We start from the raw sequence: 57,671 nt of genomic DNA on the forward strand, positions 1-57,671 counted from the left end.
CAACCATTTGACCAGCAGGAGTATTTTGTTCTTGATCTAAATAGTCAGCTACACCATCATTGTCAGTATCTAACATTTTGTTTTCGATAGCCATAAATCTTGCGTCAATTGCATCAAATTTACCTTCGTTATCGATAACCCAGTCAGCATGTTTTACATTTTCACCTAAGTAAACTGTAATACCTGCAGTACCGTTAAAAAGAACTCCAGACAAACCTCTTGGAGTAACTGAACTAGCACCGTCAAAAGCAAGATTCTGTCTACCGTGAATTAGAGTAGTGAAATCTCCTGTCAAGGCAATTCTGTCAGATAATTTGATTTGACCTGTTATACCAGCCATTAAGTTACCCATTCTGTCTTTTGAATAAGTAGGATTTTCTTTTTCCAAGAATGATAAACCTACACCAGCATGACCTAATAAACCAATTGTTTTAGTCCAAGTCTCAAAGCTCATAATTCTTCCTAAGTTAGCAACACCTTGTAAATCTACTCTGTAGTACTTTGTGTCGAAATTTTTAGAATTATCTCCTTCTGTAAAACTGTTGTAACCAAAATCAGCTTTCATACCGAATTTGTTGTTAAACATGTAACGAACTCCTAAATCAGCAACATAAGGACTAACTACAGCAGTTCTATAACCAGCTGTCATTGATCTTGTTGGTTTGTTAAAACCACCAGCTAATTCTACAGACCATCTGTTAAAAGGAGTTTCAACTGTAGTTTCTGTGCTTTTAACAGTTTCTGTTTGAGCACTCATCGTGGTCATAACAGAAGCAAATACTAACGTAAGTATGATTTTTTTCATTTTATTTCAAATTTAATTTAGCGCAAAAATACATCACAATATTTAATTAAAAAAAACAAACAGTTAATTATATAAGAATTAATATTTGTTTTGTGATGATAAAAAATAGATAATTTACCTAATACACTGAAAATCAATGTTTTAATAATAGTAATGCAAGAATATTTTTTTTTGTTAATATTATAAAAAACGGTTAAAAACAGATTTTATATTTCAGATGCCAATAATCAAATCAATTTATCCAAGTAATTTGGATTAAAACAGTCTTTTGTAAACTGTATAATCGTCTAATTTTAATGTTGTTTAACTACATATCAAAAGTATAGAGCTATTTCAGTCTTTTTAGAACATCAGTTATTTTTTCGAAAGCACTGAAGTTTACATGTTCCACTTTATGGTCGATTTTTTCGTGTGCCCAAGTTGTGTGAAACGGAATATGAACTGCGTGTCCGCCAATGGCTAGAACTGGTAAGACATCAGATTTTAAAGAGTTTCCAATCATGAAAAATTCTTCAGGTTGTATCTCCAGTCGTTTAATCAAATCAGAATAATCAATTTCCTGTTTGTCTGACATCACTTCAATATGATGAAAATAATGACCTAAGCCGGAATTATGTAATTTTCGGCGTTGATCTAATAAATCGCCTTTGGTGGCAACAACCAATTTGTATTTGCCGTGTAAAGTTTCCAACGTTTCTTCCACGCCATCCAATAAAACAATCGGTTTCTCGAGTAGTTCTTTTCCGTATTGAATGATTTTTTCAATTATTTCTATGGGAAGAGTATTATTCGAAATAGTCATTGCTGCTTCAATCATAGAAAGTATGTACCCCTTGATTCCGTATCCGTATAATTTTAAATTATCAATTTCTACTTTAAAAAGTTCTTTGGAAATTCCTTGATGCGATAAATAATCTTCCATTAAACCACAGAATTTTTTCTCGGTTTCATCAAAATACGTTTCGTTAATCCATAAGGTATCATCAGCGTCGAAAGCAATTACTTTTAGGTTCATATTTGATTGATTTTACCACAAATTCGCTGATTAATATAGTATAAAATACATATTAATTAGCGAATTAGAGGTTGGTTTTTCTTAATTTATAGTCTCTCCATTGGCAACTCCATCGGTATCCGGATTTACAAACACCAATTTTCCTTCGGCATTTGTGGTCATCAAAATCATTCCTTGACTTTCAACACCACGAAGGTTTCTTGGTGCCAAATTCACTAGAACAGTAACTCTCTTCCCGACAATGTCTTCCGGTTTAAAACTCTCGGCAATTCCTGAAACAATCGTGCGGATATCAATTCCGGTATCAATTTTCAAAATCAAAAGCTTGTTGGCTTTTGGCATTTTTTCGGCTTCCAAAATCGTTCCTGTACGAATATCCATTTTGGCAAAATCCTCAAATTGAATTTCTTCTTTCTGTGGTTCGGCTATTTTATTTTCGGCTTTGTTGGCTGTTTTTGTAGCTTCGAGTTTGTCTATTTGTTTTTGAATTTCCTCGTCTTCAATTTTTGCAAACAATAATTCCGCTTCTCCAATTTGGTGTCCCGCCAGAATTAAATCAGAAGTTTGAGCAATAGTATTCCAGTTCAATGGACTTTCTATTTTTAGAATTCTTAATAATTTTTTGGCTGTAAATGGCAAGAACGGTTCGCAAAGTGAACTCAACGCAGCTGCAATTTGCAATGCCACATACATTTGAGTTTGCACGCGTTCCGGATTGTCTTTGATGACTTTCCAAGGCTCTTCATCGGCCAAATATTTATTTCCTAAACGTGCCACATTCATTAATTCACTCAAGGCTTCGCGAAATCTGTAACGCTCTAAAGAACTTGAAATCACAGCCGGATATGCTTGCAATTCAGCCAGGGTTTGTTCATCAACTTCTGACAACACATTTGGTTGCGGAACAATTCCGGTGTAATATTTGTTGGTTAAAACCACCACGCGATTAATGAAATTCCCGTAAATCGCAACCAATTCATTATTATTTCTCGCCTGAAAGTCTTTCCAGGTAAAATCATTATCCTTTGTTTCTGGCGCATTCGATGTCAAAGCATAACGCAACACATCTTGCTGATTGGGGAATTCTTCCAAATATTCGTGAAGCCAAACCGCCCAGTTTTTAGAAGTCGATAATTTATTTCCTTCTAAATTCAAGAATTCGTTTGCAGGCACATTATCCGGCAAAATATAACTTCCTTCGGCTTTTAACATTGCAGGAAAAATGATGCAATGGAAAACAATATTGTCTTTCCCAATAAAGTGAACCAGCTTAGTATCCTGATCTTTCCAATACGGTTCCCAATCTTTTCCTTCGCGCAAAGCCCATTCTTTAGTAGAAGAAATATAGCCAATCGGCGCATCAAACCATACATATAATTTTTTTCCTTCGGCACCTTCAACAGGAACATCAATTCCCCAATCGAGGTCACGAGTTACTGCACGAGGCTCTAAACCGCCGTCAATCCATGATTTTACTTGTCCGTAAACATTGGGTTTCCAGTCGTTTTTATGTCCAACAAGGATCCATTCTTTCAAGAAATCTTCATAACGATCCAAAGGCAAAAACCAGTGTTTCGTTGATTTCAAAATTGGAGTTTCTCCCGTAATTGTCGATTTTGGATTAATCAAATCCGTAGCATTTAATGTAGAACCACATTTTTCGCATTGATCACCGTATGCTTCTTCGTTGCCGCATTTTGGGCAAGTTCCCACCACAAAACGGTCTGCCAAGAATTGGTCTGCTTTCGCATCATACAATTGCTCGGTTACTTCCTCAATAAAATCACCTTGTTCATACAATTTTCTAAAAAATTCCGAAGCTGTATCATGATGGATCTTAGCTGAAGTTCTGGAATAATTATCAAAAGAAATTCCAAAATCAGAGAACGATTTACGGATGATTCCATCGTATTTATCGATTACTTCCTGTGGCGTAATGCCTTCTTTTTTGGCTTTCATCGAAATCGCCACGCCGTGCTCGTCACTTCCGCAAACAAACAAAACGTCTCTTCCCTGCAATCTTAAATATCTGGAATATATGTCCGAAGGCACGTAAACACCCGCCAAATGGCCAATGTGAATCGGTCCGTTCGTATAAGGCAATGCAGCTGTAATCGTATATCTTTTTGGATTCTGTATCATGATTCTATTTTATTGAGTGCAAAAATAAGCAATAGAATTTTTATTTGAAGCTATTTCCCGCTATCCGTTGCAATCTTTCTATTTTCAAAGAAAAAATAGAAAGGATTTGCACTGTTATCGCGGCTAGGGAATCGGGTTTAATGTTTTCTGAAAGATTTGGAAAAACAATCATTGCGTAAGATATTTTTATACATTTAGAGAATAATCAAATTTGACATTTGTCATACTTGTCTACCTTAAATAGGGAGGCTTTGTGTGATTTCATAACGCATATAAAAAGTTATGAGCCATTTTGTGAAATCCATATAAAAGAAAATATGCTAATTCCAAGACAATATAAACCAAAATCGAACGAACTAATTTACCACTATTGTGATGCAAATACATTTCACGCAATTTGTACAAATAAAACTTTACGTTTTTGTGATGTTTTTTCTATGAACGATTTTATGGAAATGCATTGGGGATATTCAATATGGGAAAAATCAGCGTCAGAATTATTACCTGAATTAGGACAAGATTTCCTTGATGCAATTTTCCACATCTCTGGACTTAAAGCTTTAGCATTAGCATCTTGCTTTTCACAAGATGGAGATGTTTTAAGTCAATGGAGAGCATATTCAAATGATGGTAATGGGTATGTATTAGGTTTTAGAGCAAAAGACTTACTTAGGTTACCCATAAAAGGATTAAAAGTTGAATACAACGAAAAGAAACAAATCAAAGAAATTAAGGCAATGATAAAAGCTCTTCACGAAGTAGAAGAGTCTGAAGACGAAAAATTTGGTGAAGATTTCATAAATGCATGTATAGAGATTGCAAATGATTTAACTTCTTATAAAAACCCTGCATTTTCGGAGGAAAAAGAAGTAAGATTAGTGCATCTAGTTAATTTCATAAAAAGTAACAATTCGCTCAAAATTGTAGATCCAGGAGGAATAGCTTTCGGAAAAGATTTTGCTGCACAGGAAATCAAATTTTTAATGTCTCAGAATGCTCCAAAAACCTATTTAGATATTGATTTTTCAAATGGAGAGAAAAATTTCCCCATAAAGGAAGTGATAATAGGTCCCAAAAATACAGTCTTATCTTCTGCAATTTCTGTTTATTTAGAAACTTTGAATATAAAAAACGTTGAGATCAAAAGATCAAAAGCATCTTATCGATAATTTAATAAAATAGCCACGCTTTGCGAAGTATCCCGACTCGACACCTTTAATAAAAAAGAATTAAAGAATCTATTTTTTCACTAAACACATCCAGAAAGTGAAGTCGCTTTTATATTTTTGTTAACGTAATTAAAGAGAGAATAAATCATGCCCAAAGGACCCGAAAAAAACACCAAAAATAAGGCTTTACATTCCAAATTGCTCAATCGGAAAAAGACTAAATTTCAGGAGGAGAAAAAAGAAAAAGCATTACGTTTGAAAGCATTGGTTACAAAAATGAATCAGAAAAAGACTGGTGACGAATCGGATAGCATATAAATTATTATTGTATTTCTTTTCTGTAATAATTTACCCGAAATTTGCAGCAAATATTCAAACACAAAACCAATGGAATTCGGTAGAATAATTATTTCAGAAACAGCAATGAACAGTGAAAATTTCCAAGATGTGATTCACTCCAATATTTCGGTAATTAACTTAATGCGAGAGGAAGGGGTTAGCGATGATTTGATTCATGAAGATGCTTTGATGAGTTATTATTTAGATTATTATACGTCACAATATACAGAAGGGAATTTTGCTCAATTTGTATACAATTCGGGTTGGGACAAAGAACTAAACGAATTGATAGAAGAAGGTTTGGCACTTATTGGCGCCGAAAAACATTTGGAATTGTTCCAACAGCAATTCAAAAAAGTAAAATTAATGAGCAGTGTCAAACTCAATAAATTCCTGAAAGGGAAACTGGAAGGCGTAAATCCTATCCGAGATTTGCTCAATAACGACACTTTTTTCGAATTAGAAGAAAACCTAGTTACGCTGAATGCTACTTTCTTAAAAACCCACCCCGATTTCGAGGTCCTTTCTGTAGATGACATGTTTGCCGCCTTAGAAGAATTTGTGGGGCACGAGATTAAAAGAGAGTAATTTAAAGTCAAAAGGCGAAAGTCTTAAAGTCTCATTCTTATTGCGTTTAGTTGGTTGCCGACTTTATTCTATTGATGGCAAATAATCTACGATACTAATCAGGTACTAATCGGTGCATTTGACTTTAAGACATTAAGACTTGCGACTTTTGGACAAACTTTCACTCATTTCTATTAAACATTTCCTTAAATTTGCTTCCATTATTATAAAAGTTAGCGTTAAAAAAATCAAGCTATGTTACAAATCGCATTTATTAGAGAGAATCAAGAAAAAGTAATCACCGCTTTGGCAAAGAGAAACATCGATGCTACAAGTGTTGTTGAAGAAGTGGTACAACTAGATGAAAATCGTCGCGCTACGCAAGTGGAGCTAGACGGCATTTTATCCGAATCTAATAAATTATCCAAAGACATTGGCGAATTGATGAAAGCGGGAGAGAAATCGAAAGCCGCAATTTTAAAAGAAAAAACAGTTTTATTAAAAGAAAAAAGCAAGAAATTATCCGAAACTGCTGATGTTCTTGCTGCAGAACTTTTAGAGAAATTGTATACATTACCCAATCTTCCGGCAGATATCGTTCCAGTTGGAAAAACGCCAGAGGAAAACTTGAACGTTTTTGAAGAAGGTGAAATTCCAGTTTTGCACGAAGGCGCGCAACCTCATTGGGAATTGGTAAAAAAATACGACATCATTGATTTTGAACTTGGAGTAAAAATAACTGGAGCTGGATTCCCTGTTTATAAAGGAAAAGGAGCAAAATTACAACGCGCTTTAATCAATTATTTCTTGGATAAAAATACCGCTGCGGGGTATAACGAAGTTCAGGTTCCGCACATGGTAAATGAAGCATCGGCTTACGGAACGGGACAATTGCCGGACAAAGAGGGACAAATGTACCATGATAAAACCGATGATTTATACTTAATTCCAACAGCTGAAGTTCCAGTGACGAATTTGTTTCGTGATGTAATCCTTAACGAAAACGAATTGCCAGTTTTAACAACCGCTTACACGCCATGTTTCCGAAGAGAAGCAGGTTCTTATGGCGCGCATGTACGTGGATTGAACCGTTTGCATCAATTTGACAAGGTCGAAATCGTGCGTGTAGAACATCCAGAAAAATCATACGAAGCTTTGGACGGTATGGTCGAACACATTAAAAATATATTGCAAGAACTAAAATTACCCTATAGAATATTGCGTCTTTGTGGCGGTGATATGGGATTCACAGCTGCTTTAACATATGATTTCGAAGTGTTTTCTACGGCGCAAGATCGTTGGTTAGAAATTAGTTCGGTTTCTAACTTTGAGACTTTCCAATCTAATCGGTTGAAGTTGCGTTTTAAAGACAAAGACGGAAAAAACCAATTGGCACACACCTTAAACGGAAGTGCATTGGCTTTGCCAAGAGTTTTGGCCGGAATTTTAGAAAACTACCAAACTCCGGAAGGAATTGTAATTCCAGAAGTATTACGTCCATATTGCGGATTTGATATTATAAACTAAAAATTTTAACATACAGGTCATATAAGTTTTTGCAAAATTCTAAAATGAAGGTGATGCAAAATGTCGTGTATGACTTATATGTTTAAAAAAATTGATGTTTGATAAAACAAATTGTATTTAACAATGAAAAAACTCCTTCTAAATATTATCATGTTTTTTTCATTAGTCTGTTTTGCTCAAAACGAACAATTGGCGCAGTATTATTATGATAAAGGCGATTTTGAAAAAGCCAAAATCAGTTATGAGGAGTTATTAGAAAACGTACCCCAAAACACACAATATTTTTTAAGAACAATAGATTGTTACCAACAATTAAAGCAATTTGATGTTGCAGAAAAAACAATACAAGAGCGACTGGATAAATACAAACAAGGAAATCTTCTCGTTGAGTTAGGCTATAATTTTCAGTTGCAAAAAAACGATGTAGAAGCCAAAAATTTCTACGATCAGGCATTAGAGCGAATCAAGAAAAATCCAAATGAAGTTTATGGTATTTCTAATTCTTTTGAGAAAAAAGTATTGTTGGATTACGCTTTGAAATCCTACCAAAGCGCTACAGAACTAGATCCCAACTTTAATTTTAATTATCAAATAGCACTGCTTTATGGGCAATTGGGTAATGCCGAAATGATGATTTCGACCTTCCTGAATGAAGCTTACGCGAATCCTCAAAACTCGATAATGATTCAAAATCAATTGGCTCGTTTTATGGTTGATGAGGGAGATGCCAACTTTAATGAAACCTTGCGCAAGTCATTAATTATCAGGGCTCAAAAAAATCAAGATATTTTTTGGAATAGGTATTTGAGTTGGTATTATGTGCAGCAAAAAGAATTTGAAAAAGCATTTATCCAAGAAAAAGCGATTTATAAACGCGATCCGGAATCACTTTCTAATATTGTGAATTTGGGTCAGCTTGCCATTGAGGAAGACAATCAGGAAGCGGCTAAGGAAATTCTTGGTTTTGTTTTGGAAAACACCAAAGATTTAGAGCTGTTGATTCAAGCAAATTCCTATTTGATGAAAATGAAAATAGGGAAGGCAAAGGAAAAAGATTTTGCAGCCATCAACACAGAATTACAGGCTTTATTGAAACAATATGAAATAAGTCCTTTTACCTTATCTTTGCAGCTTATTCAAGCCCATTTCGTTGCTTTTAATTTAAAAAAACCAGAAGATGGGAAAGCAATAGTTAAAAAAGCATTGGAGTTGCAATTGGATGATTTTGACGTGGCTCAGGCCAAAATGGAATTAGCAGATATTTTGCTTTATGAAGAAAAATTCAATCAAGCGTTGATTTATTATTCCCAAATTGAATTGGATTTAAAAAATGATGTAATAGCGCATGAAGCCAGTTTGAAATCAGCAAAAACGAGTTATTTTAAAACTGATTTCGTCTGGGCATTGAAACAATTCAAGGAATTAAAATCGGCCAATACACAATTGATTGCAAATGATGCTTTGGAATATTTTCTTTTGATAAATGACAATACCGTTGCTGATTCGACACAAACAGCATTGAAACAATTTGCAAAAGGTGATTATCTTTTATATCAAAACAGGAATCAGGAAGCGGAAGCTCAATTTCAGATGATATTAAAAAATTATAAAGGTCAGGAAATAGAGGCCGTGACGTTATTGCGTTTAGGAAGAATTTACGAAAAACTGGGTGATTTTACTTTGGCTTTAAGCCAATACCAAAATATTACAGACCATCATAGTGACGGAATTTATGTAGATGAAGCTTTGTTTTTTTCGGCAGAAATTTATAATAAACAATTAAAGTTGCCCGAAAAGGCAAAACCCTTGTACGAGAAAATAATTTTCAATCATCAGGACAGTATTTATTTTGTTGATGCCAGAAAGACATTTAGGCAATTGCGAGGCGATACTAATTTATAAAAAAGTTTAATTGATTATTGTTTAATCGATTTAAAAAGTAAGAAATGATAATATACAACGTAACTACAAACATACATGAAAGCGTTCACGATCAATGGATGATTTGGATGCAACACAAACACATTCCTGAAATTTTGGCGACAGGGAAATTCTCAGCGGCAAGAATGGTTCGGGTTTTGATTGAAGAAGAAATGGGAGGAGTAACTTATTCGGTGCAATACACAACGGACAGCAGAGAAACTTTGGAGAAATATTATCTGGAGGACGCACCGGCTTTTCGTGAAGAAGGAGCGAAGTTATTTGGTGAGAAAATGCTTGCTTTTAGAACCGAATTAGAATTGATTGCGGATTATTAATAGGAATCTATTTTCGCGAGCCTCGAGAAGTAACACAAAACAAAATAATTGCTTTGCGCCTTTGCGTCTTTGCAAGAAAAAAACAAAATGGAAAAAGTAAAAGCCAAAAAACACCTCGGACAACATTTCTTGAAAGACGAAAGTATCGCAAAAGACATTGCCGATACCTTGAACTTAGAGGGATATGATGATATATTAGAAATAGGACCAGGAATGGGTGTTTTGACTAAATATTTATTGGACAAACCAATCAATACATACGTTATAGAAATCGATACAGAGTCAGTTACATATTTAGACGAAAATTACCCAAAATTAAAGGATAAAATCATTTCTAAGGATTTCCTGAAATACAATATCAACGAAATTTTCGAAGGAAAACAATTCGCTATCATTGGGAATTTTCCGTATAATATTTCGACACAAATTGTTTTTAGAACATTAGAATATCGCCACCAAATTCCAGAATTTGCAGGGATGTTTCAAAAAGAGGTGGCGCAACGCATTTGTGAAAAAAAGGGAACTAAAGCATATGGAATTCTGTCGGTTTTGGTACAGGCGTTTTATGATGCGGAATATTTATTTACCGTAGATGAAAATGTATTTATTCCGCCGCCAAAAGTTAAATCAGGGGTTTTACGTTTGCGCAGAAAAGAAGACTATAGTTTGCCTTGTGGTGAAAAATTATTTTTCACGGTGGTGAAAACGGCTTTTCAACAACGCAGAAAGACTTTGCGTAATAGTTTGAAAACCTTAAATTTGTCAGACAAACTGAGAGAAGACCCTATTTTTGACCTTCGACCAGAACAACTTAATGTAGAACAGTTCATAGAACTTACTCAAAAAATAGAAGCCGATGGAGTTTAAAATCAGCAAAGAGCTAATCAAACAAATAGCTCAGCTCATTCAAGCTAAGGACAACCAGCAGTTGGAAATTCTGTTAAATGATATGCACCATGCTGACTTTGCAGAAATTCTTGACGAAATTGATATAAATGAAGCGACCTATATTTTTAAAGTATTAGACAGTGAAAAAACCGCTGAAATTCTTCTGGAACTGGAAGATGATTTGCGGGAAAATATATTAAGCAGACTTTCACCAAAAGAAATTGCCGAAGAGCTTGACGAACTCGATAGTAATGATGCCGCTGATATTATTGGAGAGCTTTCCAAGGACAGAAAAGCAGAAGTAATATCTGAGCTTCAAGATGTAGAACATGCCAAAGGTATTGTTGATTTGCTGCGTTATGATGAGGACACGGCCGGGGGAATCATGCACAAAGAATTGGTGAAAGTTAACGAGAACTGGAATGTGCTAACATGCGTGAAGGAAATGCGAATTCAGGCAGAAAACATCTCCAAAGTGCATTCTATTTATGTGGTGGATGATGACAACAAACTTAAGGGTCGTTTGTCATTAAAGGATCTGCTGACCGCTCCCACGACTAAAACGCCGATTAGTGAATTTTACATCCGCAAACTAAATTATGTAGATGTCGAAACGGCAGATGTTGAGGTTGCTCGAATTATGGACAAGTACGACTTAGAGGCTATTCCGGTTGTGGATGAATTGGGTCGTTTGGTAGGTCGAATAACCATCGATGATATTATAGACGTCATAAAAGATGAGATCGAAAAAAGAGATACTGAAGACATTCAAAAATTTGGGGGTTTGGAAGCCCTTGAATTGCCTTATGTCCAAACAAGACTTTTCGAAATGGTCAAAAAACGCGCCACTTGGTTGGTTGTTTTATTTATAGGAGAAATGTTCACAGCTTCTGCAATGGGCTTTTTTGAAGGAGAAATAGAAAAAGCAGTGGTTTTGGCACTATTTGTTCCTCTAATCATTTCGAGTGGAGGAAATTCTGGTTCACAAGCCGCGACTTTAATTATTCGTGCAATGGCATTGAAAGAATTAGACTTAAAAGATTGGTGGTTTGTAATGAAAAAAGAAATCGCATCAGGATTTTTACTGGGTTCTATATTAGGGATCGTGGGCTTTATTAGAATTATGATTTGGCAACAAACTGGATTGTATCAATATGGAATTCATTGGTTTGCAATTGCAATGACGGTTTCACTTTCGCTAGTCTTTATCGTTTTATGGGGTACCCTTTCAGGCTCAATGATTCCATTTCTATTAAAAAAACTTAGACTAGATCCTGCCACATCATCAGCGCCATTTGTCGCTACTTTAGTTGATGTAACTGGTTTAGTTATCTATTTTTCAATTGCTTCTTTATTATTAAAAGGCAAATTGTTATAAAAAGGGTGTGAATCCATGAAGTATTAACTAACACAATAACCACAACAAGAATGAAAATTCACATAATTGGCGGAGGAAACTTAGGCGTTGCTATTGCAAAAGGATTGTCAAAATTTTCGCATGGAAATCAAATCACCATAACCCGAAGAAATACATCAAGCATTCTTTATCTTGAGCAACTAGGCGTAAACGTTTCTACAGATAATAAATATGAAATTCAAGACGCAGATATTATTATTCTGACGATAAAACCCTATCAGATTGATATTGTTTTGGCAGAAATTCTACCTGTAATTTCTAATAAAATAATCGCTTCGGCGGTGAGTGGATTGTCTATTGAAAATTTACAAAATAAGATAGGTGCTTCTAATAGCGCTATCCGAATTATGCCGAATATTGCATCACAATTTGGCGCTTCGGCTACTTGTATTGCATTTCATGAAAAGGACATAAAGAAGGCACAAAATGTGGTATCTCTTTTCCAGAATTTAGGAACAGCTCCAATAATTGACGAAAAATTAATGGATGCAGCAACGGTTCTTGCGGCCAGCGGAACAGCCTTTGCCTTGCGCTATATTCGTGCATCGATGCAAGCCGGAATCGAAATAGGATTTGACTGGCAAACGGCACTAGCTATTTCTGCACAAACCGTAAAAGGCGCTGCCGAAATGATTATGGAAGAACAAATACACCCAGAACAATTAATTGACCGTGTAACCACACCACAAGGTTGTACTATTGCAGGATTGAACGAAATGGAAATGCACGGATTCAGTTCGTCATTGATACGAGGAATCAAAACTTCTTTGAAACAAATCAAGGGATAAACGTCATTTGAGCGGTGCCCCCAATAAAAAAAGGGTCTTCTCAGCGTAACCGTTGAGAGACCTTTTTTTTATTGGCGTCATCCCGAACCGTCTGGACATTCGCGCTACAAGGTAGCTTGCTACTATAGCTCATGGAACTGCAATTGGTATCGTGTTCAGTTCTCTACATCTGCAAGGGAAACTATAAATTAGGGGTTTTCTTTTGATAGATTTGTTAGCGAGATTAGATTTATACAAGCAAATCATTAGTTTTGATAAAGAATGAATAAACTTTATTTATAGCGCAAAGCCAACCGAAGGGAAGAATATAAACTACTTTATAAAGTAAAGCCGCAAGTTATATTCCAGCTTGAGCAACTTTGTAACCAAAGCTTCCCTGCATATTCAAATATAGTAAGTCGAAAGTATAGGCTTGCCATCCTGTAGCAACTCCGTCAAACTGCCCTGCTTCGCAAATCCTTCATCTTTTATGCTGCGCAAACGCCTCTGATTTTACGCCCACAAAAATGGGCAAATAAAGCAGGTAATTATTTACTCCAATGTCAACCTCTCCTATAAATCGAACTCAAATAATTCGTATATTTCAAAAAAAAACCAATGAAAAAACTATTGCTAATAACCCTCATTTTACTTTCAACCTATAGCGTAAACGCTCAACAAGGCAAACAAAAACAAGTGCTTCGACACGTAGTGATGTTTGGATGGAAAGAAGGAACGGATGCCTTATATATCGCTAAAGTGGTAACAGCTTTGAATAATTTGAAGCATAAAATCCCAACCATTAAATCATTTGAATGGGGAACCAATAACAGCCCTGAAAACTTGAACAATGGTTTGACACATTGCTTTATACTGACATTCAGCAGCGAAAGTGATAGAGATGCGTATCTTATTCATCCAGATCACAAAGCTTTTGTAGCGCTGTTAAATCCTGCTCCTGATAAAGTCACGGTGTTTGATTATTGGGCCAATAAATAATAGGGCTGTCCGTGTCGAAATTGCAAAACTGCTAAATTTTATTTATTAGATGTAGCTTGGTAGGAGTAAAGGACGGTCATAATAAGTAAAGCTTATGTAGCTTATAAACAGCTCAATTACAATTACAAGTTTCAATAAAAAAGGGTGTTAAGCTTTATAGCTAAACATCCTTTTTTGTTGGATAAATTAATTAAACCATTAATTTAACCTTCATTTTTTTGATTGAGGTTTTCAAAGTATATTTCAACCAAAGAAATCCAGCTGTTCCGGCTGTAAAGGAAGCAATCAGAATAGCAATTTTAGAATAGGTAATTACTTCTTCACCTTCACTTTTAAATGCAAGCAATGTTATAAATATGGACATCGTAAAACCAATTCCGCCCAGCATTCCTGCGCCAATAATAGTTTTCCATTGTAAATCTTTGGGCAGAACACAAATTCCCAGACTTACGCCTAAAAAGGAGAAAAGCCAAATCCCAAGCGGTTTTCCAATAACAAGTCCTGCAATAATTCCTATTGTGTTAGGATGATTCAGTCCTTCATGCCAATTAGAATTTATCGCAATACACGTATTGGCTACAGCAAATAAAGGGAGAATAAGAAAGGCTACGGGTTTGTGTAAAAAATGCTGAATTTTATACGATGATGTTTTTTTGCCTCCATCTCCAAACGGAATCACAAAAGCCAATAAAACACCAGTTATAGTAGCATGCACTCCTGAATTAAGCATGAAATACCACATGGCAACACCACCAATTAAATACGGGAATAAGCTATGAACTTTCATTCGATTCATTATAAATAGGCCACCAAGTATACCTAAGGCTATGAATAAATTCACAAATGCAATTGTTGAGGTATAGAATAGGGCAATGACAATTATGGCACCCAAATCGTCAATTACCGCAAGTGCAGTTAGAAATACCTTAAGTGATGTAGGAACACGATTGCCTAGCAGTGATAAAATACCAATGGCAAAAGCGATGTCGGTTGCCATAGGGATTCCGGCTCCGTTTTGAGTTAAGGTTCCAAAATTTAGCGCTAAAAAAATCCCGGCAGGAACTAGCATTCCACCTAAAGCGCCAAAAATAGGCAACGCAGCATTCTTTATGCTGGACAATTCACCTTTGTAAATTTCGCGTTCTAGTTCTAAACCTATCAACAGGAAAAAGATGGTCATTAGTCCGTCATTAATCCAATGTGTGATAGAGTGGTGGCCCAATCGTATTTCCCAAAATGAAATATATTCCTTTTGAAATGGGGAGTTAGCGATACAAAGCGAGAGTATGGTTACAAAAAGCAACAATATCCCTCCGGCTTTTTCGCTTTCAAAAAAGGCCTTGAATGTTTTTGTTAATCTCATTTTTTGAATTTTAGTACTACTGAATTCGGGAGAAGTATCTCCAAAACAGAAAGAATGCTAATTTACACATTTGGGAGCTATTTTTTTGTTAATTTGGGCTATTAAAAGTTAGATATTTTTATTATGGACATCAAAATTCTTCATATCGATAGCAATCATTCTTTACTTTGGAATCAATTGCAAAATGCTGGTTTTACTAATCATAGCGATTTTACATCAACCAAAGAAGAAATCGAAGCCAAAATTCAAGATTACCAGGGAATTGTAATTCGTAGTCGATTCAAAATTGATAAAACATTCTTGGATAAAGCAACTAATTTGCAATTTATCGCGCGCGTAGGAGCAGGGTTAGAAAGTATTGATTGCGAATATGCTTTGTCAAAAAATATTACGCTTATCGCAGCACCGGAAGGAAACAGGAACGCTGTAGCGGAACATGCATTAGGAATGATTTTGTCTCTTTTTAATAAATTGAATCAAGCCGACAGCGAGATACGATCCGGACATTGGAACAGGGAAAGCAATCGTGGCTATGAACTCGATGGAAAAACCGTAGGAATTATTGGTTACGGGAATATGGGAAAATCATTTGCAAAAAAACTCCGCGGTTTTGATGCGGATGTTTTATGTTATGACATTAAGGAAAATGTAGGAGACAGTAATGCCAAGCAAGCTTCATTGGAAGAATTTCAGCAAAAAGTGGATGTTGTCAGTCTTCATATTCCATGGACGCCTGAAACTGATAAAATGGTGGATGCTGATTTTATAAATGGGTTTGCTAAATCCTTTTGGATTATAAATACCTCACGGGGTAAAAATATTGTTACCGCCGATTTAGTTTCGGCGATGGAATCCGGGAAAATACTTGGAGCCGGTTTAGATGTTTTGGAATATGAGAAATTGTCTTTCGAAACGCTGTTTCAAGATAAAAATACGCCAGAAGCTTTCCAGTATTTATTGCAAGCCAAGAATGTGATTCTGAGCCCACATATTGCCGGATGGACATTCGAAAGTCACGAGCGATTAGCACAAGTAATTGTAGATAAGATTAAAGCGAAATATTTTGGTTAAACCAAAGTTGCTGAGCGGGAGAAAAGAGTTACTGGAATTGGTGGTTTTTTCTTTAAATCAAAAAATCCAAAAGAACTGGTAGCATGGTACGAAAAACATTTGGGTTTAAAAACGGATGATTATAGCTGTACTTTTTGGTGGAAAGACAAAGGTGGGAATGATTGTTCCTCACAATGGTCCCCTTTTGCTGATGATACTACTTATTTTGCGCCAAGCGAAAAACAATTCATACAAAATTTCAGAGTAGATGATTTAGAAAAATTATTTAAAAAATTATCTGATGAAGGTGTAACAATTGTGGGTGATGTGAAGACTTATGGTTATGGAAAGTTTGGTTGGATTCTGGATAGCGAAAGAAATAAGATAGAACTACGGAAACCAATTAATAATGTATTTCAATAATTTTTTATATTTTTAAACGCTGAAAAACAACCTTATAACAATTAATTATGGAAAATTCGAAGAATGAAGAATGGAATAATCCACGGCCAGTTCAACAAGACAACAAAAAACTTGCAGCAGGACTTCTTGCTATTCTTATAGGAGGATTGGGTATTCATAAATTTATTTTAGGATATACTAAAGAAGGAATTATTCAATTTTTTCTTAGTTTTTTATGTGGTTTAGGAGCTTTGATCGGAATTGTTGAAGGGGTAATTTATTTGACAAAATCAGACGAAGAGTTTTACCAAACCTATCAGGCAGGTAAAAAAGGCTGGTTTTAAGACCTAAAAAATCCCGTTCAGAACGGGATTTTTATATAATCTATAATCAGATCAATCTTCTTTTTCGCTCAGTTTTCTTTCCAGTTCGGCCTGAAATTCTTCCATTACTGGTTTCATCGTACTTTCCGGAATATCTGCAATTCGGATGTACATCAATCCGTCAACGGCATTGTTAAACAGCGGATCTACATTAAAAGCAACCACTTTTGCATTCTGTTTGATGTATTTTTTAATCAAAACCGGCAAACGCAAACTTCCAGGTTCCAATTCATCGATAATTTTATCAAACTTATTCAAATCTGATTCGGCTTCGTCAAATATGAAATCCTTATCACCATCTTTTAGTTTGACCTTGTACGCTTTCTTCGGGTGAATGTATTGCGCAATATACGGATCGTAATAATTCGATTTCATGAATTCAATCATCAATGATTTTGAGAAATCAGAAAATTGATTGCTGATACTTACGCCTCCCAATAAAAATTTATGTTCCGGATAGCGTAAAGTGGTATGCATAATTCCTTTCCAAAGCAAGAAAAGCGGCATTGGTTTTTGCTGGTATTCTTTGATGATAAAGGCGCGCCCCATTTCTATGGATTTGTGCATCATGTCATGTAATTCGGGTTCGAATCGAAAAAGATCATTCAGATAAAAACCATTTATTCCGTATTTTGGATAAATTTCAGAACCCAATCCCATTCTATAAGCTCCCGCAATTTTATTGGCGTCACTATCCCATAAAAAAAGATGGCGGTAATATTGGTCGTGCTTATCTAAATCAATGGATTCGTTTGTTCCCTCGCCCACTTCTCTAAAGGTAATTTCTCGAAGACGTCCAATTTCGTGAAGAATATTGGGTATTTTTTTTGCTCCAGCAAGAAACACTTCGTAATTTTTGCTTTGTAAAAGGCGGCAATCTGTACTTCGCAATGCATCTACTTCCTTGATCATTTTGTCCTGACTAGCGGCAGTAACAATTTTCTTCGGACTTTTAGGAATTTTTAAAGTAGGTGTAGGTAAAAAAGGACTTTCTTTTTCAAAAGGATTAGCAAGCATGTAGGTTTTCTTCCTCAAAAATTCTGAATATTCCTCTAGTGTTGTGTGTTCATTTTGTTCACTTACAGAAATCGGTTTACCAACGCGCACTTTTATCACACGATGTTTTTGGCTAAACACTTCCGAAGGCAGTTTTGCCGTTCTAAAGGTGCTGCTTATTTTAGAAAGTAAATAAAATAAGCGACTATTTTTTGCATGAAAATAAATAGGTACAACTGGAACTTGCGCTTTTCTAATTACTTTGATAGCGCCTTCTTCCCAAGGCTTATCTACCATTAATTTACCATCTTTGTAAGTAGAAACTTCCCCGGCAGGAAACATTCCCAGCGGCTTTCCATCGCTTAAATGACGCAGTGTTTCTTTTATTCCCACCACGCTTGATTTAGCATCCTTATGATTTTCAAAAGGATTAACCGGCATGATATATTTCTTAAGTGGTTCAATTCGATGCAAAAGAAAATTGGCAATAATTTTGAAATTAGGTTCTCTTTCAAGCATTAATTTCAATAATAAAACACCGTCAATTCCTCCCAAAGGGTGATTGGAGATCGTGATATAAGCGCCTTCTTTTGGTAAACGTTTTAAATCCTCTTCCGGGATTTCAAATTTTATTTGTAGATCATCTAATATTCCATTCAGGAAATCAACATCAGTTAAATGTTTATTTCTGTCGTATACTTTGTTTAAGGTAGAAATTTTTAACACCTTCATAAGCATCCAGCCTGAAAAAGTACCTAAAACCCCGTACTTATCTGCATTTATCGCTTTTGCGACTTCTTTGGCAGTTACTAAACCCATGTATCTTTAATTTTTTTTGAGCAAGAAACAAAGATAGCAAAAAACTCCATTTTCTCTCTTTTTCTGAGTCAAACTTATCCTTTTTTGTTACATTTGAAACACTAAAAATAAATCAATGAGAATTATTTCATACAACGTCAACGGAATTAGAGCTGCCATTTCAAAAGGATTTATTGATTGGTTGCAACACGCAAATCCAGATATTATTTGTCTTCAGGAAATTAAAGCAACCGAAGAGCAAATTCCGGTCGATGCTATTACAAAAGCGGGTTATCCCTATCAATATTATTATTCAGCAACTAAAAAAGGGTATAGTGGCGTGGCCATTCTCTCAAAAATAAAGCCTAATAATGTAGTTCACGGAACCGGAATTCACCACATGGATTTTGAAGGAAGAAACCTTCGGGCTGATTTTGATGACTTTTCTGTGATGAGTTTATACTTGCCATCGGGGACAAATATTGATCGATTGGATCATAAATTCACGTTCATGGATGATTTTCAGAATTACATTGACGAACTCAAAAAAGAAACGCCAAATTTAATTATCTGCGGAGATTATAACATTTGTCACGAAGCAATCGACATCCATGATCCTATAAGAAATAAGAACATTTCTGGGTTTTTACCGCAAGAAAGAGCCTGGCTCGACGGATTCATGAAGTCCGGATTTGTGGATAGTTTCCGCCACTTCAACAGTGAGCCGCACCAATATTCATGGTGGAGTTACCGCGCTGGAGCTAGAGGAAACAACAAGGGCTGGCGCATCGATTACAATTTAGTGAGCGACACCCTAAAACATAAACTCAAAAGGGCCGTTATTCTTCCTGATGCAGTCCATTCAGATCATTGCCCTGTTTTGGTGGAATTAGAGTAGCATTTAGGAGCTATTTCCCGCTATCCGTTACAATCTTTTCTCTCGTTAAAAAACAAGAGAAAAGGATTTTCACTTTTATCGGGGCTAGGGCATTTGAATATATTTTGAATTTTTGCTTTCAAAAACAACAACAGAAACAACATAAATACCAACAAAAATGATAAAAAGAGTTTCCATCGGATTACTAATACTGGCACTTTCAAGTTCTTGCGTATCTAAGAAAATATACAATGATTTAGAAAGTAAGTTCACCGATTTAAAAAAAGAAAACAGAAGTCTGGCTGATGATAATACTGAATTGCTGAGGGATAAAAACCAATTAGAATTAGATCGCGATGCTGTAAAAATGGATTTAAGTAAATCAAAATCGGAGCTGGATAAATTAAAAATGGATTATGCAGCAGCTCAAAATAAATTTAAAGTGTTGCAGGATTCTTACGCTGCTTTAGAAAAAAACAGCAGCGACGCTATGCAAAGCAACATGAAAAAAAATCGTGATTTGCTGGAACAATTAGACGAGAAAGGGAAAGCGTTAGCAGTAGAGCAAGAAAGTTTAAATAAAAGTGCACAGCGTTTACAGGAATTAGAAAATTTGATTGCTGCTAAAGAAGCGAGCATGAAAAAACTAAAAGAAACGTTATCGAAAGCGTTGAATAGTTTTGAAGGAAAAGGCTTGACAGTAGAACAAAAAAATGGAAAAGTATATGTTTCTATGGAGAACAAACTACTTTTCAATTCCGGAAGTTGGGCAGTAGGTTCTGAAGGAAAAAAAGCAGTTATTGAAGTAGGTAAAGTTTTGGGCGACAATCCAGATATCTCAGTGCTTATTGAAGGTCATACGGATGATGATGCTTTTACGGCTTCAGGTCCAATTGCGGACAACTGGGATTTATCTACCAAAAGAGCTACTGCAATTGTAGCAATTTTAGGGGAAAACAAAAAAATCAACAAGCAAAATCTTACGGCCGCCGGAAGAGGAGAATTTTCGCCTTTAGCAAGTAATTCAACCGCTGAAGGAAAAGCAAAAAATCGTAGAATCGAAATTATCCTTACACCAAGATTAGACGAAATTTCTAAGATGTTGAATGAGATTAATTAAAAAAAAGAAAAGTTTTAAAGTTGCAAAGGTTCAGAGTTTATGCTTTGAACCTTTTTTAGTTAAAATGAATTATTTACAGAATATCCAGTATTTATAAGTTTTGTCCTTAAGAATTAAGTGTTGATTCTTAATGAAGCTTAATTTCTTGATGATTTGAAAAAAGAACCTTTTTCATTTACCGATAATTCGTAAATTCTACCTGTCGATTAACGGTTTCTAATTTGCGATTTTGCGATTTTATTTTTTTAAATATCGCATTTTTTCTTAAATAAACGTTTCTCAATTTTGTGTTAACAGCAAATTTAAACAACAAACAAATTTTATCTTTGTTTTCGAAAATTAAAATATAATTTCCTTAAAAATGAAATACACTACTTTACCCAATACTGATATAAAAGTCAGCAAAATTTGCCTTGGTACCATGACTTTTGGACAACAAAATACGGAAGCTGATGGTCACGCTCAAATGGATTACGCGATGGAAAAAGGAGTCAATTTCTTTGATACCGCGGAGATGTATTCTGTTCCGGCGCGTCAGGAAACCTACGGAAGTACAGAGAAAATCCTTGGAACTTGGTTCAAAAAATCGGGTAGAAGAGAAGACGTAGTTTTGGCCTCAAAAATTGCGGGACCAAATCCTAATTTTACTTACATGCGCGAGACAAATGATTTTTCGCCCGCTAGTATTCAATTTGCATTAGACCAAAGTTTACAACGCTTACAAACGGATTATATTGATGTGTACCAGTTGCATTGGCCGGAACGCAAAACTAATTATTTTGGACAACGCGGTTTCAAAGTGCAAGACGATGCTTGGGAAGATAACATTCACAATGTGTTGGAAACGTTGGACGGTTTCGTCAAAGAAGGGAAAATCAAACATATCGGACTTTCTAATGAAAACCCTTGGGGAATAATGCGTTTTCTGGAGGAAAGCAAATACAATAATTTGCCAAGAATAAAAACAATTCAAAATCCCTATTCCTTATTAAATCGACTTTTTGAAAATGGGTCAACCGAAATTTGCATGAGAGAAAATGTAGGGTTATTGGCCTATTCGCCGATGGCTTTTGGGGTTTTGTCCGGTAAATTCTTAACTGGCGAAAATCATCCAAATGCCAGAATCAAGTTGTTTCCGCAGTATTCCAGATACAATAGTGAGCAATGCACAGAAGCAACTAGATTATACCAGGAAATTGCCAAGAAAAACGGATTGACCTTAACGGAACTGTCTTTGGCATTCATTGAACAACAGCCGTTTTTAACCAGCACAATTATCGGAGCAACAACTATGGAACAATTAAAAGAAAATATAAACTCCATTAAAGTCTCCCTTTCTGATGAAATTTTAAAAGCAATTGACGAAGTTCAGGCAGTGATTCCTGATCCGGCACCGTAAATTAAAAAACCATTTTTTGTACTTTAGACAAAGGAGGAATCTCACACAATGGCATTCCTCCTTTGTCTAAATTACAATATAAAAGTAAATTCAAACATTCGTGAATTTGGTAATTTCTTCGTGAATCTTGGGGTAAAATAATTGGTTTTAAAGATCAAATTCTTCATCAACGGATAATGAATCGATTTTAATTTGCGTGGTATCTCGGGTTTTTATTCTTAGAAAAGACCTTGCTGGACCAGAAATGATGATATGTTGTGACTTATAAATGGTGTCGTCAGGACTTAACAATCCTCTCCGGAACATAATGTTTGTTAAAAAAGATTCTTGTCTGGTTGCAAAATCTTTTAGCATTCCCTGGTCGTTAAACTGGTACATGAATTTCTTTGGACTTGGGATAATTCTGGCGAGATAAAGGCATTCATTCAAATTTAATTCTGATGGACTTTTCTGGAAGTAAAAGCGACTAGCTTCACCAATTCCATATACATTTGGGCCCCATTCGATGATGTTAAAATATACTTCCAGCATGCGTTCCTTGCTTACAATTTTGTTATTTTCAAGAATGTAAACTAGCAAGATTTCTTCTAGTTTACGTGACACTGTTTTTTCTCGGGTAAGAAAAACATTTTTTACTAATTGCATGCTAATGGTGCTGGCGCCGCGGGAAAATTTTTTGGTTTTAATGTTTTTTATGATTGATTGCTTAAAAGCTTCATTGATAAAACCATGGTGTGAAAAGAAAGAAGGATCTTCAGTAGTGAGAACACATTTTCTTAAGTAGGGCGATATTTGGTTTAAAGGCGAGTAATTTGGATTGGCAGAACCAACCAAAATTGGACGTTGCAATACATTTTTTATAAGTGCTCGATAAATGAATTCTCCATTTAGTTTGTTGAGATTCGCTTTGCCATATTTTGTAATTTTTAGATTTTCCTTCCTTATATTGCTATCAAAAACCAGCTGATCAGGTTTGTTTTTGTTGAAAGAGAAATTTAAATTATAATCAAAATTTCCTTCCGCTTCCATTCCTTGAAAATTTGTAAATAAGCCATCAGGAAGTGAGGAGATGAAATCCTGCGCTTTCATCTTTGAAATTTTCACTTTGAGTTTGTAAACGGTATCTTTTTTGGTTTCGTAAGCAACATAAGGATGAAATTTCACCTTATTGAACTGAACTGTTGAAGTGCTGTCTATCGAAATAAAATCAGAACCCAACAAGAATCGAAAGTCAAAACGCGCATTTTCAATAATTACATCTTTACTGGCAATTTTAGAATGATCTATTTTTAAATTTTTAATAGAGGTGAAACCGTCGATATGTAATTCATCTCCATCTTGATCCATATTCTGAATATTCAATCGAATGGAATCAAAACTCGATTTTAGATTGTAACGTTCATCAAAGTAAGGAACTTTGATAGCACCGGTATCTATATTAAAGAAACGAATATCGGCTTTTTTATTTCTTGGATCGGCAAATCCTTTTATTTTCCAACGCTGAGTAAAAGTATTGGTTTGAACTGTTATTGAAGTTTCCAGTTGCTTGTTGACCAATCGCATTTTTTGGAAATTTATAGTTGCTTTTTTTCCGTTGTCATCTAACCGAAAAGAAAGATTGTCTAAAACCATATCGGTAGGAACTAAATTCAGCGCTTTTGAGATAATTCTATAGGCAAATTGGGCGTAATCTCTTTTTTCGTTGCCTACTTCTGTTTGCTTGTCTTTTTTTATAAAAGCATCAAAATTTCTTACCTTTCCTTTCTTAATAAGCTGCACAAAACCATTCTTTATTTCTAAAGTTCCAAGTTGTACATCACCTATTAGTAGTTTCCATATATTGACACTTGTTTTTAATTTTTGTATTTTAAAAAGAGTGTCTGTATTTTTTGGTGCTAAAACCACATCACTGAGGTTTACTCCAGTGAATCCGTCAAAAGAAGCTTTTTTTACTGAAAAAGTACTGTTGTAATCGATTTCCATTGTATTAGAAACCTTAGTAATGGTTTGCTGTAAAACTGCATCGCGGAAGATATAAAAAGCAATAATTAGAGCTACAAATAATACAGCAAGTACTTTTATTACTATAATTAATTTTTGTTTTCCGGTTCTCATAAGCAGTTTGTTATTTGATAGAAATCACTTTGTGGTTTTATCTGTAAAGTAAAGGAAAAAACCAGTATAGGTATTGTTTTCTCTTATTATTTTAGGGCTTTTTTGTGTCTTGCTTTGGCTTGACTAAAGAGATTTTAAATGTTTTCATTTCAGGAATATTAAAAAAATTCATTTCCTACAAATCCTGTTTAATTTGGATAACCGTTTCGTTTTTGTTTCTTTTTTCTTCATTGGTAAACCCGCAATTAGGCATATGACTTCCAATAAATATCAGATCACCATCCGTAAAATAGGATATGTGGCTTCCAATTTGGCGTTTTCCAGAACCGCCGTTTACAAAGACGAGCTCGATTTCAGGATGATAATGCCATAGGTAAGCTTTGCTGATAGCATTTTCAACTATTTTCATCGATCAGGAATCTAAAACTAGTACAAAATTACCTAAAATAAGTAAAGAATTATCTTTTTTAACTTTAATCGATTTCATAAAAGGTAAAATAGAAAATAAATTATAAAATTCTTTAGTACTTCATAATTAATCTCTTAAGGTAATTTAGCAACAGATAAATAATCAATCTAAAAATTTACTTTTATGAAAAAGATTTTAAAATTTAGTTTAGTGTTAGCCGCAGTAGCATTACATGCCGTAAAAGAACATGCAGGAAACGCTAATTTTCGTTAGATTAGAAAAAGAAGAAGAAAAGATTATATGTTTTACTTAAAGAGAAATCAAGAAAATCGATTTGTCGATTTATGATACGAGTGATAATTTAATTTATCTAAGAAAGGTTACTTCTGATGACGATAGTAACAGAACGTACGACTTAACTGCTTTTCCAGAAGGAGTTTATTTTTTAGAAGCTGAAAGTGATTTTAAAATATAAAGAAATAAAATTGAGATTACTTATAATGTTGACAAACTATCTGTTGTTGCAATTTCAGAGGTGTATAACTCAGTTTTGGTAAACAAAAATGGAACAATAACATTTAATAAGTTAAACACAAGTAAAGCACCTGGTACTGTTAAAATTTATAATTAAAAAGACACAGAGCTATATTATGAAATTTTATCTGGTGAAGTGAATGTGGGTAAGATATTTGGTATAAGTAACATACCAAATCACAATTAGACGTTTCTGATTACTACTAATGGTAAGACTGTTGTCAAAACAGTTACTTCCAAATAGTGTATAAATAAATTGTAGTAATCAAAAGGCTGCCCTAATTAGGACAGCCTTTTGTAATTAATTATTTTTTGGTTTCAACTATACTAATAGCATATCCTCCGCCTGGAGCACTTAACTGTTCCAATTTTGATTTATTGGTCACATTCATTTTACGAATTGTATAGGCCTGAGGATTTGTTTTATAATGTGCGTCCTTGGCATCCGCGTAAATGGTGGCTACATACGTTTTTCCTTTTTCCAAGAAATCAAATTTGATAGCGGAAGTACGGGGAGTTTCTCCGTTTACATTACCGATGAACCAATTGCTGGTCACTTTTGCTTTACGTGCAACGGTAACATATTGGCCTGGTTCCGCTTCTAGGTATTTACTGTCTGTCCAATCTACCGCTACATCTTTGATAAACTGAAACGCATCAGCAAATCGGTCATAATTTTCCGGTAAATCGGCTGCCATTTGCAACGGACTGTACATTGTTACGTACAAAGCCAGTTGATTTGCCAATGTACTATTCACATGAGAGTGATTATCAGGATTCATTTTGCTTAAATCCATTTCAAAAATACCCGGAGTGTAATCCATCGGTCCTCCTACTAAACGTGTAAAAGGCAATACCGTTACGTGGTTTGGTTTAGATCCACCAAATGACTGATATTCCGTTCCTCTTGCCGCTTCGTTTCCAATTAAATTTGGATACGTTCTACAAATTCCCGTTGGACGAACAGCTTCGTGCGCATTAACCATAATTTTATAGTCCGCAGCTTTTTCGATGGCATATTGATAGTGGTTATTCATAAATTGGTTATAGTGATTTCCGCCGTTTTCAATGATAGAACCAACATATCCACTTTTTACGGCATCGTATCCATTGTCTTTCATGAATTGGTACGCTTTATCCAAGTGACGTTCGTAATTACGAACAGAACCTGAGGTTTCATGGTGCATAATCATTTTAATCCCTTTTGATTTGGCATATTCATGTAAGCCTTTAACATCAAAATCCGGGTAAGGAGTTAAAAAATCAAAAACATAATCTTTTGAATGTCCAAACCAGTCTTCCCAGCCTTCGTTCCAACCTTCGACCAATACTGCATCAAAACCGTTTTTTGCTGCAAAATCAATATATTTTTTCACATTAGTATTATTTGCACCATGTTTGCCATTTGGTTTTGCTTTTGCAAAATCAGTAACGCCAAGTTGTACCGAAGGAAATTCATCCGTGTAAGCCCATGAGCTTTTTCCGGTAATCATTTCCCACCAAACACCTACATATTTCACAGGTTTTATCCATGAAGTATCTTCAATTTTGCTAGGGTCATTCAAGTTTAATGTCATTTTTGAAGCCAGAATTTCTCTTGCATCAGCACTTACGATAATGGTACGCCAAGGCGAGTGGCTCGGAGCTTGGATATATCCTTTGTCGCCTTTTGCGTCTGGTGTCAACCAGGATTCGAACACCATGTTTTTATCATCCAGATTCAAATGCATACAAGAATAATTAATCAAAGCCGCTTCATGCAAATTGATATACAATCCGTCTGCTGTTTTTAGCATTAGCGAGGTTTGAACTCCTGTTGTAGAAAAAGAAGTTTGTGATACATTAGCCGTTTTTGCTTTTTCACTCAATCCTCTAATTTCAGTTAATTTTGAGGTAGTGTAATCATATTCTTGGGTGTCATAATCACCAGGAATCCAAAATGCGGTGTGATCTCCTGTCATTGCAAATTGGGTTCTTTCTTCTTTAATTACAAAATAAGTAAGGTTTTTTTGCGAAGGAAACTCATATCGGAATCCAAGACCATCGTCAAACAAACGAAAACGAATGATGATTTGTCTGTCCGTTCCATTTTGATTTAAGGTTACCGCTAATTCGTTATAATGATTGCGAATTGATTCTACTTCTCCCCAAACTGGTTTCCAGTTTTCATCAAAAGTGGATGTTTTAGTATCGATAACAGCAAAATCATTTAACAATGATTTTTCATCATTTTTTAGCTCAAGACCCAATTTACTTGGTTTTACAACTGCTTTGCCTTTGTAATTTAAACTGTAACTGGGCGTTCCGTCGTTCTGTAATGAAAAGGTCATTACAAATTTTTCATTCGGTGATTTTAACTGCTGTGAATTTGCAGTATTAAAAAAAGCGAGCCAAAGTAAGGCTGTGAAAAGAAATTGCTTCATTTTTTAAAATATAAATTAATAATTAATCCAAATTTGGAATTAGCATTCGGATATTTTTTTTAAGAAATCGATTTATTTAAAAACGCAACGGTTTTAATTCAAATTCTAATAGTGTGAAAGCAAAAGTAACCTCTTTATTGTTTATTTCACACTCTTTCCAGTGGAATAAAATTTGAAATGATGTACTGTTTTGTTCAATTTATTTAATAATAAGTCAAAATCATTGCTGAAGGCTGTTTTCAAATGATGTAATTTATTAAAACAGAACTAGTATTTAATGTGAGCAAGTCAAAAACAATAATTTTAAAAATAACCGCAAATTCTCCAAATTTTTTAAATTTTTTTAAGCGCGAATTACCCGTATTTTCACTAATTTTTTTTGAAATAAAATGTTGATTTGTGGCAAAATTTTTTTCATTCTAAAGTAAAAAAATAGTTTTATCTGTAGAAATCTGTGGATGAATTTATTTTATAAGCGGCAAAATATTTTAGTAATCTAATTTTTGGCTCGACTAAAAACTATCATTATTTACAGCTTCCCACTTTTTATGGTAACATAACTATAGAAGTACGGGTCAAATCATTAAATTTGTAGCTTATTCAAAGACATGTTAGAAAAAGAAGTAATAAATTTCGAAAAAACGGCCATTGTTGGTATTGTAACTCAAAACCAAAGTGAAGAGAAACTGCGTGAATATCTTGACGAATTAGAGTTTTTAACTTTTACCGCAGGTGGAAAAGTGGTGAAACGTTTTTCACAAAAAATGGAACGCCCAAATCCCAAGACTTTTGTAGGAACTGGAAAAATTGAAGAAATTCATCAATTTGTAAAAGAGAATGCTATTTCTACCTTGATATTTGATGATGAATTGTCACCTTCTCAACAAAAAAATATTTCTAAAATAATTGAGGAATGTAAAATCCTGGATAGAACACACCTTATTCTTGATATTTTTGCACAACGTGCCGAAACCTCTTATGCTAGAACGCAGGTAGAATTAGCACAATGTCAATATTTATTACCAAGACTTTCCGGAATGTGGACGCACTTAGAGCGTCAAAAAGGGGGAATTGGAATGCGTGGACCTGGGGAAACCGAGATTGAAACAGACAGACGTATTGTTCGCGATAGAATTGCGTTATTGAAAGAAAAAATAAAAAGTATCGACAAGCAAATGGGAACACAGCGTGGCAATCGTGGCGCTATGGTTCGTGTGGCTCTGGTGGGATATACTAATGTTGGAAAATCAACCTTAATGAATGCCGTTGGCAAAAGTGATGTTTTTGTAGAAAATAAACTTTTTGCAACATTGGACACAACTGTGCGGAAAGTGGTCATCAAAAACCTGCCTTTCTTGCTTTCGGATACCGTAGGTTTTATTCGAAAACTGCCAACACAACTGGTAGATTCTTTCAAAAGTACGCTCGATGAGGTTCGCGAAGCTGATTTACTATTGCATGTCGTAGATATTTCGCATCCTGAATTTGAAGATCAGATAGAATCGGTAAATAAGACTTTATTGGATATTAAATGTAATGACAAACCGGTCATTATGGTTTTTAATAAAATAGATGCTTACAAACCGCTGACCATTGATGAAGATGATTTAATAACCGAAAAAACGCCAAGGCATTTTACTTTAGAAGAATGGAAAGCGACTTGGATGAATAAGGTTGGAGAACAAAATGCGTTATTTATATCGGCAACGCACAAAGAGAATTTCGAGGAATTCAGAGAACGCGTTTATGAAGCGGTAAGACACATTCACATCACCCGTTTTCCATATAATAAGTTTTTGTATCCGGATTATAAAGATGCAGTGGAGAAAGAAGAAAAAGACGAGGAAGAAACCGAATAATTTCCCCTCAACCATAAAATAAACCAATCCCTTTTGACATTTTCAAGAGGGATTTTTTTTGGACATGCCCCAGCTTTCTCTGCGTTACAGCTGCGTCAGGCTGTTCGCTGCAATCTCCCGAAGAAAAATCGGGAGGATTTCCGCTGCCATCCTTCATGCGGGATTTGGTGGTATTAATTGCATTTATGTTATTTAGTATCACTTTGTAAGAAAAATTAAATATATTTGAAATACAAAGCGCAAGCCAATAGCGACAATCTACCCATTTATGGGTGTATATACGCTATTTTGTAGCGAGTATATACAAGTTAGGTAGCATAACCTCAGAGCGTAAAATTTAATAATCACCTTATGAAAAAGTTAAAGTATTTTGGATTAGTATTTTTGGTAATCATTATTGGCCTTTTTATTTTCCTAAAACTAACTAAACCAGAAACGATAATGATGGTAGGAACAGAAGTATCTTTAGAAAAACCCTGGGTAAAATTTAATGAAACCGATGAGTCAAATATTGGAAACCTTATCAGAGCTTATCATTTTGAAGAAGGTGAAATTAGATTCAAAAAAAACATAGGCGCAGATGATTTTATAATTGCCTGTTTAAAAAAAGATAAAAAATGGAACTATTATTCTTATTATCGTGGAACCAAAACTTATGAGATGATGTTGATTTCAGAAGAAATTGAAAAAGAAATAACTCCGCCAAACTAAAAATAATCAGGTTTTTAAAATTTAGAAATTTGCATAAAAAATTTCATTCTGAAAATCTATTAAAAAAAAACACTTAAAAACAATCTTTCTGCAAAGTAGAAAATACTCAAACTAATCTTGTACAAACAGAATTACAACGTGGAAAATAAATTAAAACGGAAAAGATTTGCACATAAAGTTACGCTACCTAACACACGCTACAAGCAATTTGGGTTTTAGGCTTAATATGAAGTTGGTTTTGTACTTGGAAGATTTAGCAAATCCGAATAATGGGCTTAATTCAGTCCCAAACTGCGTGTAGCGCGGGAACGTTATGGTGTATAGTTCCGTTGAAGAGAAACATCGAAAATTAATCAAGATTTTAACCGAAAAATAATAATGAAGTAGCGACCGAGATGAAAGAAATCTGAATGGAAAAACCGAACTGAAACTAAACTGAAAACTAAAAGGAAATTGTTGCCGACAATCAAATGTCAATCACTTTTCGGACGACCGAAATCGAAATTTTTTTTCGGGTTTTTTTTGAGATTTAGCTGAAATTGGAAAAACGATGACTATTTGAAACTGAAATTGGAAAGCGTAAAAGTTACCGAAATTGGAGTGGTATATCTACCGTGATTTTCAGACGTGTCACTACACACCATAACAGCTAGTAAGCGATAGTCGGGAATTAGGCTGAAATGAAAATGGTTTTGTACTTGGGAAATAGTGTGATAATCCGAAAAATTGTCTTTTCTTAGCCCGACCATCGCCTACTAGCAGGACGTTATGGGCAATTATATGACCACACAATGAAGAAACAACTAACATTTTTATTTCTGACTTTGACAATTACTGTTTTTGGACAAGTTGAACAAAAGAAAACTCCAACTGACTTTATACCAAAAGGATATGTAATTCATAAGTATAAAGGCGGAATTTCGTCTGGAAGTTGGGACGAAATAAAAGGAGACTTGAACAAAGACGGATTGGAAGACATCGTTCTTATAATTAAAGGAACTGATAAAAGTAAAATCATAAAAGATGATAATCGTAGTGAATTAGACCGAAATCGTAGAGGTATTATTGTATTATTCAATAAAGGAGGTTTTTATGAATTAGTCACAAAAAATTATGATTGTTTTTCTTCTGAAAACGAAGATGGCGGAGTATATTTTGCTCCTGAACTTTATGTTGAAATAAAAAAAGGGAAATTATACATCAGTTATGGACACGGTAGATACGGAAATTGGGGTTACACATTTAGACATCAAAATGGCGATATGGAATTAATCGGTTATGACTCTTATTCAAGTCGTGGTCCAGTTCCGCAATATGAAGTGAGTATAAATTTTTTGACTAATAAGAAACTAACAAGGGATAATCTAAATAAGGATGAAGACGGAGATGAATATACTACAGATAATTTTAAAGAAACTTGGGAAAATATAAAAAAGAAAAAAATATTAAGATTATCTGAAATTAAGAATTTTGACGAACTTGAATTTTGAGTAAAAAAATAACTGCCCATAACACTTGCTACAAGAAATTTGGGCAATTGGCTTAATTTGAAAATGGTCTTGTATTTGGGGAGTTTAGGCAAATCCGAAAATAAGGCTTAATTTAATCCCAAACCTCTTGTAGCAAGGGAACGTTGTGCGTCATTTAAAAAACAGCCAAAAACTAATTAAACCATTTCATAAAAAATACCTTTTTTTAAAATAAATAACAAACACTAAACATAAACAATGAAAAAATTATTTCTATTTACAATTCTACTAATTTCGTTTACAACATTTGGTCAAAAACTAGAATGGATTCCATTCAATTGGCTAGGAGCTGAAGTTTCCGGCAAATATTTTGATAAATTCGCTATTATAATTCCAGTCACAGTCGACAATTTGCCACATAAATTTAATTTACAACTTGATTTAGGAGCATATAATACGATTTTTTACGAAAATTCTATAAATCCATATTTAGAGAAATATAGCAATTTGAAAAATAAAATAGACACAACATTTTTAAGTTTAAAATGTTTAACAAAACACATTTTAAACTTAAAAATGTTGAATTAAAACTAGGAAAAGTAAATATTGGGAAAATAAACATCGGAATATTTAAAAATTATGGAGAGGAAATACCAAAAGATTCTATTAATACTAAATCAGAAAAACATATCGGAACACTTGCACCAGATATTTTTCAGGACAAAATTTTAATCATAGATTATCCCAATAAAAGAATTAGTATCACAAAAAAGCTTCCAAAGAAATTCTCCAAAGCAAACTTTCAGCCATTTATAATTAAAGATGGAAGAATTAAAATCCCTTTTAATATAAATAATAAAGTAGAAAACTTATTATTTGACACAGGAGCAAGTTTATTCGCATTAATGACTACCGAAGAAAGAGCAAATAAAATATCAGCTAATAAAATAGTTGATTCATTAAAAACTTCAAGTTGGGGTGTATTCTATATGGTTTATGGTCGCAAGGTAAACTCAAAAATAAAATTTGGAAATAAACAACTTAATCCTGCGACAGTATTTTACGACAAACTCAACAAACACGACGAATTTTATGACAAAGAACATATATGGGGAATTACAGGAAATGCTTACTTCTTAAACAATATTATAATAATTGATTATAAAAATCAACGTTTTGGTGTGAAATAAACGAACGCACAACAGCTGTTTTGAGCTAGCTGGAATTCAGTGGAATTATCATTTCACATCAAGTTTTCGTTCAGCCGAAAATTGAGCGGTTACGAACTTCCAGCCATCTCAAAGCATCGGGACGTTATGTGCGATGTTTGAGGAACGAACGACTAAAAGACAACATCGAAAGAAATGATATTGAGTGAAGCAATTTTGAACTGTAAGAATTATAAGGACACTGAAGAAAATATACATTCAATTTTTGCAAAAAGAAATAATGGAAAATTTCGACCAGATTCTGAAGCTTTAGTTTTGGAATTAACTCCTGAAGAAATGGAAATGCAATTGAGCATAATAGCCAAAACAAAATGTCGAGGATTTGAATATTTTACCATTGTTTAAAATCACCAAACAAACACTTTTTTAAATAGCTAGGTAACACAATACTTATTTTCTGCTATTTTTGTAAAAGAACAAATTGAGACTACAAGAAATGAGAACACTCGTCATAGGAGATATACACGGTGGTTTACACGCATTACACCAAATAATGGAAAGAGCAGCCGTTACCAAAAAAGACAACTTGATTTTTTTGGGAGATTATGTAGATGGCTGGAGTCAATCTCCTCAGGTGATTGATTTTTTAATTAAATTAAATAAAACACACAACTGCGTTTTCATTAGGGGAAATCATGATGAATTGTTGCGCACCTGGCTTGATGAAAGCAAAGACAATCTGTTATGGTATAAACACGGCGGCGAAGCTACTGTTCTTGCTTACGCTACGGTAAGTGCGGCAACCAAACTAAAACACATTGAATTTCTGCATGCTTTAGCGGATTATCATCTGGATGACGACAACCGTTTGTTTATCCATGCTGGTTTTACCAATATGAACGGAATTGATTTTGAATATTTTCCCAAACTTTTTTACTGGGACAGAACGCTGTGGGAAACTGCTTTGGCTTTAGATAAAAATATGAAAATTGATGATTTGTTGTATCCCAAACGATTTACATTATATAAAGAGATTTATATTGGCCACACGCCAGTTACCAGAATTGGCAGAACTACCCCGGTTCAAATGGCTTGCGTTTGGAATCTTGATACTGGAGCAGCTTTTAAAGGTCCGTTAACAATTATGGATGTAGACACGAAAGAATTCTGGCAGAGCGAACCTTTACCGTCTTTATACGCCAATGAAAAAGGTAGGAATTAATTTATTTAAACTATTTTTGCCTAAATTTTAAAAGTTTAAGAATATGAAAAGGTTTATTACATTGTCATTATTATTGGCAGCTAGTTTCGTAAATGCACAGGCTTTCAAAGGAAAAGGAGACGTTAAATTTGATGTTGGTGCAAATATTCAAAACGGTGGAGCAGGAATTGGGATCTCTTCCGATTTTGGACTTGGAGAAAACATGTCATACGGTTTTGCAGCTTCTTACTTACTGTCTGCTAGTTCAGATGATTTAGGTAACAAACCTAAATTTGGAGATAGAATCGATGCAAAATTCAGATTCAATGCTAATTTAGGAAATGTTTTTCAGCTTGATAAAAAAATGGATATTTATCCAGGTCTTGATTTAGGTTTAAGAAATTTTGGTGCGCATTTAGGATTTCGTTATTTCTTCACAGAAGGCTTTGGTATTTTTACAGAAGCTGGAATTCCAATTGCAAGTTATAAAACTAACCCAGTAGGTTTTGATAAATTAAACAACCAATTTGTGTTTAATATTGGAGCTTCTTTCAATTTGTAATATTGGTTTAAAGAGTCAGAAATGATTCTCATTAATATCTTTTACAACTAAAAAAGGCAATTTGAAATTTCAAATTGCCTTTTTTATTATGCTTATTAATTATTTACAAATCAAATTTTATTCCTTGTGCCAATGGCAAACTTGTAGTATAATTGATAGTATTGGTTTGTCTTCTCATGTAGATTTTCCAAGCATCTGAACCAGATTCTCTTCCTCCTCCAGTTTCTTTTTCTCCACCAAAAGCGCCACCAATCTCAGCTCCAGAAGTTCCAATATTTACGTTTGCAATTCCACAATCAGAACCTACAACAGATAAGAAATGTTCTGCTTCTCTTAAATTGTTAGTCATAATCGCTGAAGACAATCCTTGAGCCACTCCGTTTTGAACATCAACAGCGTTTTCTACGGTTCCGGAATATTTAATTAAATATAAAACAGGCGCAAAAGTTTCGTGTTGTACGATTTCGAATGAGTTGTCCGCTTCTGCAATTGCAGGTTTCACATAACAACCACTTTCGTATCCTTCACCAGAAAGTACGCCACCTTCTACAAGGATTTTTCCACCTTCGGCAACGACTTTTGTTAAAGCATTATTGTACATTTCGACAGCATGTTTGTCAATTAGCGGTCCAACATGATTGTTTTCGTCCAATGGATTTCCAATACGCAATTGTCCGTAAGCCGATACGACAGCATCTTTTACTTTATCGTAAATACTTTCGTGAATAATCAAACGACGAGTTGAAGTACAACGTTGTCCTGCTGTTCCTACGGCCCCAAAAACGGCCCCGATAACTGTCATTTTAATATCAGCATCGGAAGTCACAATGATTGCATTGTTCCCACCCAATTCCAATAATGATTTTCCTAAACGACCTGCAACTGCCTGCGCAACGATTTTCCCCATACGAGTAGATCCTGTAGCAGAAATTAAAGGTACGCGTCTATCGTTAGTCAACATTTCACCTACTTTATAATCACCATTGATTAAACAAGAAATTCCTTCTGGAAGATTATTTTCTTTGATTACTTCGGCAATTATATTTTGACAGGCAATTCCGCAAAGTGGTGTTTTCTCTGAAGGTTTCCAAACACAAACATCTCCACAAATCCAAGCTAGTGCTGTATTCCAAGCCCAAACTGCCACTGGAAAGTTGAATGCCGAAATAATTCCGACAATTCCCATTGGATGGTATTGCTCATACATTCTGTGCCCCGGACGTTCTGAATGCATCGTTAATCCGTGCAATTGACGGGAAAGACCCACTGCAAAATCACATATATCAATCATTTCCTGAACTTCTCCGTATCCTTCTTGCAATGATTTCCCCATTTCGTAGGAAACCAATTTGCCTAAAGCTTCTTTGTTTTTACGTAATTTATCTCCAAACTGACGCACGATTTCACCACGTTGTGGCGCTGGCATCAATCGGAATGTTTTAAATGCTTCGGTAGCGGTTTGCATTACTTTTTCGTAATCGGCAGCACTAGTTGTTTTTACTGATGCGATTAATTGTCCGTCAACTGGCGAATGACTTTCAAGAATTTCTCCGTTTGAAAAATGGTTTACACCCGTTGAAGTTCCTTCGTTTATGGCTTTTACACCCAATTGCGCCAATGCTTCTTTCATTCCAAATTGATCTGCTATTGTTATCATTGTAACTTTTTTAATAAAAATTGTTATATTTTTTGTAAAGATATTATATAAACCCGAAAAAGTAACCATTGAATGCGATTTTTTATGTTTTGCAGGGTTTCACAAAAATTGCGATAGAGTAACCTAAAGTTTTTTTAGTACATCGAGTGTTTAGCCCCGATAAAAGTGGAAAGCCCAAAGTCTCGTTGGCTTACATTTTTTATAACGACAAAGCGACCAGAGGAAGCTTTTGAAGTTATTTTAAAAATGTTGCCAACGGGATGAGGACTTTTAACGGAAAGCGGGAATAGCTCCTAAATATTATTTTTGGCTTACAAATTTCGGGTCGGCTTCCATAATAGTTCCGCAATTTTCACAAGTTCTCAATTTTTCTGAATTGTAAAAATGTTCAAAATGAGGTAGAAAATCTTTTTCGATATCATGAAGTTCAAAATAGACTTCGTGTAATTTATGGTTGCATTTATCGCAAAACCACAATAAACCATCTGTGTAGCCTTGCCCAGCACGTTTTCGCTCAATTACTAAACCTATGGAACCTTCGGAACGTACCGGAGAATGCGGGATTTTTCCTGAATGAAGGTACATATCCCCTGCATGAAGTTCCATTTCTTTTCGGAGCCCATCTTCTTGTACAATTACTTTTATAGAACCTTCGAGTTGGTAAAACAATTCTTCGGTTTCGTTATAATGATAGTCTTTTCGGGCATTAGGACCTGCAACAATCATGACGATATAATCCCCTGATTCTGTATATAAATTTTTGTTTCCTACCGGTGGTTTAAGAAGATGACGGTTCTCCTCTATCCAATTATTGAGGTTGAAAGGTTTTGCTATTGCCATGTTTTTTAATTTTAAATGTAAAGTTATGAAATATAAAAAATAGATGAAATCATTTAAGAAATATAAGACCATATAAGTTGCAATAAATTTTAATGGTGCTAAACTTATATTTTTAAAATGCCTCAAATATTAAAGAAAAAATAGTTAGAGATGAACTTCAGTGCATCTTTACAGGATCATTTTTTTTCTTTAATTAAATAAATATAGACCGGAAAATGGTCGCTAAAACCAATTTCAGTAGGTGAATGTCTCAAAGGATACCCTTTATATTGTCCACTGGTTTGAATTAAAAAAGGTTTGTTGTAAATTCCGGCTTTCCAAAAGGAAAAGGAAGATTTATCTAGTTTTAATAAGGATCCTGAAACCATAATTTGGTCAAAAATGTCCCAAGCATCCCGAAAAGCGATTGTTCCCATTCCGTTTTTGGCCATTTCTTCAAATGGATTGTATATGCCGAGAGGAGGGACATCTCCTTTTTTGGCTTTTGCACCAAGCGCTATTTTAACGCTCCTATTATATGGACCGTCATTTAAGTCGCCAAGCGTAATCACTTTTGCTTTTGGATTAATTTTTTGAAGGGAATCGATAATTTTTTTGTTCAAAGCTCCCGCTGCTTCTCTAAAAGGACTTGTTTTTTTCTCCCCTCCGGAACGGGAAGGCCAGTGATTAACAATGATATTAATTTCTTCTCCATCCAGAAAACCGGTTACCAGAAGCTGATCTCTAGTATAAATACGATGATTTTGAATGCTTATTTGTAAAACATCATCTGTTTTTTCTTCTGATTCAATTTTTGCGGCTTCTTTTGATTTTGTGTCATTCCTGTAAACATATAGAGGAATATTAGAAAAACTTGTGGGCTGAAACTGCTTCTTTTGATACAATAACGCGACATCTATTCCTCTTTTGTCCGGCGAATCAAAATGTATAATTCCATAATCTTTGTTAATCAGTTTGGGCTGCTTGATTAAATCTTCCAAAACACCTCTATTTTCAATTTCGGAACCACCAATAAATGTTGGGGAATCTGGATTTTCAGATGATCCAATTTCAGATAATACTCTTGCTAAGTTTTCCAGTTTATGATGGTACTTTTTGGATGTCCAGCGTTGCAATCCTTTTGGTGTCCATTCATCGTCGTTAGTAACTGGGTCATTTATAGTGTCAAATAAATTTTCAAAATTATAAAATGCCACGGTATGAATAATATAATTTTTTTGCTGTGCCCTTGCTGCAACATTGGAGAAAAATAAAATTAACAGGAGAATCAAAGATGTTATTCTCATAATTTTTAATTGTACTATTTGAAATTATTCGCTCGTTTTAAGTCGGCTATTTGTAAAAATACTTCATTTTAAGATGGAAGTCTAAATTATTTTCTAATTGTTTATCTTTGTTTTAATAATTAATAGACTTCTATTTCTTAGAATTTGATATATTTATAAAAAATAAATAAAAATGCATGTGACCCGATTTACTTTTATAAACAGCAATTTTGTTTTATATAAATTCCTATTTCTTGTTTTTATTTTACAAGCCTTCAACTGTCAAGCCAACAATACCCCAATGATAACACCACCTATTTTACAAAAAGGAGACACAATAGCCATTTTGGCAACAGCCAGAAAAAATGTAGATGACAATCTGAAACCCGCTGTAAACTTATTGCACAGTTGGGGTCTTGAAGTAATCATAGGCAATACAATTGGTTTAGACGATAATCAATTAGCTGGCACTGATGTACAACGTGCTGCCGATTTTCAGCAACAATTGGACAATCCGAACATCAAAGCTATTTGGTGTGTTAAAGGCGGATATGGAACGGTACGAATGATCGATTTATTGGATTTCACCAAATTCAAACAGCATCCAAAATGGGTTATAGGTTTTAGCGATGTCACCGTTTTGCATAATCATTTGAACACTTTAGGCTTTAAATCCATTCACGGAATCATGCCAATAAGCATTCCTCGTGCATCTAAGGAAGCAATAGAATCACTGCGCATTGCTATGTTTGGAGAAACACTAACTTATAAAGTTAGTCCATTTGCCATGAATAAATTAGGAAAAGCGTCTGGCGAATTAGTCGGCGGCAATTTATCCATTTTATACAGTTTATTCGGTTCTCAATCAGCTATTGATTGCACCGATAAAATTTTATTTATCGAAGATTTAGATGAATATTTATATCATATAGATCGTATGATGATGAACTTAAAACGCAACGGCTGTCTGGAAAGCATAAAAGGAATTATTGTGGGTTCGATGACAAAAATGAAAGACAATGATATTCCATGGGGGAAAAACGCTATCGAAATTATTGATGATGTTACAAAAAAATATAATATTCCGGTTTTGTATAACTTTCCCGCAGGTCATATTCAGGACAACAGAGCCTTGGTTTTAGGCAGTAAAGTAACGATTGATGTTACTAATAATTTTAGTACTGTAATTTTTGCAGCTCCCTAATCTCCTGTTTGAATTACATACTTTTTTTGATTGCAGAAGTTCATAAACTGTATAGAAAACGTTTTTTCTAATCGCAAGTTTATTCAAACTGAAAACTGAAACTGAATACTATCCTCATGGCCGAACACAACGAACTTGGAAAACTTGGAGAAGAATTGGCGGTTGAATACCTGAAAAAAAATGGTTATGCCATACTAGAAACCAATTGGACTTTCCAAAAAGCGGAAATCGATATTCTTGCCAAGAAAGAAAATACATTGGCTGTTATTGAAGTAAAAACTCGTTCGTCTCTCGAATTTGGTTTGCCACAAGATTTTGTAAAACCAAAAAAAATTCAACTTCTGGTAAAAGCTGTTGACGCCTTTGTAAACGAACGAGATTTAAACATTGAAGTTCGTTTTGATATTGTCGCTATCCACAAAGAAGGCAAATCTTTTGTAATTGACCACCTTATAGATGCTTTTTATTATTTTTAATAAAATTTCTTAATGTTATATTTGTAACAAATTGTTTTTTAATTATATTTGCACTGGTATTTCAAACAACTATTTACTAACTACAACTATTTACCAAAAAAACTAAACTCTTACTGCTATGAAAACTGTTTCTTCAATTGTAGAAAACTACATTAAAACTAAGCCCTTTCTCCTTAATGCTTTATCACTTGGGATTATCAATCTGACTTCATTATCCAGAAATATAATGACCGAATTAGAAAGTGAATTTGGCAAAGAGGTTAAGCAAGGTGCTGTTGTTATGGCTCTAAAGAGACTAACTGAAGAATTGGATTTTAGACTAAACCATAAGATCAATAAAGTAATAAAAAACATTGGAGAAATTACCGTTCGCTCCTCATTAACGGATTTTACTTTTGCAGCATCTGAAACTGTTTTAAACAAACAAGCTGATTTAATTACGGATATTAATTCTTTTCCAGATATTTTTTACACTTCATCAAGAGGTGTTAACGAAACTAATATTGTGGTTAGCAATAGTGTAACACATTTGGTTGACAAACACTTTGCAACGGAGAAGTTGATTCAAAAACTAGACAATCTTGCTTCAATCACTGTAAAATTACCAAAAGAGAATATCGTTGTTCCAGGTATTTATTACTTTATTTTCCAGCGATTGGCTTGGGAAGGAATCATCATCAATGAGGTAATTTCGACGTCAAATGAGTTTACGATTTTAGTAAGCGAAGAACAAGTCGACGTGGCTTTTAAAGTAATAAAGGATTTAAAGAATTAGAAACATATATTTAGATAAATAAAAGAGGGATTGATTTATTGAAAATCAATCCCTCTTTTTGTATGGTAAAATCACTATTTTCCATTTCTATTTCCCCAACATTTCCATCAATTCCAAAGCCCTTCGAGTATTTTTTACATTGTCAAAAGTCAGCAAAAGTCGTAATCCCGCCGGTGTTTGCTTCTCTTTCATTTTACAAATAGCACTGTGTTTTTGCACAAACTGTAAAACATCCTGAAAACGATTGGATTGGTAATACGCTGATTGTTGATCAGAGACAAAATAACCAATCATCTTCCCTTGTTTCATCACTAATTTTTCGATTCCAATGCGAGTGGCAATCCATTTGATTCGAATGCTGTTCATTAATGCTTTGGCACGTGGCGGCATTGGACCAAAACGGTCTATCAATTTATTTTGGAAAATAATGAGTTCTTCTTCATTTTTTACCGCACCTAATTCATTGTACAAACTCAATCGTTCCGAAACATTATTGATGTATTCATCCGAAAATAACAACTCAAAATCAGTGTCGATTTGCAAGTCTTTGACGTATTCTTTGGTTTCCAAATTGTTTTCCTCAGGATACAAATCTTTGAATTCATTTTCTTTCAATTCGTCAATAGCCTCATTCATAATTTTTTGATACGTATCAAAACCGATCTCGTTGATGAAACCGCTTTGTTCGCCTCCCAATAAATCTCCGGCACCACGAATCTCTAAATCTTTCATCGCAATATTAAAACCACTTCCTAGTTCACTGAATTGTTCCAAAGCCTGAATTCGTTTTCTGGCATCATCTGTCATTGCAGAATACGGCGGACAAATAAAATAACAAAACGCTTTCTTGTTGCTACGACCTACCCGACCCCGCATTTGATGCAAATCTGACAATCCGAAATTATTCGCATTATTGATGAAGATCGTGTTGGCATTGGGAACATCTAATCCACTTTCGATAATTGTGGTGGCCACCAAAACATCAAATTCTCCATTCATGAATGCCAACATCAACTCTTCGAGTTTTCTTCCTTCCATTTGTCCGTGACCGATTCCAACTCTGGCATTGGGTACCAAACGCTGAATCATTCCTGCAACTTCTTTAATATTCTCGATTCGATTATTGATGAAGAAAACCTGTCCGTTACGCTGAATTTCATACGAAATCGCATCTCGAATCAACTCTTCACTGAAACCGACCACATTTGTTTCGATAGGATATCTGTTAGGTGGTGGAGTTGTAATTACCGACAAATCACGTGCAGCCATCAACGAAAATTGTAACGTTCTAGGAATTGGCGTTGCGGTCAAAGTCAGCGTGTCGACATTTGCAGCTATGGTTTTGAGTTTGTCTTTTACGTTGACACCAAATTTTTGTTCTTCATCCACAATCAACAATCCCAAATCTTTAAAAACTACATTTTTGTTAACCAATTGGTGTGTTCCAATGACAATATCGAGTTTTCCTTCGGCCAATTGTTTTAAAGTTTCCGCTTTTTGTTTGGCTGTTCTAAAACGATTTAAATAGCCAACAGAAACCGGCATATCTTTCAATCGTTCCGTAAAAGTTCGATAATGTTGGTATGCCAAAATAGTCGTAGGAACCAGAATCGCAACTTGTTTGCTGTTGTCAACCGCTTTGAAAGCGGCACGAATGGCTACTTCGGTTTTACCAAAACCTACATCCCCACAAACCAAGCGATCCATTGGACGATCACTTTCCATATCGGCTTTTACTTCCGCTGTTGATTTGGTTTGATCCGGTGTATCTTCGTACATAAACGAACTTTCCAGTTCATTTTGTAAATAACTGTCGGGCGCAAACTGGAATCCTTTTTCCAATCTTCGCTTGGCATATAACTGAATCAAATTGAATGCAATATGTTTGACACGCGCCTTGGTTTTTTGTTTTAAAATCTTCCAAGCATTTGAACCCAATTTGTAAATTTTGGGTGGCGTTCCATCTTTTCCGTTGTATTTGGAAATTTTGTGCAGCGAATGAATACTCACATACACAATATCATTATCGGCATAAACGAGTTTGATCGCTTCTTGCGTTTTGCCTTCAACTTGTATTTTTTGCAAACCTCCAAATCGTCCAATTCCGTGATCAATGTGTGTCACGTAATCACCAACGGATAATGTCGTCAACTCTTTTAAAGTGATATTTTGTTTTTTCGAATAGCCATTTTTGATGCTAAATTTATGATAGCGTTCAAAAATCTGGTGGTCGGTGTAACAAGTGATTTGGTTTTCTTCGTCAATAAATCCTTGGTACAAAGGCAAAACAATCGTGTTGTATTGCTTTCGGATATTCTCAGAATTGGCCTCATCCAACGTTTCAAAAATATCATGAAATCGCTTGGCTTGAGCGTCATTGGAACAAAACAAATAATTTTTATAACCGTTGAAATGATTTTCATTCAGATTATTCAACAACAAATCAAATTGTTTGTTGAATGAGGGCTGCGGCTGAATGTGGTATTCGAATTTTTTGGTGGTTCTAAAAATAGCCTTCGAACTCAATTCAACAATCGAGAAATCCAACGCTCTTTTTATAAATTCCGCTTGATTTAAGAACAATTGTTCCGGCGCGGATCGTTTTATTTCCTGTGACAATTTCGCGAAAGCTTCTTCGGCTTTGCCAAATTGTTTGTCTAATTGTGATAAAAAATCTTCGGTATTCTGAATGAAAATTACCGTTTTCTCCGAAATATAATCCAAGAAACTTTCTCGGTTTTCCTGAAAAACCTTGTTCTCCACATTTGGGATTATCGTAATCTTTTTTTGTGTTACGATAGACAATTGCGTCGCGACGTCGAAGGTACGAATGCTCTCCACTTCGTCTCCAAAAAACTCAATTCGGTATGGATTATCATTCGAAAAAGAAAATACATCTACAATTCCTCCACGAACCGAAAATTCACCGGGTTCCGTAATAAAATCAACTCTTTTGAATTCGTATTCGAATAATACTTCGTTGATAAAATCAATAGAAATTTTGTCTCCAACGGATACTTTCAATGTGTTTTTATCCAATTCCTTTCGAGTCACCACTTTCTCAAATAATGCTTCGGGATAGGTGACAATAATTGCCGGTTTTTTACGGGAATTGATTCTGTTCAGGACTTCGGCGCGAAGCAAAACATTGGCATTATCTGTTTCTTCAATTTGGTACGGTCTACGGTAGGAACCGGGATAAAATAATACATCTTGCTCCCCAACCATCTGTTCGAGATCATTCAAATAATAAGCAGCTTCTTCTTTATTGTTTAAAACAACCAAAAAAGGAAGTTCCGATTTCTTAAAAATGGAACGTATTACAAAGGAAAGCGCCGATCCAATTAATCCGGAAAGGTGCATTTTTACTTGATTATTTTCCAATAAACGAGCAACGATTTGTTGGGTTTTTGGAGATTCATCGTAAGTGTTATATAAAGCTTTTTTACTCAACGTGCGGTAGATTTGGGTCGGTTGTTGTATTAGGAATTGCTCTGGAAGTGTCCATCATTTTCATTAATTCCGATTCTCCTTCTTCGACAGGAATTTTACTTCTCTCCACAATTTTGTCCATTTGTCTTTGCAAAGACACTAGCTCCGCATTGATTTCTGAAACTAAGACAATTACTTTTTGATCGGGTATTTTATCCAGATTTAGGAACAAATCCAACAATCTCACCTTGGTAATTAAAGTAGAAACCCTGCTTTTTATCTGAGGTTTATTAAACTGTGATGGAATGTTTTCATTTAAAGCCATTACTTTTTCAGACAATGCTTTTGATTTTTTTTGAAACGCCCCAATTGTTTTTTTAGGCTTAACGGCTAATTCCGCAAAGAATACTCGCAGTTCGCTCCAGCTAGCTACTGTCGCTTCAGAAGTTGTGTTGATAGGAGTGTCATAAAAAACCCAGCCTTTGTTGATATTTGAAAAAATAAGTTCGCTTTTTTTATTCTGTTTTTCATTTTCCGCTAATCGTTTTTGATTATCATTTTTGCACGAAGACAAAATGATAATCAGAAAAAACAAGAATGATAATTTATATTTCATAAGTGAATACATTAAAGGACAAAGTTACAAAGTAAATTTACAATAACGAATTACAGTATTAGTAATAACCATAGAAACATATTGGAGGTTTTCATCTCTCAAAAAAGCTCTGAATTTAATTTAGATTGCATTTGTGATTTTCAAATAACAATCTACTATTTCAGAAGATATTTTGATGCTTTAAATTATGAATATTAATAATTTCATTACGATTATGAATATCATTTTAAGAATTTAATAATATTTTTATCCAAAATTATGTTATTTACGAAAACGTTATCTTTGAATTTCTAAAACAGACAAAATGAGTACTAAAATATTGATTATAGGCGCTTGCGGACAAATTGGAACGGAGCTTACCCATAAACTTCGACAACTATACGGAACCGATAATGTAATTGCTTCCGATATTCGAAAACTAAATACTGATGTGGTTAATTCCGGTCCTTTTGAAGTAGTAAACGCATTAGATTTCAATCAGATTGAGCATCTTGTCGAAATTCATCAAATTGATGAAATTTATTTAATGGCCGCATTATTATCGGCAACAGCCGAGAAAAACCCTGCTTTTGCTTGGGATTTGAACATGAATTCTTTATTTCACGTTTTGAATTTGGCGAAAGCCAAAAAAATAAAAAAGATATTCTGGCCTTCCAGCATTGCTGTTTTTGGTCCAACGACTCCTAAAGAAAATACTCCACAATACACCATCATGGAACCTTCAACGGTTTACGGAATCAGTAAACAAGCCGGCGAAAGATGGTGCGAATATTACCATAATATATTTGGCGTAGATGTTCGAAGCGTACGTTATCCGGGATTAATAAGCTGGTCATCACCTCCGGGTGGCGGAACGACTGATTATGCGGTAGATATTTATCACAAGGCGTTAAGTGACGGAAAATACGAATGTTTTTTATCTTCTGAAACCAAAATGCCAATGATGTATATGGATGATGCCATTGCAGCAACGATACAAATTATGCAAGCGCCAGCCGAACAAATAAAAATTCGTTCTGCTTATAATCTGGCCGCTATGAGTTTTACCCCGACAGAAATTGCTGCCGAAATCAAAAAACACATTCCTGAATTCTCCGTTACTTACAAACCGGACTTTCGTCAAAAAATAGCCGACAGCTGGCCAGCGAGTATCGATGATGCCGACGCCAGAAAAGACTGGAACTGGAAACATGAATTTGATTTGGAATCAATGACAGTGGATATGTTGGAGCATTTGAAATAATTCTCCATAAAAAAATAAGCACAAAAAAAAGTCTAGTTTAAAACTAGACTTTTTTTGATTTTGATAAAGCCTTACTTTATTTCATAAACATTATTGGCTTGTTTCACATCGGCCATTAATCCGCTTGGATCGATGCTGATTTTCTTGATAGTCGTTTTTGGTTTAGAAATAGCAAACTCATACGTAGGATGCGCCCAAGTCCAATTCTTTAAAACCGTTCTTTTTACAGCCGGATTAGGATTTTCTTTTTCGAAACTCATCATGTGCAACGGAACGTAAAAACTTTCTGTTGTCCCATCCGTATATTCTACTGTCAAATCAATTGGCATTGGCATTCTGCCTATTCTTTCTAAAGTTACAACCGTTTTATCGGCATTGTCTTTTACGGCTGCGATACCGTAGTCAATCGTGTTTGTGCTTTCGGCCCAATCCACCAAATACCAATCTAAATTTGCTCCAGAAACCCTTTCAGCCGTTCTTTTGATGTCATTTGGCGTAGGATGCTTGAACTTGAAATCGTGGTAATATCTCTTTATCGTTTTTGCCAAGTTATCTTGTCCAATTACATAACCTAATTGCGATAAGAAAATACTACCTTTCACATAAGATGAAATACTATACGGCCTATTTTCATCGTAACGATCGCCATGCGTGGTTTGTGGTTGCTCTTTCCCTGATTCTACTAACTTATAATAGGCGGCATAATTCCCTTTGAATGGATTTTCTTCTTTTTTAACCGCCATTTCGTTCAGCACAAAATCTTCTACATAAGTGGTGAATCCTTCATCCATCCAAGGGTGTTTCGATTCATTTGAAGCTAAAATATGTTGAAACCAAGAATGTCCCAGCTCGTGCGTTGCGGTACCTAAAATTCCTTCCAGAGTTCCGTTTCCTAACATCAACGTACACATGGCATATTCCATTCCGCCATCGCCACCTTGTATAAAGGAGTATTGCTTGTATGGATAATCCCCAATTTTCTTATTGTAAAAATCCATTACATTAACCATTAAAGGTTCTAGCTTTTTCCAGTTTTCTGCGGTCTTAGGATTGTTTTTATACAAGAAATGCAAGTCAACATTATTAGGTCCTTTTACCACATCATGTATGTAATTTTTATCCGCAGCCCAAGTAAAATCATGTACCATTGGCGCTACAAAATGCCAAGTCAGTGTTTTCGTTTTCTTTGGATATACCACCACAACTCCGGCATCTTGATATCCTTTCCCAATTTCATTTTGGTTCTGCAAATAACCGGAACCTCCTAAAGTATAGGCTGCATCAATAGTAATATTCACATCAAAATTACCCCATACACCATGAAATTCTCTGGCGATATAAGGATCTGCATGCCACCCTTCAAAATCAAATTCAGCAATTTTCGGGTACCATTGTGACATTGACAATTCAACTCCTTCTATATTATTTCTGCCCGAACGACGAATTTGAACGGGAACCTGACCGTCAAAATCCAACGTAAAAGTAGTTTTTGAGTTGGGTAATATTGGCTTTGCCAAAGTAACTTCGAGAATCGTTCCTACCGTTTTTGCAACAGCACTAACTCCGTCTTGTTTGAAATTAGTGATAGTCAAAAACCCAATTTCATTTGGTTTCAAATTTTTGATTCGGCTTTCTTTTACATCTTTGCCATCCACTTTTATTTTATTGACCATTCTGGCATCCGGATCTTTAATCGTCTGGATTCTGGCATCCATCTCGCTCCCGGGTTGGAATGCATTTGGATACAAATGGTAAAATACTTTTTTCAAAGTATCTGCAGAATTATTGGTGTAAACCAATTCCTGTTTTCCTTTGTATTGGTAATTTTTGACGTTCATGGTCACGTCCATTTTATAATCGACGTGTTGTTGCCAATACCCAGCACTTTGGGCAAATGCCGCACAAAAGTTAAGCGTGATAAAAGATAGTAAAAAGAGTTTTCTCATCATTTTTGTAATAAAAAATGGAAGAAGGGCATCCTTCCATTGGATTAGTAAATTATTTTTTAAATATTTTTAGATAATGCATTCGCCAAAATCAAGGCATTATAAGCATTGATCATTTTTCCTGATTTTGAAGTATCAGCTGCCGATTTTTTCTCATTATTCTCCCCTAATTCTACTGACGCTGGCAATGGTGTTCCAGAATCCATTAAGATTTGTTTTACTTGCTTTGCTGATAATTTAGGATAATAGGAACGAACTAATGCTGCAACTCCGGCTGCATTTGGCGAAGCCATAGATGTTCCCTGCTCGTATTTATATTTGTTATTTGGAACTGAAGCATAAATTTCCATTCCTGGAGCATATAAATCTACATTGATGGAACCGTAATTAGAAAATGGCGCCACCACAGTTGGGCCATAAACATTATTTAACGCTCCAACCGTAAGAACATTGCTGGCAAACTCGATTTTGTTGTCTTCAGAATCATTTGGAAAATTGATGTTTTTTTCTAAATCAATATCATTTCCATCGTTTCCAGATGCATGTACAAACAAGACATCTTTCTTTTCAGCATATTTTATAGCATCAAAAACCCATTGCTTGTGTGGAGAATAGCTTTTTCCAAAACTTCCGTTGATTACTTTCGCACCATTATCTACTGCATAACGTATCGCTAAAGCAATGTCTTTATCGTATTCGTCACCATTAGGAACAGCTCTTACCGCCATAATTTCAACATTGTTAGCTACTCCGTCACCGCCAATACTGTTATCTCTTACTTGCGCAATAATTCCTGCAACGTGGGTTCCGTGCAAGGCTTCTTCTTTATCCGGTCCGTAAACTACATTGTTACCGTATTTAGTGTCATTTATGTCATCCGGATTATCACCAACTGATTTTCTACCGTTAAATTCTTTGTTTAAATTGTAATTTAATTGGTCGTAAACATATTTTCTGTATTCTTCGATATCAGCGCTAAATTTTGGACCTGACTGCGCAATAACACGAGTCATAATCATTTTGCTTTTATTCAAAGCTTCATCAGTAGTGACAATTGCGTTCAATTCTTCAAGAGTATAATTGTCTTTCTTTAAATAGGTTTGAATTGTTTTATTGGTATTCAAAAGAAAATCTACTTGTTGTTTCCCTTCCAATGCTTCTTTGTACTTCTTTTCATAATCCGCTTTAGCATTTTTATACGTCACTGAACCATCATCTGCTTTTTTCAAAATACGGGTCATCTCTAAATTTTCAAATCCCGAATCACCTAGGAAATTCCAACCGTGAATATCATCGATAAACCCATTTTTATCATCGTCAATTCCGTTACCAGCAATTTCTTTGGTATTGGTCCAAATCACTGATTTTAAGTCTTCATGATCAATATCAACTCCTGAATCCACAATTCCTACGATAACTTTTACCCCTTTTTTGTTTTTTAACAATTCGGAATATGCTTTATCAACGCTCATTCCGGGAATCGTATCTTTCGCTAAATCTAAATGACTCCAGCGTTTTAATTTAGCATCACTTATTGGAGCAACTTTCTTAATAATTAGAGGAGAACTTACTGTTATAGGCGCAGTAGTTTTAGAAACTTGTTTTTGAGCGCTACATGCCGTTAATGCAAAAAAAGCAATGGCAGAAAAATATATTGGTTTAATCGTATTCATTTATAAATTTTTAAAATTAAATGCGGGCCTAAATTATGTCTTTTTACAACAGAATATAGATGGATTAACACTCTGTTAAGATTTGACGAATGTAAAAAAATAAATGAAAGCGTTTTACAAATTGGTTAAAATAAAAATGGAAGGACAAATTGCCCTTCCATTTATAAAAATTTGAAACTATTATTTAGACATTTTTTCTGCCATCAGTAAAGCATTGTAAGCATTTACTATTTTTCCTGATTTAGAAAGCGCGGTAAAAGAGCGCGTGTCAGCAGCTTTTCCTCCAACAATAACATCTGTTGTGATCGCCACTCCTGAATCCATCAAAATGTGTTTTACTTGTTGCGCGGATAATTTTGGGTAATATGAACGAATTAATGCCGCAACTCCGGCAACATTAGGCGAAGCCATTGAGGTCCCTTGAAGGTATTTGTAAGTGTCATTTGGTGTTGTAGCGTAAATTTTTACTCCTGGAGCAAAAACGTCTACATTAACTTTTCCAATATTAGAAAATCGTGCAACGACTTTGTTTCCGTATTCAAAGTTTAATGCTCCAATTGTGATTACATTGTCAGCAAACTCCGTTACTTTGTCTTCAGAATCGTTAGGAAAATTGTTTTCAGTATCGATATCTTTTGCATCATTCCCAGCTGCATGAACAATTAACACATCTTTTTTCTCGGCATATTTGATCGCATCATAAACCCATTGTTTATGTGGTGAAAAGCTTTTTCCAAAACTTCCGTTAATTACTTTGGCACCGTTATCAACTGCGTAACGAATTCCAAGTGCAATATCTTTATCGTACTCATCTCCGTCTGGTACAGCACGAACAGTTAAGATTTCAACGTTGTTAGCTATTCCGTCTCCACCTAATGTGTTGTTTCTAGTTTGAGCAACAATTCCGGCAACGTGCGTTCCATGAAGAATTTCATTCTTGTCTGGTCCCATAACATTGTTATTTCCGTATTTTGTGTCGGTTATATCTTCTGGGTTATCACCCACAACTTTTCTATAATCGGTTTTTAGGTTGTCCCCGTTTAGAAGTGCATTAAAACCATCCAATTGTTTTTGTACCGCAACTTTCAGGTCTGCAATTGGCAAATTATACGAAAGCATTTGTTGCATCGCAGCTTTGCTTTTTTGCATTTCTGGCTCTTGTGAAACAATTGCTTTCACCTCATCAATTGTGTAAACTGATTTTCCAAAATATTTTACCAAAGTAGCATCGCTTTCATTTAGGGTTGCAATCATTTGTTCCGTTCGGGCTTTTCCCATTGTAGCATCGGCAATCTTTTTATCATTTAACGCTTTTGCCGCTTGATATGTTACTTCATCAACTAGGTTTTTATTTTTGATGATTCGTTCGTATTCCAAATTCTCTTTGGTGATATTTCCAAGGAAATTCCAACCGTGAATATCATCGATATATCCGTTTTTGTCATCGTCAATTCCGTTTCCGGCAATTTCTTTTTTATTGGTCCAAACTACAGATTTCAAATCTTGATGTTCGATATCCACTCCTGAATCTACAATTCCAACAATAACTTTTACTCCTTTTTTATTTTTCAATAATTCGGCGTAGGCTCTGTCAACGCTCATTCCTGGAATAGTATCTTTTACGATATCTAAATGACTCCAACGTTTTAAATCGTTTTCATTTATAGGGGCCTTTTTAGTAATGTTTAAAGGTGCACTTATGGCTGTAAGTGCTGAATTAGAATTAGAAATTTGCTTTGAAGCGCCACATCCTGCTAGAATTAAAAGTGCAAATGCAGATAAATAAATTGGTTTAATACTATTCATTGAAAATTATGTTAAGTTTTAATATTTGTCTAAACTATATTATTTTGTTACAAAAATTTTTAGGTTTAACCTTGTTTTAAAAAATATCATCACACGTAAATCGTTCCTTCAAGCGAACTCCTTTTTCCGTTTTTTCTACGGTAATAATTTCGTTATGCGCATCGTGTTCTAAAAATAAATAGTGATTATTATCAGCCGCTACATTTAGGAATTTTGCTTTTTCGGGCATAGTCAATAATGGTCTAGTGTCATAACCCATCACATAAGGAATAGGAACGTGTCCGGCTGTCGCCAATAAATCAGCACAAAAAACAATCGTTTTATCCTGATATTGAATTTGAGGAAGCATCTGTTTCTCGGTGTGACCATCAGCAAAGAAAATACCAAAACCCAATTCCGATTTTTCAAGAAAATCGCCTTCGGGTCTTTTGATGAAATTCAACTGGCCGCTTTCCTGCATTGGTAAAATATTCTCTGATAGAAAAGATGCTTTTTCTCTGAGATTTGGTTTTGTAGCCCACTCCCAGTGACTGTCGTTACTCCAGAATTTAGCGTTTTTAAACGCCGGTTCGTAGCCCGTTTTGTCGTTATTCCATTGTACGCTACCACCGCAATGGTCAAAATGCAAATGCGTCATAAAAACATCCGTAATATCATCGCGATGAAAGCCAAATTTAGCTAACGATTTATCCATGGAATGCGCTCCCCAAAGCGAATAATACCCAAAAAATTTATCGGATTGTTTGTTTCCCATTCCGGTATCAATCAAAATTAATTGGTTTCCATCTTCAATTAATAAACAGCGGGCAGCAATGTCAATTAAATTATTTTCATCTGCAGGATTTGTTTTATTCCAAATGGTTTTTGGCACAACACCAAACATAGCGCCTCCATCAAGTTTAAAATTTCCAGTTTCAATAGGATATAGTTTCATTTTTTACTTTTTTTCAATATATAACAAATTTAGGAAATACAGTGAACCAAAATAGGTTTTTTCTATTTTATGATTAGTTATATAAATGTTATCAATTATGGAAAAAGGTTTTTATATAGTATCTTTGTCGTTAATTTAGACAAAATCAAAATAACGATATGATAAAAGTTTCTGATACTGCAAAAAAGAAAATCATCGATCTAATGAAAGATGATGGTTTTGATGCTGCAATCGACTACGTAAGAGTTGGTGTAAAAAGCGGCGGATGTTCTGGATTATCTTATGATTTAAAATTTGATAAAACAAAAAGCGAAGATGATAAAATCTTCATTGATAACGATATAACGATTGCCGTAGAAAAAAAATCGTTCCTCTATTTAGCCGGGACAATTTTAGAATTCTCAGGAGGAATTAATGGTAAAGGGTTTGTTTTTAATAATCCAAATGCGAATAGAACTTGTGGATGCGGAGAATCATTTTCTCTGTAAAACATTAAAAAAAAAAATATGTCAAAATATACCGAAGACGACTTAAAAATCGAACTCGAAACTAAAGAATATGAATACGGATTTTACACCGACTTAGAATCAGAAACGTTTCCTGTTGGTTTAAATGAAGATATCGTTCGCGCTATTTCACAAAAAAAAGGAGAACCTCAATGGATGACCGATTGGCGCCTTGAGGCTTTTCGTGCTTGGGAGCAAATGACAGAGCCTGAATGGGCTAATGTGCATTACACCAAACCAGATTTTCAGGCTATTTCTTATTATTCAGCGCCAAAAGCCGTGGATCCTAATAAAACATTGGACGATGTAGATCCTGAACTTTTAGAAATGTACAAAAAGTTAGGTATCTCTGTCGATGAGCAAAAGATGATGAATAATGTAGCGATGGATATTGTCGTTGATTCAGTTTCTGTAGCGACTACTTTCAAGAAAACATTAGGCGAAAAAGGAATTATCTTTATGAGTATTTCTGAAGCCATAAAAGAACATCCAGAATTAGTTCGAAAATATTTAGGAACCGTTGTACCGCAAAAAGACAACTTTTATGCCGCGCTGAATTCGGCCGTTTTCTCTGACGGATCTTTCTGTTATATTCCTAAAGGCGTTCGTTGCCCAATGGAACTTTCTACTTATTTTAGAATCAATCAAGCAGGAACTGGGCAGTTTGAAAGAACATTATTAATTGCCGATGAAGGCAGTTATGTAAGTTACCTTGAAGGTTGTACCGCTCCAAGTCGTGATGAAAACCAGTTGCACGCTGCGGTAGTGGAATTAATCGCTTTAGACGATGCCGAAATCAAATATTCAACCGTACAAAACTGGTATCCTGGAAATAAAGAAGGAAAAGGTGGTGTTTTCAATTTTGTAACTAAAAGAGGAATTTGCGAGAAAAACGCGAAAATTTCTTGGACACAAGTAGAAACCGGTTCCGCTATAACTTGGAAATACCCATCCGTTATTTTAAAAGGAGACAATTCAACAGGCGAATTTTATTCGATTGCCGTAACCAATAATTTTCAACAAGCGGATACGGGAACAAAAATGATCCATTTAGGTAAAAATACTAAATCGACCATTATTTCTAAAGGAATTTCTGCCGGAAAATCACAAAACAGCTATAGAGGTTTAGTTAAAATTGGACCAAATGCAGATAATGCTAGAAACTTTTCGCAATGCGACTCCTTATTAATGGGAAACAATTGCGGAGCGCATACTTTCCCTTATATCGAAAGTAAAAACCCATCGGCAAAAATCGAACATGAGGCTACTACAAGTAAAATTGGAGAAGACCAAGTTTTCTATTGCAACCAACGTGGAATTCCAACTGAAAAAGCTATTGCGTTAATCGTAAACGGTTTCAGTAAAGATGTATTGAATAAGTTACCAATGGAATTCGCAGTAGAAGCACAAAAATTATTAGAAATTTCGTTAGAAGGTTCTGTAGGTTAATCTTTTAAATTTAAATAGTTATGGACTTTATTTTAAAAAATGTAAAGAAAAAAGATTTTCCAGTCTTAAAATCATTGGCAAAATCACTTGGATTTGAAATTATAAAACAAGAAAAATCATACAACCCTGAGTTTGTAAAAGAAATTTTAGAAGCAGAACAAAGTATTAAAGACGGGAAAGGGATAAAAATGACGATGGAAGAAATACGTGCTTTATGCAAATAGTATTTACGACTAAAGCAAAAAAAGATTTAGATTTTTGGATTAAATCTGGAAATAAAAACATCTTAAATAAAATCACAGATTTAATAGAGGACATTCAACTACATCCTTTTGAAGGAATCGGAAAGCCGGAACAATTGAAATACCAACTTTCTGGAAAATGGTCAAGAAGAATAAATGAAGAACATCGCATTATATATAAAGTTATCGAAGAAAATACAATTGAAATATTAGACATTTTATCACTAAAAGGTCATTACGAATAAACAAAGACAATATGTTAAGTATAAAAAATTTACATGCCTCTATTGGGGATAAAGAAATATTAAAAGGGATTAACCTCGAAGTAAAAGCAGGAGAAATTCACGCGATAATGGGACCAAACGGTGCCGGAAAAAGTACGTTAGCGTCCATCATTGCTGGAAACGAAAACTACGAAGTAACCGCAGGTGAAATCTCTTTAGACGGAGAAGACCTTTCTGAATTGGCACCAGAGGAAAGAGCACACAAAGGAGTTTTTCTTTCGTTCCAATATCCAGTGGAGATCCCAGGAGTTTCGGTAACGAATTTCATGAGAACAGCCATCAACGAAACGCGTAAAGCAAACGGTCTGGAGGAAATGCCGGCTAAAGATATGCTGAAAGTGATTCGTGAAAAATCAGAATTATTAGAAATCGACAGAAAATTTCTTTCTCGTTCTCTAAACGAAGGTTTTTCTGGTGGAGAAAAAAAACGTAACGAGATTTTCCAAATGGCGATGTTGGAACCAAAATTGGCAATTCTTGATGAAACTGATTCTGGACTTGATATTGATGCGTTAAGGATTGTTGCAAATGGCGTTAACAAACTAAAAAGTGACAAAAATGCAATCGTAGTTATAACGCACTACCAAAGATTATTAGACTATATCGTTCCTGATTTTGTTCACGTATTGTACAACGGAAAAATTGTAAAATCCGGCGGAAAAGAATTAGCACACGAATTGGAAGAAAAAGGATACGATTGGATTAAACAAGAACAAGAAGCTTAAAATTAAAATAGTCAAAAGTCTAAGGTCATAAAGTCAAAAGAAAAAAGTAATTGGGAAATTTAATTCTTTCGAAGAAATTAATTCTTGGCAAAAAGCAAGAGTTTTTAATAAAAGAATTTACCAAATTACTGAAAATACAAATTTCAAGAAAGACTTTGATTTCATTAGACAAATTAGACGAGCTTCAATTTCTACATCATCAAATATCGCTGAAGGTTTTGAGAGAAATACTGACAAAGAGTTTGTTTACTTTTTATACGTTGTAAAAGCTTCCGCTGGAGAAGTTCGTTCTCAATTATATTTAGCATTTGATTTAGATTATATTACTAATGAAGAATTTGAAAAACTTTTAGAATCAGTAACAGAAATATCAAAATTGTTAAGTGGTTTTATTAAATATTTATCAAAAGGCTAAATTTTGAAAGTCTAAAATTCGAAAATTTCCACACATTCGACTTTTAGACATTCGACTTTAAGACTTTAAGACTTAAATTAAAATGGATTTAAAAGAAAAATTACTATCGTCTTTTATGGCTTTTGAAGAGCGCATCGATGTTCACTCCGAACTTCATGATGTAAGAACTTCAGCCATAAAAAACTTTGAAAATAAAGGTTTCCCAACTAAAAAAGACGAAGCTTGGAAGTACACTTCGCTAAACGCTATCTTAAAAAATGACTTTACCGTTTTTTCAAAGGAAGAAAATGCAATTGAATTCAACCATGTAAAAAAATACTTTTTGCACGAAGTAGACACTTACAAAGTAGTGTTTATTGATGGTGTTTTCAGTTCGCATTTATCGTCAACAACACACGACGGAGTTGATGTTTGTTTGATGTCATCGGCATTAAATAAACCAAAATATAAAATGATTATTGATACTTACTTTAATCAAATTGCCAGTAAGGACGAAAGTTTAACTTCTTTGAATACGGCTTTCGCCAATGAAGGAGCGTATATCCATATTCCAAAAAGTAAAGTGACCGATAAGCCTATTGAAATTATGTATTTCTCAACTGGAAACGAAGCGGCTCTTTTGGTTCAACCAAGAAACTTGGTGATTGTTGGTGAAAATTCACATGTTCAAATTATCGAGCGTCATCAAAGTTTAAACGAGAATCCGGTCCTAACGAATTCCGTAACCGAGATTTTTGCTCAAAAACGTGCTATCGTTGATTATTACAAAATTCAAAACGATACGCTTGAAGCAAATCTAATCGATAACACCTATGTTTCTCAGAAACAAGAAAGTCACGTTTCAGTACATACGTTCTCTTTTGGAGGGAACTTAACAAGAAACAATTTGAATTTTTATCATTTTGGGGAACGATTGACAAGTACGTTGAACGGAATAACAATTATTGGTGAAAAACAACACGTAGACCATTATACTCTAGTGCAACATTCCACTCCAAATTGCGAAAGTTTTCAGGATTATAAAGGAATCTATTCCGATCGTTCTACAGGTGTTTTCAACGGAAAAGTGTATGTAGAGAAAGAAGCACAAAAAACAAATGCGTTCCAAAAAAGCAATAACATTTTATTGAGCGACAAAGCGACTATAAACGCAAAACCGCAATTGGAAATTTTTGCTGATGATGTAAAATGTTCTCACGGTTGTACCGTTGGACAATTGGACGAAACGGCAATGTTCTACATGCAACAACGCGGAATTCCTAAAAAAGAAGCAAAAGCATTATTAATGTATGCATTTTCGAATGCCGTTATAGAAAGTATCAAAATACCGGAATTGAAACAACGAATCACCAAAATTATCGCTACGAAATTAGGCGTGAAAATAGGATTTGATTTGTAGTTAATACTAAGTAAAAGTTGTCATAGCAACCCTGTCAGAGTTTAAAACTCT

Annotated in this window: 53 protein-coding genes (1 of these 53 running past the window's edge); 35 read left to right on the plus strand and 18 right to left on the minus strand. The window is 34.7% G+C overall.

The features are described from left to right. The 3 genes from C4S35_RS02310 to metG all read right to left on the minus strand — a co-directional run. Nucleotides 1–805, minus strand: the 5' portion of a protein-coding gene (locus tag C4S35_RS02310; RefSeq protein WP_103998607.1) for an OmpA family protein. 467 nt of this gene lie to the left of the window's left edge; the window shows 805 of its 1,272 coding nt (coding positions 1–805); its start codon is at nucleotides 803–805; its stop codon lies beyond the left edge, outside the window. A gap of 328 nt (nucleotides 806–1,133) precedes the next feature. Beyond that, on the minus strand, nucleotides 1,134–1,820 hold the full coding sequence (locus C4S35_RS02315) for an HAD family hydrolase (RefSeq protein ID WP_103998608.1): 687 nt from the start codon (nucleotides 1,818–1,820) through the stop codon (nucleotides 1,134–1,136). Between the two features lie 81 nt (nucleotides 1,821–1,901). Further along, nucleotides 1,902–3,962, minus strand: coding sequence for a methionine--tRNA ligase (gene metG, locus C4S35_RS02320; RefSeq protein ID WP_103998609.1), 2,061 nt, complete (start codon nucleotides 3,960–3,962; stop codon nucleotides 1,902–1,904). 437 nt (nucleotides 3,963–4,399) lie between these two features. On the opposite strand from metG, the gene C4S35_RS02325 reads away from it, so the two are divergent. The 10 genes from C4S35_RS02325 (at nucleotide 4,400) to C4S35_RS02365 (ending at nucleotide 13,893) form a co-directional block, all read left to right on the plus strand. After that, nucleotides 4,400–5,131 carry a DUF2971 domain-containing protein gene (locus C4S35_RS02325; RefSeq protein ID WP_159916619.1) on the plus strand — a complete coding sequence of 244 codons (732 nt, stop codon included), beginning with the start codon at nucleotides 4,400–4,402 and terminating at the stop codon, nucleotides 5,129–5,131. A 147-nt stretch (nucleotides 5,132–5,278) separates the two neighbouring features. Next, complete coding sequence (locus C4S35_RS15695) at nucleotides 5,279–5,449, plus strand: hypothetical protein (RefSeq protein WP_167386500.1); 171 nt, start codon at nucleotides 5,279–5,281, stop codon at nucleotides 5,447–5,449. 69 nt (nucleotides 5,450–5,518) lie between these two features. Then, on the plus strand, nucleotides 5,519–6,058 hold the full coding sequence (locus tag C4S35_RS02330; RefSeq protein ID WP_103998611.1) for a DMP19 family protein: 540 nt from the start codon (nucleotides 5,519–5,521) through the stop codon (nucleotides 6,056–6,058). Nucleotides 6,059–6,292: 234 nt separating this feature from the next. Further along, nucleotides 6,293–7,564 (plus strand): serine--tRNA ligase, encoded by a 1,272-nt coding sequence (serS, locus tag C4S35_RS02335; protein WP_103998612.1) that lies wholly within the window; start codon nucleotides 6,293–6,295, stop codon nucleotides 7,562–7,564. Between the two features lie 123 nt (nucleotides 7,565–7,687). Then, nucleotides 7,688–9,466, plus strand: coding sequence for a tetratricopeptide repeat protein (locus C4S35_RS02340; protein WP_103998613.1), 1,779 nt, complete (start codon nucleotides 7,688–7,690; stop codon nucleotides 9,464–9,466). A gap of 44 nt (nucleotides 9,467–9,510) precedes the next feature. Next, on the plus strand, nucleotides 9,511–9,822 hold the full coding sequence (locus C4S35_RS02345; RefSeq protein WP_103998614.1) for a DUF4286 family protein: 312 nt from the start codon (nucleotides 9,511–9,513) through the stop codon (nucleotides 9,820–9,822). An 87-nt stretch (nucleotides 9,823–9,909) separates the two neighbouring features. Continuing rightward, entirely contained in the window at nucleotides 9,910–10,689 is a 780-nt protein-coding gene (gene rsmA / locus C4S35_RS02350; protein ID WP_103998615.1) for a 16S rRNA (adenine(1518)-N(6)/adenine(1519)-N(6))-dimethyltransferase RsmA, read from the plus strand. Further along, a complete protein-coding gene (gene mgtE, locus C4S35_RS02355) occupies nucleotides 10,679–12,088 on the plus strand; it encodes a magnesium transporter (protein WP_103998616.1) in 1,410 nt (469 codons plus the stop codon). Before rsmA ends, mgtE begins: the two co-directional genes overlap by 11 nt. A 50-nt stretch (nucleotides 12,089–12,138) precedes the next feature. Continuing rightward, a complete protein-coding gene (gene proC, locus C4S35_RS02360; RefSeq protein ID WP_103998617.1) occupies nucleotides 12,139–12,915 on the plus strand; it encodes a pyrroline-5-carboxylate reductase in 777 nt (258 codons plus the stop codon). 597 nt (nucleotides 12,916–13,512) lie between these two features. Then, nucleotides 13,513–13,893, plus strand: a complete 381-nt coding sequence (locus tag C4S35_RS02365) for a Dabb family protein (RefSeq protein ID WP_103998618.1) — start codon at nucleotides 13,513–13,515, stop codon at nucleotides 13,891–13,893. A gap of 190 nt (nucleotides 13,894–14,083) precedes the next feature. Here the strand turns inward: C4S35_RS02365 and nhaA are convergent, their stop codons facing one another. After that, nucleotides 14,084–15,256, minus strand: coding sequence for a Na+/H+ antiporter NhaA (gene nhaA, locus C4S35_RS02370; RefSeq protein ID WP_103998619.1), 1,173 nt, complete (start codon nucleotides 15,254–15,256; stop codon nucleotides 14,084–14,086). 123 nt (nucleotides 15,257–15,379) lie between these two features. Here nhaA and C4S35_RS02375 point away from each other — a divergent pair, with 123 nt between their 5' ends. The 3 genes from C4S35_RS02375 to C4S35_RS02385 are packed head-to-tail and all read left to right on the plus strand — an operon-like array spanning nucleotide 15,380 to nucleotide 17,052. Then, nucleotides 15,380–16,327, plus strand: a complete 948-nt coding sequence (locus tag C4S35_RS02375) for a 2-hydroxyacid dehydrogenase (RefSeq protein WP_167386501.1) — start codon at nucleotides 15,380–15,382, stop codon at nucleotides 16,325–16,327. A gap of 36 nt (nucleotides 16,328–16,363) precedes the next feature. Then, nucleotides 16,364–16,729 (plus strand): VOC family protein, encoded by a 366-nt coding sequence (locus tag C4S35_RS02380; RefSeq protein ID WP_103998621.1) that lies wholly within the window; start codon nucleotides 16,364–16,366, stop codon nucleotides 16,727–16,729. A gap of 47 nt (nucleotides 16,730–16,776) precedes the next feature. Beyond that, the gene (locus tag C4S35_RS02385; RefSeq protein WP_103998622.1) at nucleotides 16,777–17,052 is read left to right on the plus strand and encodes a TM2 domain-containing protein; all 276 of its coding nucleotides are present in this window, start codon (nucleotides 16,777–16,779) and stop codon (nucleotides 17,050–17,052) included. Nucleotides 17,053–17,103: 51 nt separating this feature from the next. On the opposite strand, the gene C4S35_RS02390 is transcribed toward C4S35_RS02385, so the two are convergent. Next, nucleotides 17,104–18,906 carry a GNAT family N-acyltransferase gene (locus C4S35_RS02390; protein ID WP_103998623.1) on the minus strand — a complete coding sequence of 601 codons (1,803 nt, stop codon included), beginning with the start codon at nucleotides 18,904–18,906 and terminating at the stop codon, nucleotides 17,104–17,106. 115 nt (nucleotides 18,907–19,021) lie between these two features. On the opposite strand from C4S35_RS02390, the gene C4S35_RS02395 reads away from it, so the two are divergent. From C4S35_RS02395 to C4S35_RS02405, 3 genes are all read left to right on the plus strand, one after another. Continuing rightward, the gene (locus tag C4S35_RS02395; RefSeq protein WP_103998624.1) at nucleotides 19,022–19,783 is read left to right on the plus strand and encodes an exodeoxyribonuclease III; all 762 of its coding nucleotides are present in this window, start codon (nucleotides 19,022–19,024) and stop codon (nucleotides 19,781–19,783) included. A gap of 157 nt (nucleotides 19,784–19,940) precedes the next feature. Beyond that, nucleotides 19,941–20,882: an OmpA/MotB family protein gene (locus C4S35_RS02400; RefSeq protein WP_103998625.1), complete on the plus strand. Its 942-nt coding sequence runs from the start codon at nucleotides 19,941–19,943 to the stop codon at nucleotides 20,880–20,882. Nucleotides 20,883–21,243: 361 nt separating this feature from the next. Next, nucleotides 21,244–22,281 (plus strand): aldo/keto reductase, encoded by a 1,038-nt coding sequence (locus C4S35_RS02405; RefSeq protein ID WP_103998626.1) that lies wholly within the window; start codon nucleotides 21,244–21,246, stop codon nucleotides 22,279–22,281. A gap of 147 nt (nucleotides 22,282–22,428) precedes the next feature. Here the strand turns inward: C4S35_RS02405 and C4S35_RS02410 are convergent, their stop codons facing one another. The 3 genes from C4S35_RS02410 to C4S35_RS02420 form a co-directional block, all read right to left on the minus strand. Beyond that, entirely contained in the window at nucleotides 22,429–24,396 is a 1,968-nt protein-coding gene (locus C4S35_RS02410; RefSeq protein ID WP_103998627.1) for a transglycosylase domain-containing protein, read from the minus strand. Nucleotides 24,397–24,571: 175 nt separating this feature from the next. Beyond that, complete coding sequence (locus C4S35_RS02415; RefSeq protein WP_425269131.1) at nucleotides 24,572–24,805, minus strand: cupin domain-containing protein; 234 nt, start codon at nucleotides 24,803–24,805, stop codon at nucleotides 24,572–24,574. Between the two features lie 839 nt (nucleotides 24,806–25,644). Continuing rightward, nucleotides 25,645–27,762: a glycoside hydrolase family 97 protein gene (locus C4S35_RS02420; protein WP_103998628.1), complete on the minus strand. Its 2,118-nt coding sequence runs from the start codon at nucleotides 27,760–27,762 to the stop codon at nucleotides 25,645–25,647. Between the two features lie 608 nt (nucleotides 27,763–28,370). On the opposite strand from C4S35_RS02420, the gene hflX reads away from it, so the two are divergent. Then, nucleotides 28,371–29,621: a GTPase HflX gene (gene hflX, locus C4S35_RS02425; protein ID WP_103998629.1), complete on the plus strand. Its 1,251-nt coding sequence runs from the start codon at nucleotides 28,371–28,373 to the stop codon at nucleotides 29,619–29,621. Nucleotides 29,622–29,628: 7 nt separating this feature from the next. Here the strand turns inward: hflX and C4S35_RS02430 are convergent, their stop codons facing one another. After that, complete coding sequence (locus C4S35_RS02430; RefSeq protein ID WP_103998630.1) at nucleotides 29,629–29,823, minus strand: hypothetical protein; 195 nt, start codon at nucleotides 29,821–29,823, stop codon at nucleotides 29,629–29,631. A 149-nt stretch (nucleotides 29,824–29,972) separates the two neighbouring features. Here C4S35_RS02430 and C4S35_RS02435 point away from each other — a divergent pair, with 149 nt between their 5' ends. From C4S35_RS02435 to C4S35_RS02460, 7 genes are all read left to right on the plus strand, one after another. Beyond that, complete coding sequence (locus C4S35_RS02435; protein ID WP_146059507.1) at nucleotides 29,973–30,332, plus strand: hypothetical protein; 360 nt, start codon at nucleotides 29,973–29,975, stop codon at nucleotides 30,330–30,332. 791 nt (nucleotides 30,333–31,123) lie between these two features. Next, the gene (locus C4S35_RS02440) at nucleotides 31,124–31,822 is read left to right on the plus strand and encodes a hypothetical protein (protein WP_103998632.1); all 699 of its coding nucleotides are present in this window, start codon (nucleotides 31,124–31,126) and stop codon (nucleotides 31,820–31,822) included. 237 nt (nucleotides 31,823–32,059) lie between these two features. After that, nucleotides 32,060–32,389 carry a hypothetical protein gene (locus C4S35_RS15780; RefSeq protein ID WP_208618857.1) on the plus strand — a complete coding sequence of 110 codons (330 nt, stop codon included), beginning with the start codon at nucleotides 32,060–32,062 and terminating at the stop codon, nucleotides 32,387–32,389. Further along, a complete protein-coding gene (locus tag C4S35_RS02445; protein ID WP_208618858.1) occupies nucleotides 32,347–32,991 on the plus strand; it encodes a hypothetical protein in 645 nt (214 codons plus the stop codon). The genes C4S35_RS15780 and C4S35_RS02445 overlap by 43 nt, the downstream gene beginning before the upstream one ends. A gap of 174 nt (nucleotides 32,992–33,165) precedes the next feature. Then, a complete protein-coding gene (locus C4S35_RS02450) occupies nucleotides 33,166–33,375 on the plus strand; it encodes a hypothetical protein (RefSeq protein WP_103998633.1) in 210 nt (69 codons plus the stop codon). A 91-nt stretch (nucleotides 33,376–33,466) separates the two neighbouring features. Beyond that, entirely contained in the window at nucleotides 33,467–34,192 is a 726-nt protein-coding gene (locus C4S35_RS02455) for a metallophosphoesterase (protein WP_103998634.1), read from the plus strand. 43 nt (nucleotides 34,193–34,235) lie between these two features. Beyond that, complete coding sequence (locus C4S35_RS02460; protein WP_103998635.1) at nucleotides 34,236–34,733, plus strand: DUF6646 family protein; 498 nt, start codon at nucleotides 34,236–34,238, stop codon at nucleotides 34,731–34,733. Between the two features lie 103 nt (nucleotides 34,734–34,836). On the opposite strand, the gene amaB is transcribed toward C4S35_RS02460, so the two are convergent. The 3 genes from amaB to C4S35_RS02475 all read right to left on the minus strand — a co-directional run bounded on the left by amaB (nucleotide 34,837) and on the right by C4S35_RS02475 (nucleotide 38,516). Then, nucleotides 34,837–36,390, minus strand: a complete 1,554-nt coding sequence (gene amaB / locus C4S35_RS02465; protein WP_103998783.1) for an L-piperidine-6-carboxylate dehydrogenase — start codon at nucleotides 36,388–36,390, stop codon at nucleotides 34,837–34,839. 300 nt (nucleotides 36,391–36,690) lie between these two features. After that, a complete protein-coding gene (locus C4S35_RS02470) occupies nucleotides 36,691–37,230 on the minus strand; it encodes a 3-hydroxyanthranilate 3,4-dioxygenase (protein WP_103998636.1) in 540 nt (179 codons plus the stop codon). A gap of 176 nt (nucleotides 37,231–37,406) precedes the next feature. Then, complete coding sequence (locus C4S35_RS02475; RefSeq protein ID WP_103998637.1) at nucleotides 37,407–38,516, minus strand: endonuclease/exonuclease/phosphatase family protein; 1,110 nt, start codon at nucleotides 38,514–38,516, stop codon at nucleotides 37,407–37,409. 280 nt (nucleotides 38,517–38,796) lie between these two features. Between C4S35_RS02475 and C4S35_RS02480 the strand changes: the two genes are divergently transcribed. From C4S35_RS02480 to C4S35_RS02490, 3 genes are all read left to right on the plus strand, one after another. Beyond that, nucleotides 38,797–39,699 carry a S66 peptidase family protein gene (locus C4S35_RS02480; protein WP_244175178.1) on the plus strand — a complete coding sequence of 301 codons (903 nt, stop codon included), beginning with the start codon at nucleotides 38,797–38,799 and terminating at the stop codon, nucleotides 39,697–39,699. A gap of 116 nt (nucleotides 39,700–39,815) precedes the next feature. After that, on the plus strand, nucleotides 39,816–40,175 hold the full coding sequence (locus C4S35_RS02485) for a YraN family protein (protein WP_103998639.1): 360 nt from the start codon (nucleotides 39,816–39,818) through the stop codon (nucleotides 40,173–40,175). A gap of 118 nt (nucleotides 40,176–40,293) precedes the next feature. Beyond that, complete coding sequence (locus tag C4S35_RS02490) at nucleotides 40,294–40,950, plus strand: aspartate kinase (protein ID WP_103998640.1); 657 nt, start codon at nucleotides 40,294–40,296, stop codon at nucleotides 40,948–40,950. Between the two features lie 87 nt (nucleotides 40,951–41,037). Here the strand turns inward: C4S35_RS02490 and mfd are convergent, their stop codons facing one another. After that, nucleotides 41,038–44,403: a transcription-repair coupling factor gene (gene mfd, locus C4S35_RS02495; protein WP_103998641.1), complete on the minus strand. Its 3,366-nt coding sequence runs from the start codon at nucleotides 44,401–44,403 to the stop codon at nucleotides 41,038–41,040. Further along, complete coding sequence (locus C4S35_RS02500) at nucleotides 44,396–44,998, minus strand: hypothetical protein (protein ID WP_103998642.1); 603 nt, start codon at nucleotides 44,996–44,998, stop codon at nucleotides 44,396–44,398. The genes mfd and C4S35_RS02500 overlap by 8 nt, the downstream gene beginning before the upstream one ends. 304 nt (nucleotides 44,999–45,302) lie before the next feature. On the opposite strand from C4S35_RS02500, the gene C4S35_RS02505 reads away from it, so the two are divergent. Then, complete coding sequence (locus tag C4S35_RS02505; RefSeq protein ID WP_103998643.1) at nucleotides 45,303–46,241, plus strand: L-threonine 3-dehydrogenase; 939 nt, start codon at nucleotides 45,303–45,305, stop codon at nucleotides 46,239–46,241. A gap of 71 nt (nucleotides 46,242–46,312) precedes the next feature. Here the strand turns inward: C4S35_RS02505 and C4S35_RS02510 are convergent, their stop codons facing one another. The 4 genes from C4S35_RS02510 to C4S35_RS02525 form a co-directional block, all read right to left on the minus strand. Then, nucleotides 46,313–48,187 (minus strand): M1 family metallopeptidase, encoded by a 1,875-nt coding sequence (locus C4S35_RS02510; RefSeq protein ID WP_103998644.1) that lies wholly within the window; start codon nucleotides 48,185–48,187, stop codon nucleotides 46,313–46,315. A 59-nt stretch (nucleotides 48,188–48,246) separates the two neighbouring features. Next, on the minus strand, nucleotides 48,247–49,860 hold the full coding sequence (locus C4S35_RS02515; protein WP_103998645.1) for a S8 family peptidase: 1,614 nt from the start codon (nucleotides 49,858–49,860) through the stop codon (nucleotides 48,247–48,249). Between the two features lie 180 nt (nucleotides 49,861–50,040). Beyond that, the gene (locus tag C4S35_RS02520) at nucleotides 50,041–51,666 is read right to left on the minus strand and encodes a S8 family peptidase (RefSeq protein WP_103998646.1); all 1,626 of its coding nucleotides are present in this window, start codon (nucleotides 51,664–51,666) and stop codon (nucleotides 50,041–50,043) included. A gap of 76 nt (nucleotides 51,667–51,742) precedes the next feature. Further along, nucleotides 51,743–52,600 (minus strand): MBL fold metallo-hydrolase, encoded by an 858-nt coding sequence (locus tag C4S35_RS02525; protein ID WP_103998647.1) that lies wholly within the window; start codon nucleotides 52,598–52,600, stop codon nucleotides 51,743–51,745. 158 nt (nucleotides 52,601–52,758) lie between these two features. Between C4S35_RS02525 and C4S35_RS02530 the strand changes: the two genes are divergently transcribed. From C4S35_RS02530 to sufD, 7 genes are all read left to right on the plus strand, one after another. Then, a complete protein-coding gene (locus C4S35_RS02530; protein WP_103998648.1) occupies nucleotides 52,759–53,088 on the plus strand; it encodes a HesB/IscA family protein in 330 nt (109 codons plus the stop codon). An 18-nt stretch (nucleotides 53,089–53,106) separates the two neighbouring features. Then, nucleotides 53,107–54,555, plus strand: coding sequence for a Fe-S cluster assembly protein SufB (gene sufB / locus C4S35_RS02535; RefSeq protein WP_103998649.1), 1,449 nt, complete (start codon nucleotides 53,107–53,109; stop codon nucleotides 54,553–54,555). A 20-nt stretch (nucleotides 54,556–54,575) separates the two neighbouring features. Beyond that, nucleotides 54,576–54,779 (plus strand): DUF2683 family protein, encoded by a 204-nt coding sequence (locus C4S35_RS02540; protein WP_103998650.1) that lies wholly within the window; start codon nucleotides 54,576–54,578, stop codon nucleotides 54,777–54,779. Then, the gene (locus C4S35_RS02545) at nucleotides 54,770–55,042 is read left to right on the plus strand and encodes a Txe/YoeB family addiction module toxin (protein WP_103998651.1); all 273 of its coding nucleotides are present in this window, start codon (nucleotides 54,770–54,772) and stop codon (nucleotides 55,040–55,042) included. Before C4S35_RS02540 ends, C4S35_RS02545 begins: the two co-directional genes overlap by 10 nt. An 11-nt stretch (nucleotides 55,043–55,053) precedes the next feature. Further along, a complete protein-coding gene (gene sufC, locus C4S35_RS02550) occupies nucleotides 55,054–55,806 on the plus strand; it encodes a Fe-S cluster assembly ATPase SufC (protein ID WP_073209233.1) in 753 nt (250 codons plus the stop codon). Between the two features lie 76 nt (nucleotides 55,807–55,882). After that, nucleotides 55,883–56,221: a four helix bundle protein gene (locus C4S35_RS02555; RefSeq protein WP_279627768.1), complete on the plus strand. Its 339-nt coding sequence runs from the start codon at nucleotides 55,883–55,885 to the stop codon at nucleotides 56,219–56,221. An 82-nt stretch (nucleotides 56,222–56,303) separates the two neighbouring features. Next, a complete protein-coding gene (sufD, locus tag C4S35_RS02560; RefSeq protein WP_103998652.1) occupies nucleotides 56,304–57,620 on the plus strand; it encodes a Fe-S cluster assembly protein SufD in 1,317 nt (438 codons plus the stop codon). The last annotated feature ends 51 nt before the right edge of the window (nucleotides 57,621–57,671 follow it).

It is taken from the genome of Flavobacterium urumqiense (assembly GCF_900108015.1).
In the GTDB taxonomy this organism is placed as follows: Bacteria; Bacteroidota; Bacteroidia; order Flavobacteriales; family Flavobacteriaceae; genus Flavobacterium; species Flavobacterium urumqiense.

Bases quoted from the DNA above. Each gene is read 5' to 3' on its own strand.
- C4S35_RS02505 (WP_103998643.1), top strand. From the start codon at position 45,303: ATGAGTACTAAAATATTGATTATAGGCGCTTGCGGACAAATTGGAACG.
- C4S35_RS02415 (WP_425269131.1), bottom strand. From the start codon at position 24,805: ATGAAAATAGTTGAAAATGCTATCAGCAAAGCTTACCTATGGCATTAT.
- C4S35_RS02470 (WP_103998636.1), bottom strand. From the start codon at position 37,230: ATGGCAATAGCAAAACCTTTCAACCTCAATAATTGGATAGAGGAGAAC.
- C4S35_RS02375 (WP_167386501.1), top strand. From the start codon at position 15,380: ATGGACATCAAAATTCTTCATATCGATAGCAATCATTCTTTACTTTGG.
- C4S35_RS02445 (WP_208618858.1), top strand. From the start codon at position 32,347: ATGTTTAACAAAACACATTTTAAACTTAAAAATGTTGAATTAAAACTA.
- nhaA (WP_103998619.1), bottom strand. From the start codon at position 15,256: ATGAGATTAACAAAAACATTCAAGGCCTTTTTTGAAAGCGAAAAAGCC.
- C4S35_RS02480 (WP_244175178.1), top strand. From the start codon at position 38,797: ATGATAACACCACCTATTTTACAAAAAGGAGACACAATAGCCATTTTG.
- C4S35_RS02435 (WP_146059507.1), top strand. From the start codon at position 29,973: ATGAAAAAGTTAAAGTATTTTGGATTAGTATTTTTGGTAATCATTATT.
- amaB (WP_103998783.1), bottom strand. From the start codon at position 36,390: ATGATAACAATAGCAGATCAATTTGGAATGAAAGAAGCATTGGCGCAA.
- C4S35_RS02315 (WP_103998608.1), bottom strand. From the start codon at position 1,820: ATGAACCTAAAAGTAATTGCTTTCGACGCTGATGATACCTTATGGATT.
- C4S35_RS02410 (WP_103998627.1), bottom strand. From the start codon at position 24,396: ATGAGAACCGGAAAACAAAAATTAATTATAGTAATAAAAGTACTTGCT.
- proC (WP_103998617.1), top strand. From the start codon at position 12,139: ATGAAAATTCACATAATTGGCGGAGGAAACTTAGGCGTTGCTATTGCA.
- C4S35_RS02400 (WP_103998625.1), top strand. From the start codon at position 19,941: ATGATAAAAAGAGTTTCCATCGGATTACTAATACTGGCACTTTCAAGT.
- C4S35_RS02345 (WP_103998614.1), top strand. From the start codon at position 9,511: ATGATAATATACAACGTAACTACAAACATACATGAAAGCGTTCACGAT.
- C4S35_RS02525 (WP_103998647.1), bottom strand. From the start codon at position 52,600: ATGAAACTATATCCTATTGAAACTGGAAATTTTAAACTTGATGGAGGC.
- C4S35_RS02520 (WP_103998646.1), bottom strand. From the start codon at position 51,666: ATGAATAGTATTAAACCAATTTATTTATCTGCATTTGCACTTTTAATT.
- C4S35_RS15780 (WP_208618857.1), top strand. From the start codon at position 32,060: ATGAAAAAATTATTTCTATTTACAATTCTACTAATTTCGTTTACAACA.
- serS (WP_103998612.1), top strand. From the start codon at position 6,293: ATGTTACAAATCGCATTTATTAGAGAGAATCAAGAAAAAGTAATCACC.
- C4S35_RS02325 (WP_159916619.1), top strand. From the start codon at position 4,400: ATGAACGATTTTATGGAAATGCATTGGGGATATTCAATATGGGAAAAA.
- rsmA (WP_103998615.1), top strand. From the start codon at position 9,910: ATGGAAAAAGTAAAAGCCAAAAAACACCTCGGACAACATTTCTTGAAA.
- C4S35_RS02420 (WP_103998628.1), bottom strand. From the start codon at position 27,762: ATGAAGCAATTTCTTTTCACAGCCTTACTTTGGCTCGCTTTTTTTAAT.
- C4S35_RS02455 (WP_103998634.1), top strand. From the start codon at position 33,467: ATGAGAACACTCGTCATAGGAGATATACACGGTGGTTTACACGCATTA.
- C4S35_RS02390 (WP_103998623.1), bottom strand. From the start codon at position 18,906: ATGGGTTTAGTAACTGCCAAAGAAGTCGCAAAAGCGATAAATGCAGAT.
- C4S35_RS02330 (WP_103998611.1), top strand. From the start codon at position 5,519: ATGGAATTCGGTAGAATAATTATTTCAGAAACAGCAATGAACAGTGAA.
- C4S35_RS02475 (WP_103998637.1), bottom strand. From the start codon at position 38,516: ATGAGAATAACATCTTTGATTCTCCTGTTAATTTTATTTTTCTCCAAT.
- C4S35_RS02395 (WP_103998624.1), top strand. From the start codon at position 19,022: ATGAGAATTATTTCATACAACGTCAACGGAATTAGAGCTGCCATTTCA.
- C4S35_RS02545 (WP_103998651.1), top strand. From the start codon at position 54,770: ATGCAAATAGTATTTACGACTAAAGCAAAAAAAGATTTAGATTTTTGG.
- C4S35_RS02510 (WP_103998644.1), bottom strand. From the start codon at position 48,187: ATGAGAAAACTCTTTTTACTATCTTTTATCACGCTTAACTTTTGTGCG.
- mgtE (WP_103998616.1), top strand. From the start codon at position 10,679: ATGGAGTTTAAAATCAGCAAAGAGCTAATCAAACAAATAGCTCAGCTC.
- sufB (WP_103998649.1), top strand. From the start codon at position 53,107: ATGTCAAAATATACCGAAGACGACTTAAAAATCGAACTCGAAACTAAA.
- hflX (WP_103998629.1), top strand. From the start codon at position 28,371: ATGTTAGAAAAAGAAGTAATAAATTTCGAAAAAACGGCCATTGTTGGT.
- C4S35_RS02340 (WP_103998613.1), top strand. From the start codon at position 7,688: ATGAAAAAACTCCTTCTAAATATTATCATGTTTTTTTCATTAGTCTGT.
- sufC (WP_073209233.1), top strand. From the start codon at position 55,054: ATGTTAAGTATAAAAAATTTACATGCCTCTATTGGGGATAAAGAAATA.
- C4S35_RS15695 (WP_167386500.1), top strand. From the start codon at position 5,279: ATGCCCAAAGGACCCGAAAAAAACACCAAAAATAAGGCTTTACATTCC.
- C4S35_RS02500 (WP_103998642.1), bottom strand. From the start codon at position 44,998: ATGAAATATAAATTATCATTCTTGTTTTTTCTGATTATCATTTTGTCT.
- metG (WP_103998609.1), bottom strand. From the start codon at position 3,962: ATGATACAGAATCCAAAAAGATATACGATTACAGCTGCATTGCCTTAT.
- C4S35_RS02450 (WP_103998633.1), top strand. From the start codon at position 33,166: ATGATATTGAGTGAAGCAATTTTGAACTGTAAGAATTATAAGGACACT.
- C4S35_RS02515 (WP_103998645.1), bottom strand. From the start codon at position 49,860: ATGAATACGATTAAACCAATATATTTTTCTGCCATTGCTTTTTTTGCA.
- C4S35_RS02365 (WP_103998618.1), top strand. From the start codon at position 13,513: ATGAAAAAACTATTGCTAATAACCCTCATTTTACTTTCAACCTATAGC.
- C4S35_RS02530 (WP_103998648.1), top strand. From the start codon at position 52,759: ATGATAAAAGTTTCTGATACTGCAAAAAAGAAAATCATCGATCTAATG.
- C4S35_RS02540 (WP_103998650.1), top strand. From the start codon at position 54,576: ATGGACTTTATTTTAAAAAATGTAAAGAAAAAAGATTTTCCAGTCTTA.
- sufD (WP_103998652.1), top strand. From the start codon at position 56,304: ATGGATTTAAAAGAAAAATTACTATCGTCTTTTATGGCTTTTGAAGAG.
- C4S35_RS02460 (WP_103998635.1), top strand. From the start codon at position 34,236: ATGAAAAGGTTTATTACATTGTCATTATTATTGGCAGCTAGTTTCGTA.
- C4S35_RS02440 (WP_103998632.1), top strand. From the start codon at position 31,124: ATGAAGAAACAACTAACATTTTTATTTCTGACTTTGACAATTACTGTT.
- C4S35_RS02405 (WP_103998626.1), top strand. From the start codon at position 21,244: ATGAAATACACTACTTTACCCAATACTGATATAAAAGTCAGCAAAATT.
- C4S35_RS02485 (WP_103998639.1), top strand. From the start codon at position 39,816: ATGGCCGAACACAACGAACTTGGAAAACTTGGAGAAGAATTGGCGGTT.
- C4S35_RS02385 (WP_103998622.1), top strand. From the start codon at position 16,777: ATGGAAAATTCGAAGAATGAAGAATGGAATAATCCACGGCCAGTTCAA.
- C4S35_RS02490 (WP_103998640.1), top strand. From the start codon at position 40,294: ATGAAAACTGTTTCTTCAATTGTAGAAAACTACATTAAAACTAAGCCC.